The organism is Enterobacter sp. Lyrl_3, assembly GCF_051948675.1.
Taxonomy (GTDB): domain Bacteria; phylum Pseudomonadota; class Gammaproteobacteria; order Enterobacterales; family Enterobacteriaceae; genus Enterobacter; species Enterobacter cloacae.
In genome coordinates this window covers 170,682-228,352 of record NZ_JAYJLI010000005.1, presented here as the reverse complement: position 1 = coordinate 228,352, position 57,671 = coordinate 170,682, and the positions used below count along the sequence as shown (strand labels likewise).

Genomic DNA, 57,671 nt, shown 5'->3' with positions numbered 1-57,671 from the left:
TTATGCGCTATCCCGGCGCGCTGCTGGCGCGCTATCACCGCAGCGACTTTGCGGTGTTGTTACCCCATCGCACACTTAAGGAGTCGGAGAGCATCGCCAGCCAGTTGCTGAAGGCGGTGGATGCGCTGCCGCAGAGCAAAATGCTTGACCGGGATGATATGGTGCATATGGGGATCTGCGCCTGGCGCGGCGGGCAGTCAACTGAACAGGTGATGGAGCATGCGGAAGCGGCAACCCGAAACGCGGTGCTGCAAGGGGCGAACGGTTGGGCGGTATATGACGATTCCCTGCCTGAGAAAGGGCGTGGCAATGTGCGCTGGCGTACCCTGATTGAACAAATGTTGAGCCGCGGTGGCCCGCGCCTTTATCAAAAACCAGCGGTGATGAAAAACGGCCATGTTCACCACCGTGAATTAATGTGTCGCATTTTTGACGGCACGGAAGAGGTTATTTCAGCGGAATATCTGCCGATGGTCCTGCAATTTGGACTCTCCGAAGAGTATGACCGTCAGCAAATTAGCCGACTGATTCCGTTTTTATCTTTTTGGCCTGAAGAAAGTCTGGCATTACAGGTGACCGTCGAGTCGTTAATTCGCCCGCGTTTTCAACGCTGGCTGCGCGATACATTAATGCAATGCGAAAAATCGCAACGCAAACACATTATTTTTGAACTTGCAGAGGCGGATGTTGGTCAACACATCAGCCGGTTACGTCCGGTGGTACGTTTGATCAATGCGCTGGGTGCGCGTGTGGCGGTGACACAGGCGGGCCTGACGCTGGTCAGTACCAGCTGGATCAAGGAGCTGGATGTGGAATTATTAAAGCTACATCCGGGGCTGGTCAGGAATATTGAAAAGCGCACGGAAAACCAGCTGCTGGTGCAGAGTCTGGTGGAAGCGTGTAAGGGAACGCGAACACAAGTATTTGCCACGGGCGTGCGCTCCAGAGGCGAATGGCAGATGTTGACAGAGCGTGGTGTGATGGGTGGTCAGGGGGATTTTTTTGCCGCCTCTCAGCCGCTTGACACCAATGTGAAAAAATATTTGCAAAGATACTCTGTTTGACCTGCCGTTTACGCTGTTTTCACGTAGAATATCGCGCCTGTAGCTTTGAGTATGACGAGCAAAAAGCCAGTGAACGACCTTTAGCGGGTTACAAATGAAAGTGAGGAACGCTACTGTGTACTCAGCCCTGAGGGAGTCAGGGGATGAATTTGTAACAGAAGGAAACGTACTGCACAAATTTTCACCGCAGCAGGTGATTTTTGCGCCTTGTCGCTGCTGCGTGTGGTTGGTAAAGTAAGCGGATTTTGTTTTCCGCCCCAGCTTTCAGGATTATCCCTTAGTATGTTGAAAAAATTTCGTGGCATGTTTTCCAATGACCTGTCCATTGACCTGGGTACCGCGAATACCCTTATTTATGTAAAAGGACAAGGCATCGTATTGAATGAGCCTTCTGTTGTGGCCATTCGTCAGGATCGTGCCGGCTCGCCGAAAAGCGTAGCCGCAGTGGGTCATGACGCGAAGCAGATGCTGGGTCGTACCCCAGGTAACATCGCCGCGATCCGCCCAATGAAAGACGGCGTTATCGCTGACTTCTTCGTGACTGAAAAAATGCTTCAGCACTTCATCAAGCAGGTTCACAGCAACAGCTTCATGCGTCCAAGCCCACGCGTGCTGGTTTGTGTGCCGGTCGGTGCGACCCAGGTAGAACGTCGCGCAATTCGCGAATCTGCTCAGGGTGCAGGCGCGCGTGAAGTGTTCCTGATTGAAGAGCCAATGGCTGCGGCTATCGGTGCAGGCCTGCCTGTTTCTGAAGCCACCGGTTCGATGGTGGTTGATATCGGTGGTGGTACTACTGAAGTGGCCGTTATTTCCCTGAACGGCGTGGTTTACTCCTCTTCCGTGCGTATCGGTGGTGACCGTTTCGACGAAGCGATCATTAACTACGTGCGCCGTAACTATGGCTCCCTGATCGGTGAAGCGACCGCTGAGCGCATCAAGCACGAGATCGGTTCTGCTTATCCGGGTGATGAAGTTCGCGAAATCGAAGTGCGCGGCCGTAACCTGGCGGAAGGTGTGCCACGCGGCTTTACCCTGAACTCCAACGAAATTCTGGAAGCGCTGCAAGAGCCGCTGACCGGTATCGTGAGCGCGGTGATGGTTGCGCTGGAACAGTGCCCACCTGAACTGGCGTCCGATATCTCTGAGCGCGGTATGGTTCTGACCGGTGGTGGTGCGCTGCTGCGTAACCTCGACCGCCTGTTAATGGAAGAGACAGGTATTCCTGTCGTAGTTGCAGAAGATCCACTGACTTGCGTCGCCCGTGGTGGTGGCAAGGCGCTGGAAATGATCGACATGCACGGCGGCGACTTGTTCAGCGAAGAGTAGTCATGGTGAAAGGGTAGCGAATCGCTACCCTTTCTCTCTGACACGAGAATACGCATAGCCTATGAAGCCAATTTTTAGCCGTGGCCCCTCGCTACAGTTTCGCCTGATCCTGGCGGTTCTGGTTGCGCTTGGTGTCATTATTGCCGATAGCCGCCTCGGTACGTTCAGCCAGATCAGAACGTACATGGATACCGCCGTCAGTCCTTTCTACTTTATATCCAATGGTCCCCGTGAACTGCTCGACTCCGTTTCTCAAACGCTGTCTTCACGTGACCAACTCGAACTTGAAAACCGGGCATTGCGCCAGGAACTGCTGTTGAAAAACAGCGAACTGCTGATGTTAGGGCAATACAAGCAGGAAAATGCGCGTCTGCGTGAGCTGCTTGGATCGCCGCTGCGTCAGGATGAGCAGAAGATGGTGACGCAGGTGATCTCCACCGTAAACGATCCTTACAGCGATCAGGTGGTGATCGACAAAGGTAGCGTGAATGGTGTGTATGAAGGTCAGCCTGTTATCAGTGATAAAGGTGTGGTGGGCCAGGTGGTCGCCGTCGCCAAATTGACCAGCCGTGTACTGCTGATCTGCGATGCCACCCATGCGCTGCCTATTCAGGTTCTGCGTAACGATATTCGCGTCATTGCGGCGGGTAACGGCTGCACGGACGATCTGCAACTGGAGCACCTGCCAGCCAACACGGATATCCGTGTGGGCGACGTGCTGGTCACCTCCGGTCTGGGTGGACGTTTCCCTGAAGGGTATCCGGTTGCGGTTGTCTCTTCTGTGAAGCTTGATACGCAGCGTGCCTACACCGTGATTCAGGCGCGTCCAACGGCGGGTTTACAGCGTCTTCGCTACCTGCTGCTGCTGTGGGGAGCCGATCGTAACGGTGCCAACCCAATGACGCCTGAAGAGGTGCATCGCGTTGCCAATGAGCGCCTGATGCAGATGATGCCGCAGGTTCTTCCTGCTCCGGATGCGATGGGGCCACCTGCGCCAGTACCCGCGCCGGCCACCGGGATAACGGATGCGCCGCCACCGCCTAAACTCTCATCCGGAGGGCAGTAGTGGCCAGTTATCGTAGCCAGGGACGCTGGGTTATCTGGCTCTCGTTTCTCATCGCGCTGTTGCTGCAGATAATGCCCTGGCCGGACGACATTCTTGTTTACCGGCCAAACTGGGTATTGCTCATTTTGCTCTACTGGATCCTTGCCCTGCCGCACCGCGTAAATGTTGGCACAGGCTTTGTAATGGGTGCCATACTGGATCTCATTAGTGGCTCAACGCTGGGTGTTCGTGCGTTATCCATGAGCATCATTGCATATCTCGTTGCACTCAAATTCCAGCTCTTTCGTAACCTCGCGCTCTGGCAACAGGCGCTGGTCGTGATGTTGTTGTCGCTTGCCGCGGATATCGTTGTTTTCTGGGCAGAGTTTTTAGTGATCAACGTCTCTTTCCGACCCGAAGTATTCTGGAGTAGTGTAGTCAACGGTGTGCTCTGGCCGTGGCTGTTCCTGCTGATGCGTAAGGTTCGCCAGCAGTTTGCTGTGCAGTAAAAGGTTTCTATGACGTCTATCTATCTTGCCTCCGGTTCTCCACGTCGTCAGGAGTTGCTCACGCAGTTGGGCATCGCTTTTGAACGTATCGTTACCGGCATCGAAGAAAAACGTGCTGAGGGCGAAAGTGCTCAGCAGTATGTTTCTCGCCTGGCGCGTGAGAAAGCGCAGGCTGGCGTTGCGTGCGTGCCACGCGACCTGCCGGTATTGGGGGCGGATACCATCGTTATCCTTAACGGTGAAGTGCTTGAGAAACCGCGAGACGCTGAGCATGCAGCACATATGCTGCACAAAATGTCCGGGCAAACGCATCAGGTGATGACCGCGGTGGCGCTGGCGGATAGCAAGCACGTGCTGGATTGTCTGGTGGTGACGGACGTGACCTTCAGAGTACTGACCAACGACGAGATCGCCGCGTATATTGCCAGCGGTGAACCGATGGATAAAGCAGGTGCATACGGTATTCAAGGGCTGGGTGGCTGTTTTGTCAGGAAGATAAATGGCAGCTATCACGCCGTAGTCGGCTTACCGCTGGTGGAAACGTATGAGTTGCTGAGCAATTTTAACTCACTGCGTGAGGGAAGGGATAATTATGACGGCTGAATTGTTGGTAAACGTAACGCCATCGGAAACCCGTGTGGCCTACATTGATGGTGGCATTCTTCAGGAAATTCATATTGAGCGTGAAGCGCGACGCGGAATAGTAGGCAATATCTACAAAGGTCGTGTCAGCCGCGTACTGCCGGGTATGCAGGCGGCTTTTGTAGATATTGGACTGGATAAGGCGGCATTTTTACATGCCTCCGACATCATGCCGCATACCGAGTGTGTCGCAGGCGAAGAGCAAAAGCAGTTTGCCGTACGCGACATTTCGGAGCTGGTGCGTCAGGGGCAGGATCTGATGGTGCAGGTGGTGAAAGACCCCCTTGGCACCAAAGGCGCCCGTCTGACAACCGACATCACATTACCTTCCCGTTACCTGGTCTTTATGCCCGGCGCGTCGCACGTGGGGGTTTCCCAGCGTATTGAAAGTGAAAGCGAGCGCGAGCGCCTTAAGAAAGTGGTCAGCGCCTACTGCGACGAACAGGGCGGGTTTATCATCCGAACCGCCGCCGAAGGGGTTAGCGAAGAGGATCTGGCATCCGATGCGGCTTACCTGAAGCGCGTCTGGACCAAGGTGATGGAGCGTAAAAAACGCAACCAGACCCGCTATCAGCTGTACGGTGAGCTGGCGCTTGCCCAGCGCGTACTGCGTGATTTTGCTGATGCTCAGCTCGACCGAATCCGCGTGGACTCGCGCCTCACCTACGAAGCGCTGCTCGAATTTACCGCTGAGTACATCCCGGAAATGCCTGGCCTGCTGGAACATTACACCGGGCGTCAGCCAATCTTCGATCTCTATGATGTCGAAAATGAGATCCAGCGTGCGCTGGAGCGCAAGGTTGAACTGAAGTCCGGCGGTTATCTGATCATCGATCAGACCGAAGCAATGACCACCGTGGACATCAACACCGGTGCGTTTGTCGGCCATCGCAACCTGGATGACACTATCTTCAATACCAACATTGAAGCGACACAGGCCATTGCGCGCCAGCTTCGTCTGCGCAACCTGGGTGGCATTATCATCATCGACTTTATCGATATGAATAATGAAGACCATCGCCGTCGTGTGCTGCACTCGCTTGAGCAGGCGCTGAGTAAAGATCGCGTGAAAACCAGCATTAACGGCTTCTCACAGCTGGGGCTGGTGGAAATGACGCGTAAACGGACCCGTGAAAGTGTGGAACATGTGCTGTGTAACGAGTGTCCAACCTGCCACGGACGCGGCACCGTAAAGACGGTGGAGACCGTCTGCTATGAGATCATGCGTGAAATTGTCCGCGTTCATCATGCCTACGACTCCGATCGTTTTCTGGTCTATGCTTCCCCTGCGGTGGCTGAAGCGCTGAAAGGTGAAGAGTCGCACGCGCTGGCGGAAGTGGAAATCTTTGTCGGCAAACAGGTAAAAGTACAAATTGAGCCGCTCTATAACCAGGAGCAATTTGACGTCGTCATGATGTAAGACGCAGTTCGCTGCGTGAAAAAGCTGACAAGGAGAGATGCGTGAGGCGATTGCCGGGGATTTTACTGCTTACAGGGGCAACGCTAGTCGTGATTGTCGCGCTGCTCGTGAGTGGGCTGCGCCTCGTTTTACCGCATCTGGACAGCTGGCGTCCGCAGGTGCTGGCGAAGATCGAATCCGCCACCGGTGTGCCGGTTGACGTAAGCCAGGTCAGCGCCAGTTGGCAAAACTTTGGCCCGACGCTGGATGCCCGGGACATCAGTGCCAGCCTGAAAGATGGCGGCTATCTGAAAATCAAACGCGTGACCCTGGCACTGGATGTCTGGCAAAGCCTGCTGCACATGCGCTGGCAGTTCCGCGATCTCACCTTTTATCAGCTTCAGTTTTTGACCAACACGCCGCTCTCCGGCGGGGATAACACGCAGAGCCTTGAAGCCAACCGCCTGAGCGATCTTTTCCTGCGTCAGTTCGATCATTTCGATCTGCGCGACAGCGAAGTGAGCTTTATTACCCTTTCCGGCCAGCGCGCCGAACTGAAGATCCCGCAACTGACCTGGCTTAACGGCAAAGAGCGTCACCGTGCCGAGGGGCAGGTGAACCTCTCCAGCCTGAACGGCCAGCATGGGGTCATGCAGGTCCGTATGGATCTGCGTGACGACGACGGCTTGCTCAACAACGGCAAGGTGTGGCTACAGGCTGACGATGTGGATGTGAAGCCGTGGCTCGGCGACTGGCTGCAGAAAAACATGCAGCTGGAAACGGCCCGTTTTAGCCTGGAAGGCTGGATGACCCTGACGAAAGGCGTGTTCGCCAGCGGCGATATCTGGCTGAAGCAGGGCGGTGCAAGCTGGCAAGGCGAAAGCAAGCAGCATCAACTCTCTGTAGATAACCTCACCGCACATGTGACGAAAGAGAAAGGGGGCTGGCAGTTTGCCATCCCGGATACGCGCATCACCATGGACGGCAAACCCTGGCCGCGCGGCGCGCTGACGCTGGCATGGATGCCTGAGCAGGATGTCGGCGGCACGAATAATAAGCGTAGCGATGAGCTGCGTATCCGCGCCACGCATCTCGATTTGGCGGCCATTGAAGGGCTGCGCTCCATGGCAGCGAAGCTCTCTCCGGATTTGGGTGACGTTTGGCTGGCAACGCAGCCAAGTGGGGAAATTGATGCCCTCGCGCTGGATATCCCGCTGCAGGCAACCGAGAAAACCCGCTTCCAGGCGACGTGGAAAGATCTGGCCTGGAAACAGTGGAAACTGCTGCCGGGGGCTGAGAACTTCAGCGGCAAGCTGGAGGGCAGCGTTGAGAACGGCAGGCTGACCGTTGAGATGCATGACGCCAAAATGCCTTATGAAACGGTCTTCAGGGCACCTCTGGAAATTGAAAAAGGCAACGCGGTGCTTAACTGGCTGCGCAACGATAAGGGCTTCCAGCTTGATGGCCGCCATATCGATGTGAAAGCCAAAGCGGTTCATGCACGCGGGGATTTCCGCTATTTAAAGCCTGAAGGTGAAGAGCCGTGGCTGGGTATTCTGGCGGGGATCAGCACTAGCGACGGTTCTCAGGCCTGGCGTTACTTCCCGGAAAACCTGATGGGTAAAGCGCTCGTGGACTACCTGAGCGGGGCGATCCAGGGCGGTCAGGCGGATAACGCCACCCTGGCCTATGGCGGTAATCCGCATCTTTTCCCATACAAACATAACGAAGGTCAGTTCCAGGTGCTGGTGCCGTTGCACAACGCTACCTTTGCGTTCCAGCCGGGCTGGCCTGCACTGAAAAACCTCGATATCGAGCTTAATTTTCTCAATGACGGGTTGTGGATGAAGTCAGACAGCGTCGCGCTGGGCGGCGTGACGGCCACCAACCTGACGGCAAATATCCCCGATTACTCAAAAGAGAAACTGCTGATTGATGCCGATATCAACGGGCCGGGCAAGGCGGTCGGTCCCTATTTTGAAGAGACGCCGCTGAAAGCTTCGCTGGCTGCCACGCTTGAGCAACTCCAGCTTGATGGCGATGTGAATGCTCGCTTACATCTGGATATCCCTCTGGACGGCGAAATGACCACCGCCAAAGGTGATGTCCGCCTGAACAACAACAGCCTGTATATCAAACCGCTGGAAAGTACGCTGAAGAACCTCAGCGGGCAGTTCAGATTTGTGAACGGCAACCTGAAGAGTGAGCCGCTCACAGCCAACTGGTTCAATCAGCCCGTCAACATCGACTTCTCGACCACCGAGGGGGAGAAGGCCTACCAGGTGGCTGTCAATCTGGACGGTAACTGGCAACCCTCGCGGATGGATGTACTGCCGAAACCCATTCAGGAGTCGGTTGATGGTGCCGCCGCCTGGAAGGGGAAGGTGGATATTGAACTGCCCTACCACGCCGGTACGAAGTATAAGGTCGATCTTACTGGCGATCTGAAAAATCTCAGCAGCCAGTTGCCTGCACCGCTGGATAAACAGGCCGGACAGGCGCTGCCCGTGACGCTTAACGTCGTGGGCAACCTGAACAGCTTCGAGTTAACCGGCAGCGCGGGTGGCACGAATCATTTCAACAGCCGCTGGCTGCTCAACCGTAAGCTGACGCTGGACAAAGCCATCTGGACGACGGACAGCCGAACCACGCCTCCGCTTCCTGATCATCAGGGCATTGAGCTGAATCTCCCGCCGATGGATGGCGCGCAGTGGCTGGCGCTGTTCCAGAAAGGCGTCGGGCAAAACGTGGATGAGGCGGCGCAGTTCCCGCAAACCGTCACCGTGCGCACACCGTCGCTCACGCTGGGTGGGCAACAGTGGAACAACCTGAGTATCGTCTCTCAGCCCACGGCTAACGGCTCGAAAGTAGAGGCTCAGGGCAGGGAGATCAACGCCACCCTGACCATGCGCGATAACGCCCCGTGGCAGGCGGCAATCCGCTATCTCTACTACAACCCGGCAACGGCGGGCGGGAAAGATCAATCGACTCCGGCATCGCCGTTGAGTAACACTTCCCGCGTGGACTTCAGCGGCTGGCCGGATCTGCAACTGCGCTGTGCTGAGTGCTGGCTGTGGGGACAAAAATATGGCCGAATTGACGGTGACTTCGCGATTCAGGGCAACACGCTGAGCCTCACGGGTGGGCTGGTGGATACCGGCTTTGGTCGTCTGACGGCCGCGGGCGAGTGGGTGAATAACCCAGGCGAACAGCGCACCTCGCTGAAAGGCGACATTAAGGGTAACAAACTGGATGCAGCAGCCAATTTCTTTGGTATCAGCACGCCGCTGCGCGGCTCGTCATTTGACGTCGATTACGATCTTCACTGGCGTGACGCGCCGTGGAAGCCGGATGAGGCCTCGCTTAACGGCATACTGAAAACCCGCTTCGGAAAAGGTGAAATTGCCGATGTGAGCACGGGACGCGCCGGGCAGATCCTGCGTCTTCTGAGCTTTGATGCGCTGCTGCGTAAGCTGCGTTTTGATTTCAGCGATACCTTCAGCGAAGGGTTCTACTACGATTCCATCCGCAGTACGGCGTGGATCAAGGACGGCGTTATGCATACGGACGACACGCTGGTGGACGGTCTGGAAGCGGATATCGCCATGAAGGGCTCGGTTAACCTTGTACGTCGCGAGCTGGATATGGAAGCCGTGGTGGCGCCAGAAATCTCCGCGAGCGTGGGGGTGGCAGCCGCCTTTGTGGTGAACCCGATTGTTGGTGCTGCGGTGTTTGCTGCCAGTAAAGTGCTGGGGCCGCTGTGGAGCAAAGTCTCTATTCTGCGCTACCGCATCACCGGTCCGGTGGATAAACCGCAGATTAATGAAGTGCTGCGCCAGCCGCGCAAAGATGCACAGCAATGATTTGACGTGGGCAGGTAATTGCCTCACTCTCAATAAATACGATCTTTATACCGCCACAGGCGGCAACGAACGAGTAGCAATACGATGAGTCTGAACCTGGTAAGTGAACATTTGCTCGCAGCGAACGGCCTGAGCCATCAGGACCTGTTCTCCATTCTTGGTCAACTGACCGAACGCCGTCTCGACTACGGCGATCTCTATTTCCAGTCGAGCTATCACGAATCCTGGGTTTTAGAAGACAGCATCATCAAAGATGGTTCTTACAACATTGACCAGGGCGTTGGCGTGCGCGCCATCAGCGGCGAGAAAACCGGTTTTGCCTATGCGGACCAGATAAGCCTGGCTGCGCTGGAGCAGAGCGCGCAGGCGGCACGTACCATCGTGCGTGACGCAGGCGATGGCCGTGTTAAAACGCTGGGTGAGGTGCAGCATTCTGCGCTCTACACCAGCATCGACCCGCTGCAGAGCATGAGCCGTGAAGAGAAGCTGGATATCCTGCGCCGCGTGGACAAAGTGGCGCGTGCTGCTGATAAACGCGTACAGGAAGTGTCTGCCAGCCTGAGCGGTGTCTATGAACTGATTCTGGTCGCGGCGACGGACGGCACCCTGGCGGCGGATGTCCGTCCGCTGGTGCGTCTCTCGATCAGCGTGCAGGTGGAAGAGGACGGCAAGCGCGAGCGTGGCTCAAGCGGCGGCGGTGGTCGTTTTGGTTATGACTGGTTCCTGGGTGACGTCGACGGTGAAGCCCGTGCGGACGCGTGGGCAAAAGAAGCCGTGCGTATGGCGATGGTCAATCTTTCTGCCGTGGCGGCACCTGCGGGGACATTCCCGGTGGTACTGGGCGCTGGCTGGCCGGGCGTGCTGCTGCATGAAGCCGTGGGGCATGGTCTGGAAGGGGACTTTAACCGCCGCGGCACCTCCGTATTTAGCGGTCAGATAGGGCAGCTTGTCTCCTCTGAACTGTGCACGGTGGTGGATGACGGTACCATGGTTGATCGCCGTGGCTCTATCTCCATCGATGATGAAGGTACGCCGGGTCAGTACAACGTGCTGATCGAAAACGGTGTGCTGAAAGGCTACATGCAGGACAAACTGAACGCGCGCCTGATGGGCGTGGCGCCAACGGGTAACGGCCGTCGTGAATCTTATGCGCATCTGCCGATGCCGCGTATGACTAACACCTACATGCTGCCAGGCCAGTCCACACCGCAGGAGATCATTGAGTCTGTTGATTACGGGATCTTCGCGCCAAACTTTGGCGGTGGTCAGGTGGACATCACCTCCGGTAAATTCGTCTTCTCTACGTCAGAAGCGTATCTGATCGAAAAAGGCAAAGTGACCAAAGCGGTGAAAGGCGCGACGCTGATTGGTTCCGGTATTGAAGCCATGCAGCAGATCTCCATGGTCGGTAACGATCTCAAGCTGGACAACGGCGTGGGCGTCTGCGGTAAAGAGGGCCAGAGCCTGCCAGTGGGCGTGGGCCAGCCGACACTGAAGGTCGATAACCTCACGGTGGGCGGCACGGCGTAATTTTCTCCCCTCACCCTAACCCTCTCCCCAACGGGGAGAGGGGAAATACCTACTCTTTCCTTCTTCCCCGCATGCCCTGAAACAGTTCCGCAACCTCCACAAAATACTCGGTCAGATAGTTAATGCACACCTGCACCTTAAGCGGCAGTTTGTCTTTTTCGGTATACAGGGCATACACCGGACGCGGATCGGACTGGTAGCGAGGGAACAGGATCTCCAGCACTCCGCTGTTGATCTCATTGATCACCCACATTAACGGGACGTAAGCGATCCCGGCGCCCGCCACCAGCCAGCGCGAGATGGTCATCGGGTCGTTGGTGACAAACCGTCCTTCCGGCAGCAGTCGGGTAGAAATGCCTTCCGGGGCAATCAGTTCAAATTCATTATCGGGGCGGACGCTGTACTCCAGCCAGGAGTGGTTGGCGAGATCGGCTGGTTTCTCCGGCACGCCGTACTGCGCCAGATAGCTCTTCGAGGCACAGACCACCATCGGCATGCTCCCGAGTCGACGGGAGAAGAGGCTGGAGTCCTGCAGCGCGCCAACGCGGATCACCACATCCAGCCCGTCTGCGATCAGGTCCGGGGCGGGAATACCGGTAACCAGATTCACGGTTAATCCCGGATATTCTTTCAGCATCTCTGCGGTCATGGCGGCGAGAACATTTTGTGCCATAGTTGAAGAACAGCCAATCCGCAGTGTCCCGATGGGCGTGTTGTTAAAGGCATAGAGCTGCTCGTGAACATCCTGCACTTCATGCATCATGCGGCGACAGCCCTGATAGTAAATTTTACCCGCCTCCGTCAGACCAATACTGCGGGTGCTGCGGTTGAGCAGCTTCACCTGCAGTTCATCTTCCAGTTTTGACACCGTCTGACTGATGGAGGAGACGCTCATCTGCAACTGCCGGGCAGCAGCAGTAAATGAGCCAAGTTCAACCACTTTGGCGAAGACCGACATGCGTTTTAAACGTTCCATTGTTCACTCTGGCTTAAAAGTGATTTAGATCACATATTATAGATAACAGCATAACAGTTACGTTAATATATTATTAATTACATAACGGCTGCGCCATTCTCGCCCGGCGTTTCTTGCTCTCCCGCGGTGGCGTGCGCTAAAAATTCTGAAGCCTGCACTCTCTCTTATCAAGGTCAACATGAGTCTGTTTCCCGTTATCGTGGTGTTCGGTCTATCGTTCCCACCGATATTTTTCGAGCTTCTTTTATCACTGGCGATCTTCTGGCTGGTGCGCAAGGTGCTGGTTCCTACCGGGATCTACGATTTCGTCTGGCACCCTGCATTGTTCAATACCGCGCTGTATTGCTGCCTGTTCTACCTGATATCGCGCATGTTTGTCTGAGGTTGATGTGAAAACGCTAACAAGAAAAATCTCCCGCACCGCCATCACCATGGCGCTGGTAATCCTCGCGTTCATCGCTATTTTTCGCGCCTGGGTCTATTACACCGAATCACCGTGGACGCGTGATGCGCGTTTTAGCGCCGATGTCGTGGCGATCGCCCCCGACGTGGCCGGTCTTATCACGGCGGTTAACGTCCACGATAACCAGCTGGTGAAGAAAGACCAGGTGCTGTTCACCATTGACCAGCCGCGTTACCAGAAAGCACTGGAAGAAGCGGAAGCGGATGTCGCCTATTACCAGGCGCTGGCTGCGGAGAAACGCCGCGAGGCGGGACGCCGTAACCAGCTGGGGGTTCAGGCGATGTCCCGGGAAGAGATCGATCAGTCTAACAACGTGCTGCAAACCGTGCTGCATCAGTTGGCAAAGGCGCAGGCGACGCGCGACCTGGCGAAGCTCGATCTGGAGCGTACCGTGATCCGCGCACCTGCCGATGGCTGGGTCACCAACCTGAATGTCTATGCCGGGGAGTTTATCACCCGCGGTTCAACCGCCGTGGCGCTGGTGAAACAAAACTCATTCTATGTGCTTGCCTATATGGAAGAGACCAAACTGGAAGGCGTTCGTCCGGGCTACCGCGCAGAGATCACGCCGCTTGGCAGCAACCGCGTCTTTAAAGGTACCGTAGACAGCGTTGCGGCTGGCGTCACCAACTCCAGCAGCTCCAATGATGCGAAAGGGATGGCGACGGTTGATTCCAACCTGGAATGGGTGCGCCTGGCCCAGCGTGTGCCGGTACGTATTCATCTGGACGAACAGCAGGGCAACCTGTGGCCTGCGGGCACAACCGCGACGGTGGTAATCACCGGTGAGAAAGACCGGGACGCCAGCCAGGACTCTATTTTCCGTAAAATCGCCCATCGTCTGCGCGAGTTTGGTTAATCGCTATGGGGATCTTTACTATCGCCAGCCAGCACATTCGCTTCGCCGTGAAGCTGGCGAGTGCCATTGTGCTGGCGCTGTTTGTCGGCTTTCACTTCCAGCTGGAAACCCCCCGCTGGGCGGTGTTAACGGCGGCGATTGTCGCGGCTGGCCCGGCATTCGCGGCAGGTGGGGAGCCTTACTCCGGGGCGATCCGCTATCGCGGGATGCTGCGTATCATCGGGACGTTTATCGGCTGTATCGCCGCGCTCACCATTATCATTTTGATGATCCGCACGCCACTGTTGATGGTATTGGTGTGCTGTATCTGGGCGGGCTTCTGCACCTGGCTCTCCTCTCTGGTGAAGGTCGAAAACTCTTACGCCTGGGGGCTGGCGGGTTATACCGCACTGATTATTGTCATCACCATTCAAACCGAACCGCTGCTCGCGCCGCAGTTTGCCGTGGAACGCTGCAGTGAGATCGTGATTGGTATCGTCTGCGCAATTGTTGCTGACCTGCTTTTCTCCCCTCGCTCCATCAAACAGGAGGTGGATCGCGAACTGGATGCGCTGATCGTCTCCCAGTATCAGCTGATGCAGCTCTGCATCAAGCACGGTGACAGCGAAGAGGTGGACAAAGCCTGGAGTGGACTGGTTCGCCGCACGCAGGCGCTGGAAGGGATGCGCAGTAACCTTAATATGGAGTCCTCGCGCTGGGCGCGTGCCAACCGTCGTCTTAAAGCGATCAATACCGTCTCCTTAACGCTGATTACCCAGGCGTGCGAAACCTACCTTATTCAGAACACCCGCCCGGAATCGGTTACCGATACCTTTCGCGAACTGTTTGCCGAGCCGGTGGAAACGGTGCAGGACGTACATAAGCAGCTCAAACGCATGCGGCGGGTCATTGCCTGGACCGGAGAGCGCGACACACCGGTGACCATTTATACGTGGGTTGGCGCCGCGACGCGCTACCTGCTGCTGAAACGGGGCGTGATCGGCAATACGAAAATCAGCGCGGCGGAAGAGGAAGTCCTGCAGGGTGAAGTGGTGATCAAGGCGGAGTCGGCCGAGCGCCACCACGCGATGGTCAACTTCTGGCGTACCACGCTTGCCTGTATGCTCGGCACGCTGTTCTGGCTGTGGACTGGCTGGACCTCCGGCAGCGGCGCGATGGTCATGATTGCCGTCGTCACGGCGCTGGCAATGCGTCTGCCCAACCCGCGTATGGTCGCTATCGATTTCCTGTACGGCACGATTGCCGCGTTACCGCTTGGCGCGCTCTATTTCCTGGTGATCCTCCCGTCCACGCAGCAGAGCATGTTGCTGCTCTGTATCAGTCTCGCGGTGATGGCATTCTTTATCGGGATAGAAGTGCAGAAGCGCCGTCTGGGATCGCTCGGTGCCCTCGCCAGTACTATTAACATTCTGGTGCTGGATAACCCCATGACGTTCCATTTCAGCCAGTTCCTCGACAGTGCCCTGGGTCAGCTGGTGGGCTGTTTCCTGGCGATGATGGTGATTCTGCTGGTGCGCGACAATTCGCAGGCGCGAACAGGTCGCGTGCTGTTGAACCAGTTCGTTTCGGCGGCGGTCTCCTCCATGACCACCAACACTGCGCGCCGTAAAGAGAACCATCTGCCTGCGCTCTATCAGCAGCTGTTTTTACTGTTGAATAAGTTCCCTGGCGACATTGCCCGCTTTCGTCTGGCGTTAACCATGATCATTGCGCATCAGCGTCTGCGTAACGCACCGGTGCCCATCAACGACGATCTGTCGGCATTCCACCGCCAGTTGCGCCGTACCGCGGACCATGTGCTTTCCGCCTCCAGTGATGACAAACGACGCCGTTACTTTAAGCAGTTGCTGGAAGAGCTGGATGTCTACCAGGAGAAGCTCAGGGTCTGGGAAGCACCTCCTCAGGTGACAGAGCCGGTAGCGCGGCTGGTGTTTATGCTGCACCGCTACCAGAATGTCCTGACGGATAACTGACTGAAGTAAAAAACCGACGCTAAAAGCGTCGGTTTTTTTGTGGCTATACTTATTTCTGCAGGCTCTTACATTCAGAAAGGGAGGACACATGACTACCCAGGCGCTTCAGGACCACATTCTTTTTCAGACCGGTTATCTGGTTAACGGCATATGGAAAACGCTGGACACGACGTTTGATGTGTTGAACCCGGCCACCGGTGATGTTATCGCCAAAGTGGCGAAAGCCGGTAAAGCAGAAACCGAAGAGGCGATTGCCGCCGCCGCGAAAGCCTTCCCGGCCTGGCGGGCCAAAACCGCGAAAGAGCGCTCGACCATTCTCTATCGCTGGTATGAACTGATTATTGAGAATAAAAGCTGGCTTGGTCGGTTAATGACCACCGAACAGGGCAAACCCCTGAAAGAAGCTGAAGGCGAGGTGGAGTACGCCGCCAGTTTTATTCAGTGGTTTGCCGAAGAGGCCAAGCGCGCTAACGGTGAAATTATTCCGCCGATCAAACCGGGCTCCCGCATTCTGGCTACCCGTGAGCCTGTGGGGGTGGTGGCGGCAATTACGCCGTGGAACTTCCCGATGGCGATGCTCACCCGTAAGCTCGGCCCGGCGCTGGCCGCGGGGTGTACCGGGGTCATCAAACCGGCAAACAACACCCCGCTCAGCGCGTTTGCGCTGCTCACGCTGGCGAAACAGGCCGGTGTGCCGGATGGCGTCCTCAACGCCGTGGCCGGTAATACGCATGAGATCAGCGACGCGATTATGGCGAGTCACGAGGTGCGGAAAATCTCGTTTACCGGCTCCACTTCCGTCGGCAAAACGCTGGTGCGTAACGCCGCGGACACCATGAAAAAAGTTTCGATGGAGCTGGGGGGGAATGCCCCGTATATCGTGTTTGAAGATGCGGACATCGATGCTGCCGTCAAAGGGGCAATCGCCAACAAATTCCGTAATGCCGGACAGGTCTGCGTCAGCGTTAACCGCTTCTATATTCAGGAAACCGTCTACGACAAGTTTGTGAACAAACTGGCCGATGCGGTGAACGCGCTGAAGGTGGGAAATGGTCTGGAAGACGGTGTGGTCGTAGGCCCGCTGATTGAACCCTCCGCGGTGAACAAAGTGCGCGAGCATGTGGAAGACGCTGTGGCCCGTGGGGCGACTGTCCTGGCGGGCGGTAAACCACATCCGCTTGGTGGCAATTTCTGGATGCCCACCGTGCTGGGCGACTGTCATGAAGGCATGAAACTGGCGGAAGAAGAGACGTTTGGTCCCGTTGCCGCCTGCTTCCGTTTCACTTCTGAAGATGAAGTCATCCAGCGCGCCAACAACACGCCTTATGGTCTGGCGGCTTACTTCTATACTCAGAATCTGTCGCGCGTTTTCCGCGTCTCGCAGGCAATCGAAAGCGGGATGATTGGGATTAATGAGTGCGCCGTTTCCACGGAGCTTGGACCTTTTGGTGGGGTAAAAGAGTCTGGCCTGGGTCGAGAAGGGTCCGTGCTGGGGCTGGAAGAGTATCTGGAAGTCAAAACCCTGCATATCGGGGGATTATAATAGACAGGGCGGCATCTGCCGCTCGCCTGGACTGGGTGGCTGGCAATGAAAACCTATACCTTTGATTTTGACGAGATCGACAGTCAGGAAGACTTCTATCGTGAATTTATCCGGGCGTTTGATCTGGAACGGGAAAGCGTCACGAATCTGGATATGCTGTGGGATGTGGTGACCGGCAGTCAGCTGCCGTTACCGCTGGAGATAGAGTTTATTCATCTGCCCGATAAGCTGCGCAGACGATTTGGGGCGCTGATTTTATTGTTTGATGAAGCAGAAGAAGAGCTGGAAGGGCAGTTGCGTTTCAACGCGCGCCATTGATTACGCGAAAAAAAGCCCCTGACCAGCGAGGCCAGGGGCAAGTCGTATGATGAGATACGACGAGGGTTTATTTATACAGTTCTGCCGTAGCGTGCCAGTGGTCACCCTGATTCAGTTCGGTGACGCGGTAGCTGCTGGCGCCTGCTTTTTCAGCTTTTGCGGCCAGCTCCTGACGGATATCCATCGGAGAGCCGGTGACGGACGTTACGGAAACACTACCCATAGACTGCAGATTTTGCGCCTGCTCGGTATTCACCTGCTGGACGGCTGCGCTTGCGCCGAAAGAGAGAACCGATGCCAGACCGAGGGTTGCGATGATTAATTTGGTTTTCATAGTCTTTGCTCCTGAAGAGGTTTTTGCTCAACGGCGAGAAGGGTTGAACTGCTATTTTTATGCCTGGTGCCGTTGAGTGGAGATAGTCGTCTTCTGTTATTACTAAAACTTATTTATACAGCTCAGCGGTAGCGTGCCAGTGGTCACCGGAACGCGCTTCAATGATGCGATAGGATGATGCACCTTGTTCTTCCGCTTTTTTGTTCAGCATCTCATGCATGTCCATTGGAGACGTGCCGATTGCGCCGACAGAAACCGTACCGATAGCCTCACGGGATTGCGCCTGATCGGCATTAATGGAGTCTGCTGCGAAAGCACCGAATGACAGGACAGACAGGACGCTCAGCGCCGCTACAGTTGTTTTGATTTTCATGATTTTTACCTCGTCGAATTTTTTAGTGGGGTCTTTGTTTCGTGACCCTCATCACAAAATCAAGTATACACTAATAACGGTAAAAATTAATACCAGACTAATTGTTTCATGGGTAATTACGTGTTAAACAGCGCAATTTTTATAACCTAATGGCATAATGTTGGTCGTTTTCTGTTCACGTTGGCGTGTTATATCTAAGTAAATCATATGGATAAATGATTTTGATATTTTGTGCGATTCTTTGATTTATCATTCACTGGCTGAATGTTAATGAGTGGTAAAAAGCACTATTTGTTAAATTGAGGACAGGAGAAAACAGGGGATAACGCAGCGGGGGCAGAATGAACCCCGTAGCGACGCTACGGGGAGAGAGGATTACAGCTCCTGTTCGAACAGAACCAGGATCGCCTCGTGGAGATCTTTCACCGAGAAGCCGTTGGCTGGCGTGGTAAAGATGGTGTCATCACCGGCGATGGTACCGAGAATCCCTTCCGTTTTACCCAGAGAGTCCAGCATGCGGGCAATCAGCTGTGCGGCACCAGGGCTTGTGTGGATCACCACAACGGCATCGTTGTGGTCGATATCCAGAACCAGGTTCTTCAGCGGGCTGGAGGTTGTCGGCACGCCAAGTTCAGCTGGCAGGCAATAGACCATCTCCATTTTGGCGTTACGGGTACGCACTGCGCCAAATTTGGTCAACATACGGGAGACTTTCGACTGGTTGATATTGTCGAAGCCTTGTTCCTGCAGCGCCTGAACAATTTCTCCCTGAGAACTGAATTTCTCTTCTTTGAGTAGCGCTTTAAACGCCTTTACTAATTCTTCTTGCTTAGACGAGCTTCGCATAAGTCACCCGGAATATGACGATAGAAACAACATTATTATGCATGTGGATGAATTTTTATGCAAATTATCTACCAGGCAGTAGCCTGAAATAATGTTATGAAAGGGAGTGATATTATCAGATTTCGTTATCGGAAAACATGCCTGGGTCACGCCACGCAAATAAGCTTAAAAGTAAATTAAATGTTATCAAAATGATGTTGTTTTGGTGGCGTGGCAGGGTGTATTGTAACCACCTCTTAATTCGTTGCCGTCTGTTGTCAGAAAGTCTTCTGGGAAGAGAGAAAGTCGCGTGACCTCAAATTCTTTAGCTACGAAAATTGTAATTAATTACCTGCTGAATTAAGGTCGCCGCAACGGATTTACAGATACTTAAGTTAACCATAATAAGGAGTTTAGGATGAAAGTCGCAGTCCTCGGCGCTGCTGGTGGTATCGGCCAGGCGCTTGCCCTACTACTGAAAACCCAACTGCCTTCAGGCTCAGAACTCTCCCTGTACGACATTGCTCCGGTAACCCCAGGTGTGGCGGTTGACCTGAGCCACATCCCGACCGCTGTTAACATCAAAGGCTTCTCCGGCGAAGACGCACGTCCTGCGCTGCAGGGTGCTGACGTTGTGCTGATCTCCGCCGGTGTGGCGCGTAAGCCTGGTATGGATCGTTCCGACCTGTTCAACGTCAACGCAGGCATCGTGAAAAACCTGGTGCAGCAGATCGCTGAAGTGTGTCCGAAAGCGTGCATCGGTATCATCACTAACCCGGTGAACACCACGGTCGCTATTGCGGCAGAAGTGCTGAAGAAAGCAGGCGTTTACGACAAGAACAAACTGTTCGGCGTGACCACGCTGGATATCATCCGTTCTAACACCTTCGTGGCTGAGCTGAAAGGCAAGCAGCCTACGGAAGTTGAAGTGCCGGTCATCGGTGGTCACTCTGGTGTGACAATTCTGCCTCTGCTCTCGCAGATCCCTGGCGTGAGCTTCACCGAGCAGGAAGTGGCTGACCTGACCAAACGTATCCAGAACGCAGGCACCGAAGTGGTGGAAGCGAAGGCAGGTGGCGGTTCTGCAACGCTGTCTATGGGCCAGGCGGCTGCACGTTTCGGTCTGTCACTGGTTCGCGCGCTGCAGGGCGAGAAGGGCGTGGTTGAATGCGCTTATGTTGAAGGCGATGGCGAACACGCGCGCTTCTTCTCCCAGCCGCTGCTGCTCGGTAAAAATGGTATCGAAGAGCGTAAGCCAATTGGCACGCTGAGCGCGTTTGAACAAAACGCGATGGAAGGTATGCTGGACACGTTGAAGAAAGATATCACGCTGGGCGAAGAGTTCGTTAACAAGTGATCTTGTCCCGGTAAAAAAAAACGGAGCGCTACGCTCCGTTTTTTTATGCCCGTCAGTTTGTGGCCGGGTATTCCTGAATGGTCACATGCAGCGTCAGTTTCTTATCGTTGCGCATGACTTCAACCGGGATGATGGAACCCGGGCGAATTTCTGCCACCTGGTCCATCGTCTCAAGCGCAGAGACCGCCGGTGTGCCGTTGACCGACAGAATGACATCATTAACCTGAATGCCCGCATTGGCAGCCGGTCCACCAGGCGCCACTTCGTTAACCACAATCCCCTGAATCTGATCGATCCCGCCACCCTGCGTATGCATAGGGGCAATTTCGCGACCACCAATTCCGATGTAACCGCGAATCACGCGACCGTCCCGGATCAGCTTGTCCATAATTTTGGTTGCCAGCTGGAACGGAATGGCAAAGCCGATCCCTTCCGGCGTCTCGCCATCGTTGCTTTTATCGAAGGAGAGGGTGTTGATACCCATAAGCTCGCCCAGCGAGTTGACCAGCGCGCCGCCGGAGTTCCCGTGGTTGATGGAGGCATCGGTTTGCAGGAAGTTCTGCCGTCCCGATGGGTTCAGACCGATGCGACCCGTGGCGCTGATGATCCCCTGGGTGATGGTCTGCCCCAGGTTGTATGGGTTACCGATAGCCAGAACCACATCGCCAATGTGCGGAGTGCGTTTTCGGTTGATCGGAATCACGGGCAGCCCGCCGGTGGCGTTGATTTTCAGCACGGCCAGATCGGTCAGGCTGTCAGAGCCGACAAGTAAGGCCTCAAACACGCGGCCATCCTGAAGTGCGACGATGATCTGGTCAGCATCGTTGATCACGTGCTTGTTGGTAATGATGTATCCGCGATCGTCCATAATCACGCCGGAGCCGAGGGTACGGATCTCCAGCTGGTTATGGGCTGAACTGTTAAGACCACGGTTGTAGACGTTCACCACTGCGGGTGCGGCACGGCGAACGGCCTGATTATAGGTGGCAGGCGTTTCATCCGCGCTATCAAACTGGGGAGCCGACAGCTTGTTGAACTGGCGTAAAGACGGCATGGCCGCTAACAGCAGGCCCGCAACAATCAAACCGATGGCAATGGAACGAAAGAGCTTTAAAAGCATGATGCGCGTGTCGTTAAAAAAGGAACGGTTTGCAGCATAACATGAGTTATCCCGGACATCACACGCGGCGGTGATACCCGGGATAGCAAATGCTTAGCGCAACAGAATATAGATAGATTCGTTGCCGCGCATAATTTGCAGGGCAATGACCGTTGGTTTACTTTCCAGCACCTTGCGCAGCTCAGCGATAGACTGCACGCGGGTGCGATTCACGCCGATGATCACATCATCCTGATGCAATCCCGCCTGCGCGGCAGGGCTGCTCTTCTCTACGGTATCGATGCTGATGCCTTTGGTGCCGTCTTTAAGCTGCCCGTCGCTGAGGGTCGCGCCCTGCAGTGCAGGGGCGATAAGCTCCGCACTGGCGGAGGAAGAGGTGCTCTTGTCCAGCGTCACTTCCACATTCAGCGGTTTGCCGTCACGAATCAGGCCCAGCTTCACTTTGGCGCCCGGTTCGGTGGTGGCGATACGTGAGCGCAGTTCTGCAAAGCTGCTCAGCGGCTTATCATTCAGGCTGACGATCACATCACCTGATTTAATGCCCGCTTTTGCCGAGCCGGAATTGGGCAGCACTTCACTGACGAACGCACCGCGCTGTACGTTGATGTTGAACGCTTTTGCGATATCGGCGCTCATCTCCATCCCTTTGATGCCCAGCAGGCCGCGTTTGACTTCACCAAACTGGATAAGCTGCTGTGCCAGCGTTTTGGCCATATTGCTGGGAATGGCAAACCCGATCCCGATACTGCCGCCACCTGGCGCGAGGATTGCTGTGTTAATACCAATCAGCTCGCCGTTAAGGTTCAGCAGCGCCCCGCCGGAGTTCCCGCGGTTAATGGAGGCATCGGTCTGGATAAAGTTTTCCAGGCCTTCAAGATTCAGGCCGCTGCGCCCCAGCGCGGAAATGATCCCAGAGGTCGCCGTTTGTCCTAAACCAAAGGGGTTGCCCACGGCAACAGCAAAGTCGCCGACGCGCAGTTTGTCGGAGTCCGCGATGGCAATCTGGGTCAGATTACTTGGGTTTTGCACCTGCAACAGCGCGATGTCGCTCTGGTCATCGCCGCCGATCAGTTTGGCATCAAATTCCCGACCATCATTCAGCTGCACGCTGATTTTATCGGCCTGGCTGATGACGTGGTTGTTGGTCAGAATATAGCCTTTGGCCGCATCAATGATGACGCCAGAGCCCAGCCCTTCAAAAGGCTGAGCCTGCTGGTCGGGCGACTCATCGCCAAAATATTTTTTCAGTTCTTCAGGTACGCGCTGGCTTTGCACGGCAGTGCCTTCTACCTGCACGCTGACTACTGCAGGCAACACTTTTTCCAGCATGGGTGCGAGGCTCGGAATCGCCGTCTGGCCCGGCACCTGCGAGGGAAGGGCGGCAAAGGCAGGGAAGGACGCCGAGAGAGATAACCCGACACTTAACGCTAACGCGCTCAACAGCTGGTTCTTTTTCTTCATCGATGCTGACTCTCGTAACCTGGAGTAAAGGAAAAAACGGGCCCAAAAACACGTTGATGTTATTGAATTTTAAACCGCTGAACAATGAGGTGTTTAACTAAATAATAGCTGGGGTCAGGAAGAAAGGACGGGCGCAATCGCTGCGCCCGTAAAATAATTTCAGGTTGTGTGATTAATCGCGCTTAACACCGCCGCGCAGCAGGCCGGACGCGCCATCAGAATAGTCGCGAGGCATCTGAACAGGGGCCTGATCGTTACCGGCCTCAGAGTCTGCCAGACGGTTGCGGAACGGGTTGGTTTCCGCGGTCATTTCCGGCAGCAGGCTGCTGGAGCTTTTTGCCATGTGCTGATACAGCTGGCGGTAGTCGGTCGCCATGTTGTCCAGCAGCTCAGCGCTACGGGCAAAGTGGCTGACCAGCTCTTCGCGGTACTCTTCCAGCTCGGCTTTGTTCTTTTCCAGTTCGTATTGCAGTGACTGCTGCTGACGCAATTTGCGATTACCGAAACGCATGGCCACAGCACCGATCACGATGCCGACGACTAAACCGATTAGCGCATATTCCCAGGTCATGAACTTCTCCCGTTGTCTTGTTGTTCCGTAGGGTGTTGGCTCGGCTCCTGCCTGTGCCTGATATTGCCACTATAACCGCTATTTCTGCAGAAGTGGAATCCTGACGTATCATCGCGTAGTGTAGAACGGCCTTTTTTTCATCAGTCACGCCTGCTGATGAGGTTTAATTGAAGGAATAACAACAAGATTATGCAAAACCTGTCCCCCGCATCGCGATATCAACTGGCCCTGGACGAGGGCTCACATCAGCCGGATGACGTTCAACGTGAAGCGGTTAACCGTCTGGATACCCTTTTCCATGAGCTTACGGCAAAACCTGCGGAAGCAGGGCAGAGCGGTGGGCTGAAGGCGGCATTGAGCCGACTGCTCGGAAAAAAAGAGCCACAGGCTAACGCTCCGGCACGCGGTTTATATATGTGGGGCGGTGTCGGTCGCGGGAAAACCTGGTTGATGGATCTGTTTTATCAGAGCCTGCCGGGTGAGCGTAAACAACGCCTGCACTTCCACCGCTTTATGCTGCGGGTGCATGAAGAGTTAACGGCGCTGCAGGGCAAAAGCGATCCGCTGGAGATTGTGGCTGACAGGTTTAAGGCCGAAACGGACGTCCTTTGTTTCGATGAGTTTTTTGTTTCGGATATCACCGATGCCATGCTGTTGGGCGGCCTGATGAAAGCGCTGTTTGCCCGCGGCATCACGCTGGTCGCCACCTCGAATATTCCGCCGGATGAGCTGTATCGTAACGGCCTCCAGCGGGCGCGTTTCCTGCCTGCCATTGATGCCATCAAACAGCATTGTGACATTATGAATGTTGATGCAGGCGTGGATTACCGTTTGCGCACGCTGACTCAGGCGCACCTGTGGCTCTCACCGCTGAATGCCGAGACCACCCGCCAGATGGATAAACTGTGGCTGGCGCTGGCGGGGGCAAAGCGCGAAAACGCCCCGACGCTGGAGATTAACCATCGTCCGTTGCCCACGCTCGGTGTTGAAAACCAAACGCTGGCGGTCTCTTTTGCGACGCTGTGCGTGGATGCCCGCAGTCAGCACGACTACATCGCTCTTTCGCGCCTGTTCCACACGGTGATGCTGCTGGATGTACCCGTCATGACACGGCTGATGGAAAGCGAAGCGCGACGCTTCATTGCGCTGGTGGACGAGTTTTACGAACGCCACGTCAAGCTGGTGGTGAGCGCCGAGGTGCCTTTATATGAGGTGTATCAGGGGGAACGTTTGAAGTTTGAGTTCCAGCGCTGCCTGTCGCGCCTGCAGGAGATGCAGAGCGAGGAGTATCTGAAGCTGGAGCATATGCCTTAAATGCTACCCTCTCCCTGTGGGAGAGGGGCTGGGGGTGAGGGCACCGGACCGCAAAAACTCGCCCCCCGAAAAACCCATTCCAAATCACATTTAAGGGTCGATCTTTGACCTCAACTTCTCTATAATCTTGCGACCCCACGTTACGAGAAGGTTTTTTTCCCGAAACTTTCTATGTGTCGGCATGAGCTATTCGAAGGGGTAGGTTTGCCGGACTTTGTCGTGTGAACCTCAACTGACTAAACGTTTGGGTGTTCACCAACGTGTAACTTATTATTTGGGTAAGCTTTTAATGAAAACTTTTACAGCTAAACCAGAAACCGTACAACGCGACTGGTATGTTGTTGACGCGACCGGTAAAACTCTGGGCCGTCTGGCTACTGAACTGGCTCGTCGCCTGCGCGGTAAGCACAAAGCGGAATACACTCCGCACGTTGATACTGGTGACTACATCATCGTTCTGAACGCAGAAAAAGTTGCTGTAACCGGCAACAAGCGTGAAGACAAAATGTACTACCACCACACTGGCCACATCGGTGGTATCAAAGAAGCGACCTTTGAAGAGATGATTGCTCGCCGTCCTGAGCGTGTGATTGAAATCGCGGTTAAAGGCATGCTGCCAAAAGGCCCGCTGGGTCGTGCTATGTTCCGTAAACTGAAAGTTTACGCAGGTAACGAGCACAACCACGCGGCACAGCAACCGCAAGTTCTTGACATCTAATCGGGATTATAGGCAATGGCTGAAAATCAATACTACGGCACTGGTCGCCGCAAAAGTTCCGCAGCTCGCGTGTTCATCAAACCGGGCAACGGTAAAATCGTAATCAACCAGCGTTCTCTGGAACAGTACTTCGGTCGCGAAACTGCCCGCATGGTAGTTCGCCAGCCGCTGGAACTGGTTGATATGGTAGAAAAACTGGATCTGTACATCACCGTTAAAGGTGGTGGTATCTCCGGTCAGGCAGGTGCGATCCGTCACGGTATCACCCGCGCTCTGATGGAGTACGACGAATCCCTGCGTTCTGAACTGCGTAAAGCTGGCTTCGTTACTCGTGACGCTCGTCAGGTTGAACGTAAGAAAGTGGGTCTGCGTAAAGCACGTCGTCGTCCACAGTTCTCCAAACGTTAATCATTTTCTGCTCACGCAGAACGATTGGCGAAAAACCCGCTTCGGCGGGTTTTTTTATGGGTAATGCTCAGGTTATCCACATTATCAATGCATATATCTCCTCTTTTTCCGCATTTCCAGAATCCCCTCACCACAAAGCCATCAAAATCTGGTAAACTATCATCCAATTTTCTGCCCAAATATCGGTGAATACTCGATTTTTGTTCGATTCTTGAACAATGTGTCTTCTCTGGGATGGGCGCTACATCATCTGGCTGGCCCCACCGGGCCGGTAGCAGTAAAAATTCTGAATATACCTGGAGGTTTTCATGGCTGTCGCTGCCAACAAACGTTCGGTAATGACGCTGTTTTCTGGTCCTACTGACATTTATAGCCATCAGGTTCGTATCGTGCTGGCCGAGAAGGGTGTCAGTTTTGAGATCGAGCATGTGGAAAAGGATAACCCACCTCAGGATCTGATCGATCTCAACCCGAGCCAAAGTGTACCAACGCTGGTGGATCGCGAGCTGACCCTGTGGGAATCCCGTATCATTATGGAATACCTGGATGAGCGTTTCCCGCATCCACCGCTGATGCCTGTTTACCCTGTTGCGCGTGGCGAAAGCCGCCTGTACATGCAGCGTATCGAGAAAGACTGGTACACGCTGATGAACGTGATCGAAAACGGCTCTGCTTCAGAAGCAGACGCTGCACGTAAGCAACTGCGTGAAGAGCTGCTGGCGATTGCCCCTGTGTTCGGCCAGAAACCGTTCTTCCTGAGCGATGAATTCAGCCTGGTGGACTGCTACCTGGCACCGCTGCTGTGGCGCCTGCCGACACTTGGCGTTGAATTCAGCGGCCCGGGCGCAAAAGAGCTGAAAGGCTATATGACCCGCGTCTTTGAACGCGACTCCTTCCTGGCATCCTTAACTGAACCGGAACGTGAAATGCGTCTCGGCCGAGGCTAATGACTGTGGAAATGTCACAACTTTCACCACGCCGTCCGTATCTGCTGCGCGCCTTCTATGAATGGCTGCTGGATAACCAGCTCACGCCGCACCTGGTTGTGGATGTGACGTTGCCGGGCGTGCTGGTTCCGATGGAATACGCGCGTGACGGACAGATCGTTTTGAACATTGCCCCCCGTGCGGTGGGTAATCTTGAACTGGCGAACGACGAAGTGCGTTTTAACGCACGTTTCGGCGGCGTACCGCGTCAGGTTTCCGTGCCGCTGGCCGCGGTGCTGGCTATCTACGCGCGGGAAAACGGCGCGGGTACGATGTTCGAGCCGGAAGCGGCTTACGATGAAGACGTTGCCAGCCTGAATGAAGACGATGCAACCGGGGAGCGAGACAGCGACACGGTGATGTCGGTTATTGACGGCGACAAACCTGACCGCCAGGATGAAAACGATCCTGATGACGATCCGCCACCACGCGGCGGGCGTCCGGCTCTCAGAGTGGTAAAATAAGCGTCATCCATTATAAAATCCAGCCCTCCTCAGTCGGCTGGATTTTTTTTGCCAATGTAAAGATTAAGTGCCTGTTGAACGAATATTTTTTCTATGTATAGATTTGTACAAAATTAAGACAGTGCAATGCTTTATTCTATATGACAGAAATTTTGGAATACAAAGCCGGAAAAAATAAATCATCGCAATCAATAATTATTCTGAATATAAATGGTCTAAAAAGAACTGGAAACCTCTGTTTTATAAATCCTGCCTATTGTTTGAGTAAATCTAAAAAGAAAAGTTAATAAACCTAAGTTGCATGTATTTATGATTTCTATATTATCGCACCATGCATTTTGCAAACGGAGGTAATAGAGACTATCAAGGATGAACTCAGTCGAATTTTATTTTCTTTAAATCATAAGTTATGGATTAACTCGTGAAAAAAATTCTATTGGCTACAGCATTATTCCTTTGCGTAAACTCTACGTTTGCCGCTGAAACCGCGATATTGAAAATTAAAGGGACGCTGACAGCCTCGGCCTGTACTCCTGAATTTAGCAATGGCGGCGTGGTGGACTATGGAAATATCCGCTTAGGTGAATTGTCCTCTACGGCGGTGAACCAGTTAGGGCAACGGAATATCGATCTCACCATCACCTGCACGGCAGCAACAAAAGTGGCCTGGAATATGATAGACGATCGCGCCGACTCTAACGCAGGATTAACCGTTTCTGCCGGTACATTTACGGGTGGGGCACAGAGTGCGGCTAACCAGACCTATGGCGTTGGCAAAGCAGGCACGGTAAATATTGGCTCTTATGCCATGTTTATGAAGGTGAATAGCGTTACTGCAGACGGAAAATCTGTCGATCCAATATATCAGCAGAATGGCTCAACGACCTGGGCTAAGAGTACTGATGGTTCAAGTCAGGGTGAAAATAATCGTAATATTACCGTCGCATTAGCGGGAAGTATTGACCCGCTTGCTTTCCAGACTGCAACATTTCCGCTGGTAACGTCTCTGGCTATTCAGAATACCACAACGCTTGCCATTACCGATGATACCCGGCTGGATGGTCAGTTGACGATCAGCCTAAAGTATCTGTAATTCTTTCAAATTTAAAGTGAGTTAAATTTAATGCAGAGGGAATACGCTTTCTCTCAAAAATAAGCGCCATCAACACGGAGTGTTAAGTAGTGCTTTCAAGGAATATACATATGACATGCTCTAAAAAGGTTTTATTTAAAACACTCGCTGCCGCAGCTTTATTCTCTGCACAGTTTGGCGTACATGCAGCCGGTATGGTGCCAGAAACCAGTCTGCTGATGATTGATGAAGCGACCCACAGTGGCACCATCAACGTCAAAAATACCGATAGCCATCCGTCGCTACTGTACACCGACGTGGTGGATCTGCCAGATGATAAAGGCCTGAAACTCGTCACCACTCAGCCCGTGGTGCGTCTCGAGCCCGGTCAGACTCAGCAATTGCGCTTCATCCTGCAAACCAGCAAACCGCTGGACGTTGAGCACTACAAGCGTGTGACCTTCGAAGGGATCCCGCCGAAGAGCGATGACAATAAAGTGAAAATTGGCATCAATATTCGTCAGGATCTGCCCGTGCTGATTCGCCCTGCGAAGCTGGCCGTGGTAACCGATGCGTGGAAATTCCTCGACTGGACCGCGTCAGGCACGTCCGTCACGGTAAAAAACCCAAGCAAATATGTTGTGCGTCTGGCACAGAACGTGGTGCTGCAGCCTTCAGGCATCAGCGGATCGCTTGCCAAAACCTACATTTTACCCGGTGAAACCATGACGGTTTCTATGGGCAAATCCGTCAGTGGAAACACGAAAGTGAAGTTTTTCCCGGCCAGCCGCTATGGGGTCGAAGTGCCCAGCTTTATCTCGGATCTCAATAAAAAATAAAGGATTATGGCGGTGCGTAAAAAAAGCCAACTTGCACTTTTTGTGCGCGCTGTGATTTATAGCGCAATACCTCTGATGTTGCTTGATGCTCCCTCCCTCCACGCGAGGGAGGTGACGTTTGATACTGATATCCTGAAATCACGTGGTCTTGGGGCCGATCTAAACCGCTATTTTGCACAAGCGCCGCGCTTTTTACCGGGGACGCATTCCGTTTCTGTCAAAGTGAACGGTAACGATCGCGGAACAGCGGCCGTACGCTTCAGTGAAGACGGAACGATGTGCGTTGATAACGACTTCCTGGAATTTGCAGGTCTCATGCCGGTGCCCATAAAGGCGAATGAGACCTGCCATGATCTGCGTAGCGATTACGCTCAGGCGGTGATCAATCCCTTGCCAAACCAGGAAGCGGTCGAGCTTTATCTGCCAGCGGAAGCACTTAACAGCCTGAGCGCTGATGTCAAAAATTTCCAGCATGGCGGCACGGCAGGCATGCTTAACTACTCGCTCTTCAGCACCAAAAACGAATACAGCGGGAGTGACAGCAGCAGTAACCGTTACTCACAGGCAAGCCTGGAGGCGGGCTTCAACGCGATGGACTGGTCGCTACGCAGCCGCTATATCCTGACGGATGACAACGGCAACCGAAACGCAGAGAGTATTTATACCTACGCAGAGCATGTGTTTGTTCCTCAACGCCTGACCATGCAGGTGGGGGAAATTAACGCCATGTCAGATGTGTTAAGCGGCGTCCCGATTACCGGTGTGCAGTTAATGCCGACCAGCGGTCTGCAGAAAGACAGTTCGGGGGTGAGCGTATCCGGTATTGCCCGAACCTCGCAGGCGCGCGTTGAAGTGCGTCAAAACGGAAGACTCATTTTCAACACGTTAGTCCCGGCGGGCCCGTTCACGCTGGATGACGTCCCGATGGTCCGTAACAACGTCGATCTTGACATCACCGTTGTGGAGTCCGACGGTTCGACCAACCGCTACATTGTTCCCGCCGCATCCGTAAAAGCCCGAAATCTTTCAAAACCAAACGGCCTGACCGTTTCGGCGGGCCAGGTGCGTGGTATAGACAGTGACTACAGCGATCCGCTGGTGTTCAACGTATCCGATGGCTGGCGAATTTTCCCCTGGATGAACCTGCTTGCCTCCGGCGTTGTGGCCGAAGATTACCAGGCCGCGGGGGCGCGCACAGAATTTATGGTTACCGATGGCTGGAACGTCTCTACCAGTATGGCCGCCAGCAACGCGCAATTTGGCGACAGTGATAACGGTATCAAAAACGAACTCCAGAGCGATTACTCGTTGACTGAGAATGTCGGCCTGTCTGCCAGCGTGGCGCATTACAGCGGTGATTATCGTGAACTCGCAGATGCCATGGATGATGATTATCAGGGCTATGACAACAGTTATTCGGCCAACGTACGTTGGTCCACAGAATTGGCCGGGGCATTTAGTGCGGGCCTGAGCTACAACCAGGCCGCAGGAGACGGCGAAGATTCCCGCTACTTGCTTCTGTCGTGGGGGAAAACCTTCAAATACGCTTCAATCAACGTGAACTGGCAAAGCGCAGTGGGCAGCACGGATGACGACCAGGACGACGATCTGCTCTATATCAACCTCAGCATTCCGTTAGGCGGTTCGCAGAGCCTGAGTTCGTATATGCGTAAGCAGGGCGACAGCACCAGCTATGGTCTGGCGAACAGCGGGTCGCTGGGGGAGAACACCAACTACTATATTTCTGCCGATCGTGATGACGAATCACAGGAAAACAGCTTCAACGGCAACATCAACACTAATCTTCACTACACCCAGCTTAGTGTCGGGGGCGGTACCAGCGGCGATCATCAGCGTAACTACAATGCGACCCTGTCTGGCGGCATTGCGATGCACAAAGACGGTGTGACCTTCTCGCCGTATTCCATCAAGGACACGTTTGCCATCGCCAGACTCAGCGAACCGAAAGCGGGCGTTGAGATCACCACGCCGCAGGGCACCGTCTGGACCGACCGCTGGGGCCAGGCTGTCATTCCCGGCCTGACTGAATGGCGTAACTCACGTATCGAAGTGGATGCGAACAAGCTACCGCAGAGCATGACCCTGGCGAACGGGACCAAATATATTGCTGCTGCACATGGCTCGGTAAGCGAAGTGAGCTTCAAAGTATTGAACAGCCGCCGCGTGATGTTACGTATTAAGCAGGCCGACGGGAAGCCGCTGACGAAAGGTCTGTCGGTGGTGGATGATAAAAATAACTACGTGGTGACGGTGGTTGATGACGGACATGTCTTCCTGAACGATGCCGATCAGATTAGCGCGCTTTATGCCGTTGATGATGACAATAACCGTCTGTGCAAACTTGATTTTACGCTTCCTGAAAAGCACGACGAAGACGCGTTTTACGAAGAAGTTAACGGAGTATGTCGATGAACATTCAACGTCTGGCTGCGCTATTGCTGCTTGCTTTGCCGTGCCTTTCTTATGCTGACGATTGTCAGCTAACGCTCTCTCAGCCGGTTGTGGATTATCACCAGATGCGGCGTGACAGCATTGTCACCAGCCAGCAGAGCTGGAACAAAATGCCGGAAAAAGACATAAATGTCAGCGTCTATTGCCCGGAAAAACAACAGATGGCGACGCTGTTACAGGGGGCTTCTGGTCAGAAAGGGCGTTTTCAGTTTGGTCAGAACGGCGGTGTGGCGATAAAGGTCAGCAACCTGACGCTGGATGGTAAAAGCTACAACGTAGGGAAAACAACGGATCAGGTGAATTTTACGCCGGATACTGATAACGGGTCATCGCTCTATATCCGCAATAACGAGGCTGTCGTGGCGGTTGAAAACGGCAGGGTACCCAGCGGCCAGCAGATGAACTTTACCGTCACCATTTTCCCGGTGCTCAATGACAGCGCGTTTAACCATATTTCGGATCAAACCGCCCTGGAGACCGATTTAACCTGGCAACTGCTTAAAAAATAAAAGTTGGCCCGGCAATCGCCGGGCCATTTTTTACACTTCCAAGTAGTTCAGTATACCGTCTGCCGCCTTACGGCCTTCGGCAATTGCCGTCACCACCAGGTCAGAACCACGAACGATATCACCACCAGCGAAGATTTTCGGGTTGCTGGTCTGGAACGCATTGTCGCTGCCTTCTGGCGCGATAATACGACCCTGCGAATCCAGCTCAACGCTGTGCTTCGCCAGCCACTCCATGCTGTGAGGACGGAAACCGAACGCCATGACGACCGCGTCAGCCGGGATCACGTGCTCAGAACCAGCCACGATCTCCGCGCGACGACGGCCTTTGGCATCCGGGGCACCCATCTCGGTGCGCGCCATCTTCACGCCGCTCACTTTACCGTTGGCATTCACTTCAATACCCAGAGGCTGGATGTTGAACTGGAACTCCACGCCCTCTTCACGTGCGTTTTTCACTTCGCGTTTTGAGCCCGGCATGTTCTCTTCGTCACGACGGTAAGCACAGATTACGTGCGCCGCGTTCTGACGAATGGAGGTACGCACGCAGTCCATCGCGGTGTCACCACCGCCCAGCACCACCACGCGTTTGCCTTCCATGCTGACGTAAGGCTCGTCAGCCGTTTCGCCATATCCCATGATCTGCTTGGTGTTGGCAATCAGGAACGGCAGCGCGTCGTACACGCCTGGCGCGTCTTCGTTCTCGAGTCCGCCACGCATGGACTGATAGGTACCCACGCCCAGGAACACGGCGTCGTAATCCTTCAGCAGATCGTCGAGCTGCACGTCGTGGCCCACTTCTACATTCAGTTTGAACTCAATGCCCATGCCGGTGAAGATTTCACGGCGACGGGTCATAACCTCTTTCTCCAGCTTGAAGGCCGGGATACCGAAGGTCAGCAGGCCGCCGATCTCCGGATGACGGTCAAAGACCACCGCCTTCACGCCGTTACGGGTCAGGACATCCGCACAGGCCAGGCCCGCCGGACCCGCGCCGATGATCGCCACGCGCTTATCGGTTTGCTTCACGCCGGTCATATCCGGACGCCAGCCCATCTCAAACGCTTTATCGTTGATGTAACGCTCAATGTTACCGATGGTCACCGCGCCAAACTCGTCGTTCAGCGTACAGGAGCCTTCACACAGACGGTCCTGCGGACACACGCGGCCGCACACTTCTGGCAGGGTGTTGGTCTGGTGAGACAGCTCGGCGGCTTCAAAAATACGCCCTTCGTTGGCCAGCTTCAGCCAGTTAGGGATGTAGTTATGGACCGGACATTTCCACTCACAGTAAGGGTTACCGCAGGACAGGCAGCGGTCTGCCTGTGCTTTGGCCTGGCCTTCTGAAAACGGCTCATAGATTTCTACAAATTCAATTTTACGGATCTTCAGCGGTTTCTTTGGCGGATCAACACGCTGCAGGTCGATAAACTGGTATACGTTCTGGCTCATCTGAATTCCTTACTGCGCCTGCACACGCAGCTCTGCTGCGCTACGACTACGGTGACCCAACAGGGCTTTAACATCGCTGGACTTCGGTTTAACCAGCGCGAATTTCGCAGAGAACGCTGGCCAGTTCGCCAGGATCTCTTCGCCGCGCGAAGAACCGGTATGCTGCACGTGTTCGGTAATCAAACCGCGCAGGTGTTCTTCGTGGATCGCCAGCGTATCAACGTCCAGCACTTCCACCAGTTCTGGGTTCACGCGTTTGCGGAACTCACCATCTTCATCCAGGACGTATGCAAAACCGCCCGTCATACCTGCGCCAAAGTTCACGCCGGTTTTCCCCAGCACGCAAACAATCCCGCCCGTCATGTATTCACAGCCGTTATCGCCAATGCCTTCCACCACGGTGATAGCACCGGAGTTACGCACCGCAAAACGCTCACCCGCACGGCCCGCGGCAAACAGACGGCCACCGGTCGCGCCGTAAAGACAGGTGTTACCGATGATGCTCGCTTCGTGACTGCGGAAGGCAGAGCCCACCGGAGGACGCACCGCCAGCAGACCACCCGCCATGCCTTTTCCGACGTAGTCGTTAGCATCGCCAGTCAGGTAAAGCTCAACGCCGCCGGCATTCCACACGCCGAAGCTCTGACCCGCCGTACCGCTGAAGTGCGCGGTGATCGGATCCGCTGCCAGCCCCTGATCGCCGTGCGTTTGCGCGATGTAACCAGAGAGCGACGCACCCACAGAGCGGTCGGTGTTGCGGATATCAAACCAGAACGTTTTGCTCTGCTTCTCATCCACATATGGCTTCGCCTGCTGCAGCAGCTGCGCGTTCAGCACGCCATTGTCGAACGGCGGGTTGTTCTCGGTGCAGTAGACCGCTTTACCCGGATGCGGCTCGGCCGTTTCCAGCAGCTTGCCCAGATCCAGTTTCTGCTGTTTGGCAGTGAAACCGTCCAGCTCTTTCAGCAGGTCCGTACGGCCAATCAGATCCACCAGACGTTTTACACCCAGTTGCGCCATCAGCTCGCGGGTTTCACGGGCGATGAAGTCAAAGTAGTTCGTCACTTTGAACGGCAGGCCGTGATAGTGGTTCTTACGCAGCTTCTCGTCCTGGGTTGCAACGCCGGTCGCACAGTTGTTCAGGTGGCAAATACGCAGGTATTTACAGCCCAGCGCAACCATCGGGCCGGTACCAAAGCCGAAGCTTTCCGCACCCAGAATCGCCGCTTTGATGATGTCGAGGCCGGTTTTCAGGCCGCCGTCCACCTGCAGACGGATCTTATGACGCAGACCGTTTGCCACCAGCGCCTGTTGGGTTTCCACCAGGCCCAGCTCCCACGGACAACCCGCGTATTTCACGGAAGAGAGCGGGCTTGCACCAGTACCACCGTCATAACCGGCGATGGTGATGAGATCCGCATAGGCTTTCGCCACACCGGTCGCGATGGTGCCGACGCCCGGTTCGGAAACCAGCTTCACGGAGATCATCGCTTTCGGGTTGACCTGTTTCAGGTCGAAAATCAGCTGCGCCAGATCCTCGATAGAGTAGATATCGTGGTGCGGCGGCGGGGAGATCAGCGTCACGCCCGGTACCGAGTAACGCAGTTTAGCGATGTACGGGGTGACTTTATCACCCGGTAACTGACCGCCTTCGCCCGGTTTTGCCCCCTGAGCGACTTTAATCTGAATGACGTCGGCGTTGACCAGGTACGCTGGCGTTACGCCAAAGCGACCAGATGCCACCTGCTTGATACGGGACACTTTATTGGTGCCGTAGCGGGCAGGATCTTCACCGCCTTCACCGGAGTTAGAGTTACCGCCGATACTGTTCATCGCTTCGGCCAGCGCCTCGTGGGCTTCCGGGCTTAATGCGCCGATGGACATCGCAGCGGTGTCGAAGCGTTTGAACAGCTCAGACGCAGGCTCTACGTCGTCGATGCTGACCGCTTCATCACCCGGGTTCAGCGCCAGCAGATCGCGCAGTGTGGCTGCCGGGCGGTTGTTCACCAGCTCAGCATACTGCTGATAATCGCTGTACTCGCCGCTCTGGACGGCCTGCTGCAGCGTGCGCACCACGTCCGGGTTGTAGGCGTGATACTCGCCACCGTGAACGTACTTCAGCAGACCACCTTGCTCCAGCGGCTTACGTGCCAGCCAGGCGCGTTTAGACAGGTTCACCAGATCCTGCTGGAAGTCGGCAAAACCGGCTCCACCGATGCGGCTGACCACGCCCTGGAAGCAGAGGTTTGCCACGTCGTTATGCAGGCCAACCGCTTCAAACAGCTTCGAGCAGCGGTAAGAGGCGATGGTCGAGATGCCCATTTTGGACATGATCTTGTAAAGGCCTTTGTTGATGCCGTTACGGTAGTTCAGCATCACGGTACGGTAATCTTTGTCGATCGCGCGGGTGTCCACCAGACGAGCCAGCGTTTCGTAGGCCAGGTATGGATAGATCGCCGTCGCACCAAAGCCTAACAGCACGGCAAAGTGGTGCGGATCGCGTGCGCTTGCGGTTTCAACAATGATGTTGGCGTCGCAGCGCAGGCTCTTATCGACCAGACGCGTCTGGATAGCCCCCACCGCCATTGGCGCAGGCACCGGCAGGCGGTTCTTCGCAATGTTACGGTCAGACAGCACCAGCAGAACGGTGCCGTTACGCACCATCTGTTCCGCTTTGTCACACAGCGCGTTCACCGTCTCTTCGAGGGTCGCTTCGGTCACGTCGAAGGTGATATCGAGCGTGTCTGCACGGTAGTGATCCTCTTTCAGCGTGGTGAGCTGTTTGAAATCGGAGTAAAGCAGGATCGGCGATTTAAAGGTCAGGCGGTGAGCCTGGCCTTCTGCCTCGCAGAAGACGTTCATCTCGCGACCAATGCTTGTTGCCAATGACATGACGTGGGCTTCACGCAGCGGGTCGATTGGCGGGTTGGTCACCTGTGCAAACTGTTGACGGAAGTAGTCATAAATTACACGTGGCTGACTGGAGAGCACGGCAAACGGGGTATCGTCACCCATGGAGCCGACAGCCTCCTGGCCGTTTTCACCAAGCACGCGGATGACGGAATCCAGCTCTTCCGCACTGTAGTTAAACTGCTTCTGGAAGCTTGCCAGCGTATCGTCGTCCAGCTCGCGGCTGCCCACTTCTTCGTCCGGCAGATCTTCGAACGGTACCAGACGGCGCACGTTTTTCTCCATCCACTCTTTATAGGGATGGCGGCTCTTCAGATCGTTGTCTGTTTCAGCGGAGTGCAGAATACGCCCACCGCGGGTATCGATAACCATCAGCTCGCCCGGCCCAACACGGCCTTTCTCAACCACTTCGTCAGGCTGGTAATCCCAGATACCGACTTCTGAGGCGCAGGTGATGAGCTTGTCTTTGGTGATGACGTAGCGCGCCGGACGCAGACCGTTACGGTCCAGGTTACAGGCGGCAAAACGACCGTCGGACATGACGATGCCCGCCGGGCCATCCCATGGCTCCATGTGCATGGAGTTAAAGTCAAAGAATGCACGCAGCTCCGGATCCATATCCGGATTGTTCTGCCAGGCCGGTGGCACGAGCAGACGCATGGCACGCACGATATCCATGCCGCCTGCCAGCAGCAGCTCCAGCATGTTATCCATGGAGCTGGAGTCAGAGCCGGTTTCGTTAACGAACGGCGCAGCATCATGCAGGTCCGGGATCAGTGGGGTCTGGAACTTATAGGTACGGGCGCGCGCCCACTGGCGGTTACCGGTGATGGTGTTGATCTCGCCGTTGTGCGCCAGATAGCGGAACGGCTGTGCCAGTGGCCAGCGTGGAACGGTGTTGGTGGAGAAGCGCTGGTGGAACAGGCAAATGGCTGATTCCAGACGCAGGTCCGCCAGGTCCAGGTAGAAGCGCGGCAGGTCAGCCGGCATACACAGACCTTTATAGATGTTCACCAGGTTCGAGAGGCTACAGACGTAGAACTCTTTATCGTCCTGGAGACGTTTTTCAATGCGGCGGCGGGCAATAAACAGACGGCGTTCCATATCACGTGGACGCCAGCCCGCAGGCGCATTAACAAAAATCTGTTCAATACGAGGCAGCGAGGAGAGGGCGATTTCACCGAGCACCCCTTCGTTGGTTGGCACATCGCGCCAGCCGACAATAGACAGGGTTTCACGCTGAAGTTCTTCTTCAACGATGCGGCGTGAGGCGGCAGCTTTTTCAGGATCCTGATTCAGGAACAGCATACCGACAGCGTAGTTTTTGGCTAAACGCCAGCCGCGCTCTTCCGCCACGATACGGAAGAAACGATCCGGTTTTTGCAGCAGCAGGCCGCAACCGTCGCCGGTTTTACCATCGGCAAGGATGGCACCACGGTGCTGCATACGGGCCAGTGCGTGAATAGCAGTACGCACTACCTTGTGGCTAGGTTCGCCTTCTATGTGGGCGATCAGGCCGAAACCACAGTTATCCTTCTCAAGGGATTTATCGTACAACATATCAGTGAACCTCCCCAGGCTCGTCGGGCTTCCCACTGAACCGTGGCGCACAGGCACAGAAAGAGCATGGCGACGGGGTTTGCGTTTCATACGCGGACCTCGCATTCGCCCTCTTTTCATCCTTTCGCGCAGGTAAACAAGTTTGAGGACTTGCTTCAGAGGGAATCTCAATTACTGCATAAATATGATGAGCAGGCCGCTCATCCAGAAAGCTTCCAGCGGATTTCCAACTTATCGGGAATTGGTACACAGGTCAAATGGCAATCTTATTTATACAAAAATGTGCTATAGAGAAGATAATACATTGTATTTAAAAGATATTTAACTATTTTTACAACCACTAAGCGCCCTGCGAAGTCGCAGCGGAGTGTGATCTGACTCACTATATGAAAGCGGTATTATTGATGCAGCGTGCTGAATGCCGGTTTTTTTACAGGATAATAAACTGCTGTGCGGTTTAAACCCGCATAAAGTCACTGTTTTTCAGTGCTGGCGTTATAAATAAAAAAAACAATCAGAACATAAGGAAAAGTAATCACATTTGCCGTGAATGAAATTGCAGTAATCTTGAGTAGTTATTCAAATAGATAAAGGCCAGCCAGGGCGATTGATCCAGGTCATCGCCGATGGTGGCTAAAAATGGCAGGCTTGTCCCCTTTCTTCGGGACGGTCTATCAGATTATGCAGTTACAGAAATTAGTCAATATGTTTGGTGGGGATCTTTTGCAGCGCTACGGGCAAAAGGTTCACAAGCTGACGCTGCATGGCGGTTTTAGCTGCCCGAATCGCGACGGTACGCTCGGGCGCGGCGGCTGCACCTTCTGTAACGTGGCCTCCTTTGCGGACGAGGCGCAGCAGCATAAATCTATCGCGGAACAGCTCGCGCATCAGGCCCGTCTTGTGAACCGGGCAAAGCAGTATCTGGCCTATTTCCAGGCCTACACCAGCACATGGGCGGAAGTGCAGGTGCTGCGTTCGATGTATCAACAGGCGGTCGCTCAGGCGAACATTGTCGGGCTGTGTGTCGGTACGCGTCCGGACTGCGTGCCCGACGCGGTGCTGGATTTACTCAGCGAGTATAAAGAGCAGGGCTATGAGATCTGGCTGGAACTAGGCCTGCAAAGCGCGCATGACAAAACCCTGCACCGTATTAATCGCGGCCATGATTTTGCCTGCTATCAGCGCACCACCCGCCTGGCCCGCGAACGTGGCCTGAAAGTCTGCACGCATCTGATTGTCGGCCTGCCGGGAGAAGGGCAGCAGCATGGCCTGGAGACGCTGGAAAAAGTCGTTGAGACAGGCGTGGACGGGATCAAGCTGCACCCGCTGCATATTGTGCAGGGCAGCATTATGGCCAAAGCCTGGCAAGCCGGGCGGTTAAACGGCATCGCACTCGACGAGTATACGGTAACGGCAGGGGAGATGATCCGTCATACGCCGCCCGAGATTGTCTATCACCGTATCTCCGCCAGCGCCCGCCGTCCAACGCTTCTGGCACCGCTATGGTGTGAGAACCGCTGGACGGGGATGGTGGAGATTGACCGCTATCTGCATGAGCACGGTGTGCAGGGCTCGGCGCTGGGACGGCCGTGGGTCGCTCCGCTACCGGCGGCGACCGCCTAACAGACTCCCCAGCATGCCGCGCACTATCTGATTCGTGACCTGCCGCGCGGCGCTTTTCGCCATCGTCTGTACAACGCCATCGCGCTTGCCGCCGCGCGGCCCGGTACTGCCAAACAAAATGTCTTTCAGCCCACCCAGAATGCCGTCATCCACCGCGACTGACTGCCCCTTGGCGGGTGGGGCGTCCTGCGAGTCGGTGGTGGCCTGTACCCCTTTTTGCAGCATCTCGAAGGCAGATTCGCGATCCACTTCATCTTCGTATTTCCCGTAAACCGGGGAGTGGTTAATCAGTCCGTTGCGCTCATCGTCCGTTACCGGCCCCATTCGCGAGCAAGGGGCAATCACCATGGCGCGTTCCACAATGGACGGGCTGCCTTTGGCATCCAGGAAGGAGATCAGCGCCTCACCGGTACCCAGCGCCTGAATCGCCGCTTCGGTATCAAAGGCCGGGTTCGCGCGCATGGTTTGTGCGGCAGCTTTGACGGCTTTCTGATCTTTTGGCGTAAAGGCGCGCAGGGCGTGCTGGACGCGATTACCGAGCTGCCCCAGCACGTTATCGGGGATATCCGACGGGTTTTGCGAAACAAACCACACGCCGACGCCTTTGGAGCGGATCAGCCGGATAACCTGCTCGATCTTGTCGAGCAGCACCTGCGGCGCATCGTTGAACAGCAGGTGCGCTTCGTCGAAGAAGAACACCAGCTTCGGCTTCTCAAGGTCGCCCGCCTCCGGCAGCTGTTCGTAAAGTTCAGAGAGCATCCACAGCAGGCTGGCGGCGTAGAGTTTCGGCATCTGATAGAGCTTCTCTGAGCTCAGAATGTTGATGATGCCTTTGCCGTTGCTGTCAGTGCGCATCCAGTCTTTGATATCCAGCATCGGCTCGCCGAAGAAATGCTCTGCACCCTGTTGCTCCAGCGTCAGTAACCCGCGCTGAATGGCCCCCACGGAGGCACTGCTGATGTTGCCGTACTGGTTCTGGAAGGATTTAGCGTTATCGCCGATGTATTGGGTAATGGCGCGCAGATCTTTGAAATCGAGCAGCAGCAGCCCCTGATCGTCGGCAATACGGAAGATGATGTTCAACACCCCGGACTGGACATCGTTGAGATTCAGAAGACGGGCCAGCAGCAGCGGGCCAAGATCGGAGACGGTGGCACGTACCGGATGACCTTTCTCACCAAAGATATCCCAGACAACTACCGGGTTGTTGTGCGGCGTCCAGTCATTGACGCCGATATTTTTCAGACGCTCAAGGAGTTTTTCTGAGGGTGCCCCCTCCTGAGCCACACCGGTTAAATCGCCTTTTACATCGGCCATAAAGACCGGCACGCCAATCTCAGAGAGCGATTCGGCCAGCTTCTGCAGGGTAACGGTTTTCCCCGTCCCGGTGGCGCCGGTGATCAGGCCGTGACGGTTCGCCATCGCAGGCAGTAAAAACAGCTCTTTCTCCAGCGTCCTGGCAATTAACAATGGTGTACTCATGATACTCATCCTCTCTTAGTCCTGGGTGGAGTATAGGCAACCTGACGGCAAAATGGCGTTAAAAATTCCTTACTTTGCGGCGTATTACCCAGCGCGGACTATGCTTTTGCATACGGTTCACAACAAGTTGAGAATGTATGTCCAGATTCTTTTTTAATAATCGCAAACAACTGGTCAACGATGCTATTGAAGGCATTCTGATTTCTGCTCCGCACGGTAACCTCGTCAAGCTTGATGTTGATCCTGCCATTCGCATTGTGGCCCGCAGCGACTGGGACAAGAGCCGCGTGGCGGTGATCTCCGGTGGCGGTTCCGGCCACGAGCCTGCACATGCCGGGTTTCTCGGCAAAGGTATGTTGACGGCAGCAGTGTGTGGCGATCTGTTCGCCTCGCCGAGCGTGGATGCGGTGCTGAATGCCATAGTGGCGGTGACGGGTGACCGTGGCTGCCTGCTGATCGTTAAAAACTACACCGGTGACCGCCTGAATTTTGGTCTGGCGGCAGAAAAGGCGAAACGCTACGGCCTGAAGGTGGAGATGGTCATTGTGGCAGACGATATTGCGCTGCCGGACAACAAACAGCCGCGCGGCATTGCCGGTACGGCGCTGGTTCATAAGATCGCGGGTTATGCCGCAGAGCACGGAAAATCGCTGAGTGAAGTGCGTGATATTGCGCAACAGGCCTGCGATAACCTCTGGAGCCTGGGCGTTGCGATGCAAACGTGTAATCTGCCGGGAAGCGACGAGGAAGAAGGGCGCATTAAGCAAGGTCATGTCGAGCTGGGTCTGGGCATTCATGGTGAGCCGGGGGCTTCCGTCGTGGATACGCAGAACAGTAAAGCGATTATCGACACGCTGGTGACGCCGCTCAAGGCGAAGGCGGGTGACGGGCGCTTCGCAGTGTTGATCAATAACCTGGGGGGCGTATCAGCGCTTGAGATGGCTCTGCTCACCAAAGAGCTGGCCCACTCGGCACTGAAAGATAACCTGGCGTACCTGATTGGCCCGGCACCGCTGGTGAGCGCCCTGGATATGAAGGGCTTTTCGCTGACGCTGCTGAAGCTAAACGATCTGTTCGAAAAAGCCCTTCATGAAGAGGTTGAGACGCTGGGCTGGCAGAAGCCGGTGGCGTTTGCCCCGCTGCGTACCCAGGAGCATAGCGCGATCCATGACCGCGTGGAGTTTACCCCGTCCGCAAATCCGCAGGTGGGCGAATATGTCTCTGTGGTGACAAAGACGTTGATTCAGCTGGAAAACCGTCTGAACGCGCTGGATGCGAAAGTGGGGGATGGCGATACCGGATCCACCTTTGCGCAAGGGGCGCGGGAGATTGCGCAGCGTCTGGAGGAGAACAACCTTCCTCTTAACGACGTGTCGACATTACTTCTGCTGGTGGGCGAGCGGCTGGCAACGGTGATGGGCGGATCGAGTGGCGTATTAATGTCGATCTTTTTCACGGCAGCCGGACAAAAGCTACATGACGGACAATCGCTTGCGGATGCATTGCTGAGCGGGCTGGCACAGATGAAGCAGTATGGCGGGGCCGATCTCGGCGATCGCACGCTGATCGATGCGCTACAGCCGGCGCTGGAGACGTTGCAGAAAAACGATCTTCAGGCGGCGGCGCAGGCGGCACAGCAGGGCGCAGAGGCAACGGCCAGAATGGGCAAAGCGGGCGCGGGACGTTCGTCGTATGTGAATAAAGAGAATCTGGATGGGGTAATGGATCCGGGAGCGGTTGCGGTGGCAGAGGTGTTTAAGGCCATGGTAGAAGCAAAACGGTAACGACCGTTACCGTTTTTAGTGTTTGCGCCCTCTCCCTGTGGGAGAGGGGTGTGTCACATTAAAAATCTGCTTTCAACACCACACGGTAACGGGCTTTGCCGTCACGCACGTGCTGGATCGCTTCGTTGATTTTCGACATCGGATAGAGTTCGGTGGTTGGCGATACTTTCGTGCGCCCGGCGAACTTCATCAGTTTGCGCAACTCGAACGGCGTGCCGGTTGCAGAGCCGGACACGCTGCGATCCCCGCCGATCAGGGTAAACGCCGGAACCGGCAGCGGCTTCAGCACGGCACCCACCGTATGGAAGTTACCGCCGTAGGCCAGTGCTTCAAAGTACGGCTGCCAGTCGAGATCGACATTAACGGTGTTGATGATCAGATCGAATTGACCCGCCAGTGCTTTCAGCGCGTCTGGATCGCGGCTGTTCACCACTTTATCCGCTCCCATCGCCAGCACTTCTTGCTCTTTCGCCGGGTTAGAACTGAATGCCGTCACTTCGCAGCCCATCGCGTGCAGCAGTTTGATGGCAATATGACCGAGACCCCCGATACCAATCACACCCACACGGCTGGTGGCGGTGATATGGTGCATCAGCAGCGGTTTAAAGACGGTAATGCCGCCGCACAGCAGCGGGCCTGCGGATTCGATATCAATGCTGTCCGGCAGCGGAATGACCCACTGCCAGTCGGCGCGCAGTTTATCGGCAAAACCGCCCTTGTTGAGGATGGTTGGAACGGCGCCTTCAAGGCAGTTGATCTGGTTGCCGCTGATACAGGCGTCGCAATGACCGCAGCTGCGTGCCGTCCAGCCAATACCCACGCGCTGGCCCACTTTCAGGCCTTTGTCCTGCGCAGCGCTGCCGAGCGCCACGACGCGGCCAATCACTTCGTGTCCGGCGATCAGTGGATAGCTTGAAAAGCCCCATTCGTTGTCGATCATGGAGAGATCCGAGTGGCAGATCCCGCAGTAATCAACCTGTACTTCGACGTCTTCCGCTTTTAGTTCGCCCGCATCGTACTCGTACAGTTCAAGTTCTGCACCCGCCTGCGGTGCGGCGTAGCTTTTTATCTTCGACATCGTGTTTCCCCCGTTATGGTGTGAACTGAGAGTGTAGAGCATTCAGTTAACCACCGCTTAACAGAAGAGGGCAGCAAAAGTATTTACAGCGTTTTCAGCATCCTGACTTCGCAATCGACGTGGCCGGTGCAGCCCAGCGGTGCATCAATATGCTCAAAGCCCAAATGTTCATACAGGCCGATGGCCTCTTTGAGGAAGGCGGTTGTTTCGAGGTAACAGCGTGTAAAACCCTGATTGCGGGCATAGTCGAGTGCGACCAGCGCCAGTCTCTTCGCCAGACCTTGTCCGCGAACAGATGGCAGGAAATACATTTTCTGCAGCTCGCAGATATCCGGCTCGCTGCAGCTGAGCGGAGCAACGCCGCCGCCGCCCACCACCTGGCCATTCTGCTCAATAACCCAGTAGGCATGGCCCGGCTGGCTGTAAAGCTGGAACAGCTCGTCCAGATTTGGATCAGCAACCGTATAGCCTTTATCAGCCGTCAGGCCATATTCGGCAGAAACCGTACGGATAACGGCGGCGATAGCCGGGTTGTCCTGCACAGCGATCCGACGCATCGTTGTCGCGACGGGGGTAATCACGCTCATAGCATTACTCATTACAAAAATTGACACACAACTGCTGTTAATAGCACCGCAGAAAGGGGAGTGCAAGCGAGGAGTTTTCAGGAAGAATACCCCTTACGCCCTGAAGCGTAAGGGGTAAAAGCATTACAGGGCCGCAATCACCGCCTGCTGCTCAATCAGCTTGGTCTTCGCATCGGCGAAAGCAACCAGGCGTTCACGCTCTTTGGCGATGACCGCTTCCGGCGCGCGAGCGACAAAGCCTTCGTTCGCCAGTTTGCTTTCGATTTTGCCAATTTCCACGTCGACTTTTGCCACTTCTTTTGCCAGACGTGCCAGCTCAGCGTCTTTGTCGACGAGACCCGCCATTGGGATCAGCAGCTCAGCGCCGTCGATGATTTTCGTCACGGAGACCGGACCTTTGTCATCGGCTGGCAGCACGGTGATGCTTTCCAGACGCGCCATGGTTTTCAGGAAGGTATTGTTCTCGGTGACACGACGAACAGCCGCGTCGCTGCAACCGCGCAGGAGCAGTTCCAGCGGTTTGCCCGGGGCGATGTTCATTTCTGCACGGATGTTACGTACAGCGACGATCGCCTGCTTCAGCCACTCGGTATCCGCTGAGGCAGCTTCATCCACTTTAGCGGCATCGAATTCCGGGAACGGCTGCAGCATGATGGTGTCGGCGTTGATGCCCGCGATCGCTTTCACACGCTGCCAGATGGTTTCGGTGATAAATGGAATGATCGGGTGCGCCAGACGCAGCAGGCCTTCCAGCACGGTAATCAGCGTATTACGCGTACCGCGCAGTTCTGCCTCCGTTCCGCCGTTCATGACCGGCTTCGCCAGCTCCAGGTACCAGTCACAGAACTGGTTCCAGGTGAATTCGTACAGAATGCCCGCCGCGATGTCGAAGCGGTAGCTGTCCAGCGCCTCGCGGAACGCTTTCACCGTCTGGTTGAATTCCGCCAGGATCCAGCGGTCGGCCAGAGAGAGGATCATCTCGCCGCCGTTGAAGCCGCAATCCTGATCTTCAGTGTTCATCAGCACGAAGCGGCTGGCGTTCCACAGTTTGTTACAGAAGTTACGGTAACCTTCCAGACGCTTCATGTCCCAGTTGATGTCGCGACCGGTGGAGGCCAGCGCCGCCAGGGTGAAACGCAGGGCGTCAGTACCGTGAGATTCAATCCCGTTCGGGAACTGCTTCTCGGTGCGCTTGCGGATCTTCTCTGCTAGCTGCGGCTGCATCATGTTGCCGGTGCGTTTTTCCAGCAGCTCTTCCAGGGAGATCCCGTCCACCATATCCAGCGGGTCAATGACGTTGCCCTTGGATTTGGACATCTTCTGGCCTTCATCGTCACGGATAAGACCGGTCATATAGACGGTATGGAACGGAACCTGCGGCTTGCCGTTTTCATCTTTAATGAAGTGCATGGTCATCATGATCATGCGGGCAATCCAGAAGAAGATGATATCGAAGCCGGAGACCATCACGCTGGTTGGGTGGAACTGACGCAGCGCGTCGGTGTTCTCTGGCCAGCCGAGGGTGGAGAAGGTCCACAGCGCGGAGGAGAACCAGGTATCCAGCACGTCTTCGTCCTGACGCAGGGCGACATCCGCGCTCAGGTTGTTTTCCTGACGCACTTCATCTTCACTGCGCCCAACGTATACGTTGCCTTCGTTGTCGTACCATGCCGGGATACGGTGACCCCACCACAGCTGACGGGAGATACACCAGTCCTGAATATCGCGCATCCAGGAGAAGTACATGTTTTCGTACTGCTTCGGCACGAACTGAATGCTGCCGTTTTCAACCGCTTCAACAGCCGGTTTTGCCAGCACGTCGGCACGCACATACCACTGGTCGGTCAGCATTGGCTCGATAACCACGCCACCACGGTCGCCGTACGGCACGGTCAGATCGTGAGGTTTAATCTCTTCCAGCAGGCCGAGTGCGTCAACGGCAGCCACAATCGCTTTACGCGCGGCAAAGCGTTCCAGCTTCTGGAACTCCGCCGGAATGTCGCTTGAGTAAACGTCGGATTCGTTGCCTTTGGTGTCATACACTTCTGCGCTTTCACGGATGTCACCGTCGAAGGTCAGAATGTTGATCATCGGCAGGGCGTGACGACGACCCACTTCGTAGTCGTTGAAGTCGTGCGCCGGGGTGATTTTCACGCAGCCGGTGCCTTTTTCCATGTCGGCGTGTTCGTCGCCCACAATCGGAATGCGGCGGTTCACCAGCGGCAGCACCACGAATTTGCCAATCAGATCTTTATAACGCGGATCTTCCGGGTTAACGGCCACGCCGGTATCGCCCAGCAGGGTTTCCGGACGGGTGGTTGCCACCACTAAGTAATCTTTACCGTCTGCGGTTTTCGCGCCGTCGGCCAGCGGATAGCGGATGTGCCACATGGAGCCTTTAGACTCGCGGTTTTCCACTTCCAGGTCAGAGATCGCGGTGCGCAGTTTCGGGTCCCAGTTAACCAGGCGTTTGCCACGGTAAATCAGGTCTTCTTTGTACAGACGGACGAACACTTCTTTTACGGCGTTGGAAAGACCTTCGTCCATGGTGAAACGCTCGCGCTCCCAGTCTACGGAGTTACCGAGACGGCGCATCTGACGGGTAATGGTGCCGCCAGATTCTGCTTTCCACTGCCAGATTTTATCGATAAAGGCGTCGCGACCGTAATCGTGACGGGTTTTACCCTCTTCAGCGGCAATCTTACGCTCAACCACCATCTGGGTCGCGATACCCGCGTGGTCAGTCCCCGCCTGCCACAGGGTGTTTTTGCCCTGCATGCGCTGGTAGCGGATCATGGTATCCATGATGGTCTGCTGGAAGGCATGACCCATATGCAAACTGCCGGTGACGTTCGGCGGCGGGATCATGATGCAGAAGGACTCTTTGCTTTCATCGCCGTTAGGCTTGAAATAGCCCTGCTGTTCCCAGTGCTCGTAAAGCGGCTGTTCGATATCGCGTGGGTTATATGTCTTTTCCATTATTTCCAGGTTGCCGTATTCAGGTTAAAACCAGCCAGGCGGTACGCTTTGTAGCGTTCGCGCGCCAGTTGTTTCAAGGATTCTTCGTAAGGGACAAAGTCTACCACTTCTGTGAAAGCGGTGGCAAAATCTGCAAAATCTATCCGCAGGCTAATCAGAATATCGCGCGCGCTGCTGTTGCGCTTTTGTGGCCAGGCTATCTCGACCGGTGCGCCGCCGCGCGGCCCTTCGCCAGACAGGTTATGCGGTACAAAACTCTCCGGCGGGCGCGCCCACAGCGCTTCGTCAAGACGAATCGCCTGCTGTTCATCTTCACAGGCAATCAGAACCCGCTTACCTGCGCGCCAACGTTCTGCGGCAATTTCACACACCAGCTGTTCTACGGCGCTGAGGCCATCCTGATGGGTGTCATTGTCCAGAAGGTAGAACGTTGCATTCTTCATATATGGGGCTTCTTGTGCTCACTTTAAATACTTAAGCCGGGTGGCGGCTTCGCCTTACCCGGCCTACGGTTTACTGCCGTTTTGACTTACTCGTCGCCATTAAATCCGGCGCGATTGAGCAGGAACTGCGACAGCAATGCAACCGGACGACCGGTCGCGCCTTTGGCTTTTCCGGAGCGCCATGCGGTGCCGGCAATATCCAGGTGAGCCCAGTTATACTTGCGGGTGAAGCGTGCCAGGAAGCAGCCCGCGGTGATGGCACCACCAGGACGGCCGCCGATGTTCGCCATGTCCGCAAAGTTAGACTCCAACTGCTCCTGGTATTCGTCACCCAGTGGCAGACGCCATGCGCGGTCGCCGGCTTGTTCGGACGCGCCGATAAGTTCGTGTGCCAGCGGATTGTGGTTCGACATCAGGCCGGTGATGTGGTGGCCCAGCGCGATCACGCAGGCACCGGTCAGGGTGGCCACGTCGATCACCACGTCAGGTTCGAAGCGTTCAACGTAGGTTAATACGTCGCACAGCACCAGACGGCCCTCGGCATCGGTGTTCAGCACCTCAACGGTCTGGCCGGACATGGTGGTCAGGACATCACCCGGACGATAAGCGCGTCCACCCGGCATGTTTTCGCAGCCCGCCAGCACGCCGATAACGTTAATCGGTAACTGAAGTTCAGCCACCATACGCATCACGCCATACACCGCCGCTGCACCACACATGTCGTACTTCATCTCATCCATGCCTTCAGAAGGCTTGATGGAGATACCACCGGAATCGAAGGTCAGGCCTTTGCCGACCAGCACAACAGGACGCGCGTCTTCTGACGGATTGCCCTTGTATTCGATAACCGACATCAGGGATTCGTTCTGCGAGCCGTTGCCCACCGCCAGGTAAGAGTGCATACCCAGCTCTTTCATCTGCTGTTCGCCGATAACGCGGGTGATGACATTCTTGCTGTAGGAGTCAGCCAGCTGGCGCGCCTGAGAGGCCAGATAGGCGGCGTTACAGATATTAGGCGGCATGTTGCCCAGATCTTTTGCGGCTTTAATCCCGGCGGCAATCGCCAGACCGTGCTGGATGGCGCGCTCGCCGCTGGTGAGTTCGCGACGGGTTGGCACGTTAAAGACCATTTTACGCAGCGGACGGCGCGGCTCGCTTTTGTTGGTCTTGAGCTGATCGAAGCTGTACAGGCTCTCTTTTGCGGTTTCGACAGCCTGGCGCACTTTCCAGTAGGTGTTACGACCTTTGACGTGCAGTTCGGTCAGGAAGCAAACGGCTTCCATTGAGCCGGTGTCATTCAGGGTATTAATTGTTTTCTGAATCACCTGCTTATACTGACGTTCATCCAGCTCGCGCTCTTTACCGCAGCCAATCAGCAGAATACGTTCGGACAGCACGTTCGGAACATGGTGCAGTAACAGCGTCTGCCCAGGTTTGCCTTCCAGTTCGCCACGGCGCAGCAGGGCGCTAATGTAGCCGTCACTGATTTTATCGAGTTGCTCGGCGATCGGGGAGAGTCGGCGTGGTTCAAAGACGCCCACAACGATGCAGGCACTCCGCTGTTTCTCCGGGCTACCGCTTTTTACACTGAACTCCATGCACTACGCTCCTGAATCTTAAAGACAACAGCGGCTGCTACGGATAGAATTGAAACCTTTCGTAACTCAAGTCCGCTGTTGTGGTGACTTCGTGTTAATCTTACGTTATTACGGTTTCGACACGTCAGAAAAAGTCCTGAAGCGTGAATCCGCCGGGTGTTTTAATCTTAGCGATGATTTCGACGACTCAAGAGAATAAATGACGTTTAAGCCATGAAACAAGCGATTTTCCAGCAAAGAGACGGGTTTTTACGGGCGTATTTAAAGTGATAATCATAAGATATCTGGTGCGGGAGACGCTCAAAAGCCAACTGGCGATCCTCTTCATCCTGCTGCTGATTTTTTTCTGTCAGAAGCTGGTCAAGATCCTCGGTGCGGCCGTTGACGGCGAAATTCCAACGAATCTGGTGCTTTCCCTGCTTGGTTTAGGGATCCCGGAAATGGCGCAGCTTATTCTGCCGCTAAGTCTTTTCCTCGGTCTGCTCATGACGCTCGGTAAGCTTTATACCGAGAGTGAAATCACGGTGATGCATGCCTGTGGTTTGAGCAAGGCTGTTCTGGTGAAAGCCGCCATGATACTGGCGCTGTTCACGGGTATCGTCGCCGCGGTGAATGTGATGTGGGCGGGCCCAATGTCCTCTCGTCATCAGGATGAAGTGCTGGCTGAAGCAAAAGCGAACCCCGGTATGGCGGCATTAGCGCAGGGGCAGTTTCAGCAGGCGACCGACGGAAACTCAGTGCTGTTTATTGAGAGCGTTGACGGCAGTAAATTCAACGACGTCTTCCTGGCGCAGCTGCGGACCAAAGGAAACGCACGTCCATCGGTGGTGGTGGCAGACTCCGGTCAGCTTGCGCAGCGCAAAGATGGTTCCCAGGTCGTGACGCTGAATAAAGGCACCCGCTTTGAAGGCACCGCGATGCTTCGTGACTTCCGTATTACGGATTTCCAGAACTATCAGGCCATTATTGGTCATCAGGCGGTGGCGCTCGATCCAACGGATACCGAGCAAATGGATATGCGTACGCTGTGGAACACCGATACCGACAGAGCGCGTGCGGAGTTCCACTGGCGTATTACGCTCGTCTTCACCGTGTTTATGATGGCATTGATTGTCGTGCCGCTGAGCGTGGTGAACCCGCGTCAGGGGCGCGTGCTCTCGATGCTGCCGGCGATGCTGCTGTACCTGATCTACTTCCTGCTGCAAACCTCGATTCGTTCTAACGGCGCGAAGGGTAAGCTGGACCCGATGGTCTGGACGTGGTTCGTCAACAGCCTGTACATCTTACTGGCGCTGGGATTAAACCTGTGGGATACGGTGCCAGTGCGCCGCATACGTGCCCGATTTTCGCGTAAAGGAGCCATCTAATGCAGGCGTTTGGCGTTCTTGATCGCTATATCGGTAAAACCATTTTCACCACCATCATGATGACGTTGTTCATGCTGGTGTCGCTCTCCGGCATTATTAAATTTGTCGATCAGCTGAAAAAAGCCGGGCAAGGGAGCTACGACGCGCTGGGCGCAGGGATGTATACCCTGCTCAGCGTGCCAAAAGATGTGCAGATCTTCTTCCCGATGGCGGCCCTGCTGGGCGCGCTGCTGGGGCTGGGGATGCTGGCACAGCGCAGCGAACTGGTTGTGATGCAGGCATCGGGCTTTACCCGTTTGCAGGTGGCGCTGTCGGTAATGAAAACCGCGATCCCACTGGTGCTGTTGACCATGGCGATTGGCGAGTGGGTGGCACCGCAGGGCGAACAGATGGCGCGTAACTATCGTGCCCAGGCGATGTACGGCGGTTCACTGCTCTCAACACAGCAAGGGTTATGGGCGAAAGATGGCCAGAACTTCGTCTATATCGAACGCGTGAAAGGGGATGATGAGCTGGGCGGCGTGAGTATTTACGCCTTCAATGATGAGCGTCGTTTACAGTCTGTACGTCACGCATCGTCAGCGAAGTTTGACCCCGAACACAAGCAGTGGCGGTTATCCCAGGTTGACGAGTCTGATCTAACGAACCCAAAACAGATCACCGGCTCTCAGACGGTGTCCGGGACGTGGAAAACCAACCTCACGCCGGACAAACTCGGGGTGGTGGCGCTGGATCCGGACGCGCTCTCCATCAGCGGGTTGCACAACTACGTCAAATACCTGAAGTCGAGCGGGCAGGATGCCGGGCGCTATCAACTCAATATGTGGAGCAAAATCTTCCAGCCGATGTCCGTGGCGGTGATGATGCTGATGGCCCTGTCGTTTATCTTTGGCCCGCTGCGTAGCGTGCCGATGGGTGTTCGTGTGGTCACCGGGATCAGCTTCGGCTTTGTATTCTACGTCCTCGATCAGATCTTTGGCCCGCTGACGCTGGTTTACGGCATTCCGCCAATTATTGGTGCGCTGCTGCCGAGCGCCAGCTTCCTGCTGATCAGCCTCTGGCTGCTGCTGAAACGCTCCTGATTGTCCTCTCCTCGCTTCCGGTTAGCCGGAAGCGAGGCTAATCTCCTGTTTCACCCCGCACTTTTTCTCACAACCTTCAACGTCCCGCCGCGAATTTGAGTATTATTGAGCGATAAAGTCGTGAAGGGATCCTCTATGAAGCAAATTCGAATGCTTGCCCAGTACTACGTCGACCTGATGATGAAGCTCGGGCTGGTGCGTTTCTCCATGCTGCTGGCGCTGGCGCTGGTTGTTCTGGCCATTGTCGTGCAAATGGCCGTGACCATGGTGTTGCATGGTCAGGTCGAGAGTATCGACGTCATCCGCTCTATCTTCTTCGGTTTGCTGATCACCCCCTGGGCGGTCTATTTTCTTTCCGTCGTCGTTGAACAACTGGAAGAGTCCCGTCAGCGCCTGTCAAAACTGGTTGATAAGCTGGAAGAGATGCGCGAGCGCGATTTAAAGCTCAACGTCCAACTGAAAGACAACATTGCCCAGCTTAACCAGGAGATTTCAGATCGTGAGAAGGCGGAAGCCGAGCGTCAGGCGACGCTTGAGCAGCTGAAAATCGAAATGAAAGAGCGTGAGGTGACGCAGATCCAGCTTGAGCAGCAATCCTCTTTCCTGCGTTCATTCCTTGATGCTTCTCCGGATCTGGTTTTCTACCGTAACGAAGACAAAGAGTTCTCCGGCTGTAACCGGGCGATGGAGCTGCTGACCGGCAAAAGCGAAAAGCAGCTGATCCACCTGAAACCCCAGGATGTGTACTCCGAAGAGGCGGCCGCCAAGGTCATGGAGACGGACGAAAAAGTCTTCCGCCACAACGTCTCGCTGACCTATGAACAGTGGCTGGATTACCCGGACGGGCGTAAAGCCTGCTTTGAGATCCGTAAAGTGCCGTACTACGACCGCGTCGGGAAACGCCACGGCCTGATGGGCTTTGGCCGCGATATCACCGAGCGTAAGCGTTATCAGGATGCCCTTGAGCGCGCCAGCCGCGATAAGACGACCTTCATCTCCACCATAAGCCATGAACTGCGTACCCCGTTGAACGGCATCGTCGGCTTAAGCCGTATTCTGCTGGACACCGACCTGACGGCGGAACAGGAAAAATACCTCAAAACGATCCATGTTTCGGCGGTCACGCTGGGGAATATCTTCAACGATATTATCGACATGGATAAGATGGAGCGCCGTAAAGTCCAGCTTGATAACCAGCCGGTTGATTTCACCAGCTTCCTTGCCGATCTGGAAAACCTGTCCGGCCTGCAGGCGCAGCAGAAGGGGCTGAGCTTTGTCATGGAGCCAACCCTGCCGCTGCCGCACAAAGTGGTCACGGACGGCACGCGTCTGCGCCAAATCCTCTGGAACCTGATCAGTAACGCGGTGAAATTTACCCAGCAGGGGCAGGTGGCGGTGCGTATCCGCTATGACGAAGGAGACATGCTGCACTTTGAGGTGGAAGACTCAGGCATTGGCATTCCGCAGGAAGAGCAGGACAAAATCTTTGCCATGTATTATCAGGTGAAGGACAGCAACGGTGGTAAGCCTGCTACCGGCACGGGCATTGGCCTTGCGGTATCGAAACGGCTCGCGAAGAGCATGGGCGGTGATATCACCGTGGCCAGCCAGGCGGGCAAAGGCTCTACCTTTACGCTGACGGTGCATGCCCCGGCGGTGGCAGAAGAGGTTGAGGATACCTTTGAACAAGACGATATGCCGCTCCCGGCGCTGCATGTTCTGCTGGTCGAAGACATCGAGCTGAACGTGATTGTGGCGCGCTCGGTGTTGGAAAAACTGGGTAACAGCGTGGACGTGGCGATGACCGGTAAAGCCGCGCTGGAGATGTTTAAACCGGGCGAATATGACCTCGTCCTGCTGGATATTCAACTGCCGGACATGACCGGGCTGGATATCTCCCGTGCGCTGACAACGCAGTATGCTGCCGATGAACTGCCGCCGCTGGTCGCGCTGACGGCCAACGTCCTGAAAGATAAAAAAGAGTACCTCGATGCCGGTATGGATGATGTGCTCAGCAAGCCGCTGGCGGTGCCTGCTCTGACCGCCATGATCAAGAAGTTCTGGGATACCCATGATGAAGAGGAGAGCACCATGACGTCTGTTGATAGCGCGAAGGCCCAAACGATTCTGGATACTGCGATGCTGGAGCAGTACATCGACCTGGTTGGCCCAAAACTGATTACCGATGGTCTGGCCGTGTTCGAAAAAATGATGCCTGGCTACCTGAGCGTGCTGGAGTCCAACCTGACCGCACGCGATCAGAAAGGCATTGTGGAAGAAGGGCATAAGATCAAAGGCGCTGCTGGCTCTGTCGGGTTACGCCACTTACAGCAGTTGGGACAACAGATTCAGTCACCTGATTTACCGGCATGGGAAGATAACGTGGGTGATTGGGTCGAAGAGATGAAACAAGAGTGGCAGAACGATGTGGCGGTGCTAAAAGCCTGGGTGGATGCCAGAAAAAAATGACCCCGGCTTAACCGGGGTGCGCGAATACTGCGCCAACACCAGGGAAATCGTGGCTGCGCCTGATTTTTCGTGTTGTTTTCGCATGGGCGCCGCCTGAAAATTTAGGCCGCACGCAGATAAGATAGCAAATCTTAAATGGTTTGTTACATGAATCAGTGAAATGTGTGAAGCATAGCGTTTTAATCAAAATTAATTATGTGCTTCAGCAAGTTGCAAAGAAGGAACGTCAGGATGAAAAAGGTTGGTGTCGTACTGAGCGGATGCGGTGTTTACGATGGTTCAGAAATTCATGAAGCCGTCATCACGCTGCTGGCCCTGGCAAGGCAGGGGGCGGAAGCGATCTGTTTCGCGCCAGACAAAAAGCAGGCAGATGTGATTAATCATCTGACCGGAGAGGCCATGGCGGAAACCCGTAACGTACTGATTGAAGCGGCGCGTATTGCGCGTGGCGATGTCCACCCCCTTATTCAGGCGGACGCCGCTGAGCTCGATGCGTTAATCGTGCCGGGCGGGTTTGGGGCGGCCAAAAATCTCAGTACCTTTGCTTCAGAAGGGGCGGCGTGTCAGATCGATCCCCATTTAAAAGTGCTGTCGCAAGCAATGCATGCGGCAGGTAAACCGCAGGGCTTTATCTGTATCGCGCCGGCAATGCTGCCTAAAATTTTTGATTTCCCGCTGCGGCTGACAATCGGCACCGATATTGATACCGCAGAAATCATCGAGGAGATGGGCGGCGAGCACGTACCTTGTCCGGTGGATGACATTGTGGTGGATGAAGACAACAAGGTCGTTACCACACCTGCCTGGATGCTGGCGCAGAATATTGCCGAGGCTGCTGCAGGCATCGAAAAACTGGTGGCCAGAGTGCTGGTGTTGACTGAATGAGTCGTAAATTCGGCGCAGGCGCGTGGGTGAAACGCGCCCTGTTGCGCATCGTTCTCGTGCTCGCGGTATTCTGGGGGGGCGGACTCGCCTTATTCAGCATTATGCCGGTCCCGTTTTCGGCCGTGATGGTCGAGCGTCAGCTTGGGGCATGGCTCAGTGGTGATTTCAGCTATGTGGCCCACTCGGACTGGGTAAGTATGGATGAGATCTCACCGTTTATGGGGCTGGCGGTCATTGCGGCAGAGGATCAGAAATTCCCGGAACACTGGGGGTTTGACGTGGCGGCAATCGAGAAAGCGCTGGCGCACAATGAACGCCACGAAAACCGCGTCCGTGGGGCATCGACATTATCGCAGCAAACCGCAAAGAATCTGTTCCTGTGGGACGGTCGCAGCTGGGTACGAAAAGGGCTTGAAGCGGGGTTGACGCTGGGGATGGAAACGGTCTGGAGCAAAAAACGCATTCTGACCGTCTATCTCAATATTGCTGAGTTTGGCGATGGCGTGTTTGGTGTTGAGGCCGCCGCGCAGCGCTATTTCAATAAACCGGCCAGCCGACTGAGTATGTCCGAAGCAGCGCTCCTGGCTGCCGTCTTGCCTAATCCCATCCGCTTTAAGGCCAGTGCCCCGTCCGGGTACGTGCGAAGCCGTCAGGCGTGGATCATGCGCCAGATGCGTCAGTTAGGCGGGGAAGGGTTTATGCAGCGCAATAAATTAATGTAGGGCGGGTAAGCGCAGCGCCACCCGCCAGCGGGGCTGAAATTAATCCTCGTCAAACCCGGCGTTAAACAGCGCAATCACCGCCGCCAGCGCTTCCTCTTCCTGTGGGCCGGTGGCTTCGACTTCAATCTGGCGACCTTTGGCGGAATCCAGCATCAGCAGTGCAATGACGCTGTTTGCTTCCGCTTCGGTCCCTTCATCATTTCGTAGCAGAACTTCCGCATCGAAACCCTGCATCAGTTCGAACAGCTTCATCGCCGGGCGTGCGTGCATGCCCAGCTTATTGGTGATCTCAACGGTTTGTTTTACGGTCATGTTTTACGTTTTTCCAGCGTGCGATGACGGGACTGAACGTTCTTTCCGCGTGAACGGAAATAGTCGGCCAGCTGTTCGGCGATATAGACCGAACGATGTTTACCGCCGGTACAGCCAATCGCCACCGTCAGATAGCTACGATTGTTTGTCTCCAGCATAGGTAACCATAGCTCAAGGTAGCTTCGCGTCTGGTAGATAAAATTGTGAACTTCTGTGTGCCTGTCGAGGAACGCCGCGACGGGTTTATCCAGACCGGTCATTGGGCGCAGTTTCGGATCCCAGTGGGGGTTTGGCAGGAAGCGCACGTCGAAAACATAATCCGCATCGATAGGTATGCCGTGCTTAAAGCCGAATGACTCAAACACCATTGTCAGTTCACGCTCGCGTTTGCCCAGTAAACGGGTACGAAGCATTTCTGCCAGCTCGTGAACGGACATTTCGGAGGTGTCGACAATCAAATCGGCACGTGAGCGCAGGGGCTCCAGCAGGTCGCTCTCTTCGTCGATTGCGCTCTCCAGAGAGAGGTTCTTGCTGGAAAGCGGGTGCAAACGACGGGTATCGCTGTAGCGACGGATCAGTGTGTTGCGGTCCGCATCAAGGAACAACAGCTGAGGTGAAAACGTGTCCGGCAGGTTGCTCATCGCCTGTTCAAAGATTTCTGGCGATTCAGGCATGTTACGGACGTCGATGCTGACGGCGGCAGAGATTTGTCTGTCTGCAAGGGTGCGTGCCAGCTCGGGCAGCAGTACCACCGGCAGGTTATCTACGCAGTAAAAACCCATGTCTTCCAGCGCGCGCAGGGCGACGGATTTCCCCGACCCTGAACGGCCACTGACAATCATCAGCACCATGTTCCGTTTCTCCTCAGGACAACAGATGTGAAGGCCATCTCCTGGTTATGCCTCATCCTGACTGCCTTCTGCTTCAGTGATAATTTCATAAAGCTCTTCATCACTTTGCGCTGAGCGCAGTCGACGGCAGATGGTTTTATCGGCCAGGCGTTTAGCG

General features: G+C 55.1%; 48 protein-coding genes (2 of these 48 cut by a window edge). 30 read left to right on the top strand and 18 right to left on the bottom strand.

What is annotated here, in order from left to right; translation table 11 throughout:
• The 8 genes from csrD to tldD all read left to right on the top strand — a co-directional run.
• On the top strand, positions 1-1,064 hold the 3' portion of the coding sequence (gene csrD, locus VF709_RS12960; RefSeq protein WP_038420714.1) for an RNase E specificity factor CsrD. Its footprint begins 877 nt before the window's first position; the window shows 1,064 of its 1,941 coding nt (coding positions 878-1,941); the start codon falls outside the window, past its left edge; the stop codon is at positions 1,062-1,064.
• A gap of 282 nt (positions 1,065-1,346) precedes the next feature.
• Positions 1,347-2,390, top strand: a complete 1,044-nt coding sequence (mreB, locus tag VF709_RS12955; RefSeq protein ID WP_000913396.1) for a rod shape-determining protein MreB — start codon at positions 1,347-1,349, stop codon at positions 2,388-2,390.
• Positions 2,391-2,451: 61 nt separating this feature from the next.
• A complete protein-coding gene (gene mreC, locus VF709_RS12950; protein WP_013098986.1) occupies positions 2,452-3,456 on the top strand; it encodes a rod shape-determining protein MreC in 1,005 nt (334 codons plus the stop codon).
• Positions 3,456-3,944, top strand: a complete 489-nt coding sequence (gene mreD, locus VF709_RS12945) for a rod shape-determining protein MreD (RefSeq protein WP_013098985.1) — start codon at positions 3,456-3,458, stop codon at positions 3,942-3,944. Before mreC ends, mreD begins: the two co-directional genes overlap by 1 nt.
• A gap of 9 nt (positions 3,945-3,953) precedes the next feature.
• The gene (locus VF709_RS12940) at positions 3,954-4,547 is read left to right on the top strand and encodes a Maf family protein (RefSeq protein ID WP_038420713.1); all 594 of its coding nucleotides are present in this window, start codon (positions 3,954-3,956) and stop codon (positions 4,545-4,547) included.
• The gene (gene rng, locus VF709_RS12935; RefSeq protein WP_014833490.1) at positions 4,537-6,006 is read left to right on the top strand and encodes a ribonuclease G; all 1,470 of its coding nucleotides are present in this window, start codon (positions 4,537-4,539) and stop codon (positions 6,004-6,006) included. Before VF709_RS12940 ends, rng begins: the two co-directional genes overlap by 11 nt.
• 41 nt (positions 6,007-6,047) lie before the next feature.
• A complete protein-coding gene (gene yhdP, locus VF709_RS12930; protein WP_038420712.1) occupies positions 6,048-9,848 on the top strand; it encodes an AsmA2 domain-containing protein YhdP in 3,801 nt (1,266 codons plus the stop codon).
• An 84-nt stretch (positions 9,849-9,932) separates the two neighbouring features.
• A complete protein-coding gene (gene tldD / locus VF709_RS12925; protein WP_020687383.1) occupies positions 9,933-11,378 on the top strand; it encodes a metalloprotease TldD in 1,446 nt (481 codons plus the stop codon).
• A 49-nt stretch (positions 11,379-11,427) separates the two neighbouring features.
• Here the strand turns inward: tldD and aaeR are convergent, their stop codons facing one another.
• On the bottom strand, positions 11,428-12,354 hold the full coding sequence (gene aaeR, locus VF709_RS12920) for an HTH-type transcriptional activator AaeR (protein WP_013098979.1): 927 nt from the start codon (positions 12,352-12,354) through the stop codon (positions 11,428-11,430).
• A gap of 178 nt (positions 12,355-12,532) precedes the next feature.
• Here aaeR and aaeX point away from each other — a divergent pair, with 178 nt between their 5' ends.
• The 5 genes from aaeX (at position 12,533) to VF709_RS12895 (ending at position 17,510) form a co-directional block, all read left to right on the top strand.
• Positions 12,533-12,736, top strand: coding sequence for a p-hydroxybenzoic acid efflux pump operon protein AaeX (aaeX, locus tag VF709_RS12915; protein WP_003860416.1), 204 nt, complete (start codon positions 12,533-12,535; stop codon positions 12,734-12,736).
• 7 nt (positions 12,737-12,743) lie between these two features.
• On the top strand, positions 12,744-13,676 hold the full coding sequence (gene aaeA, locus VF709_RS12910; protein WP_013098978.1) for a p-hydroxybenzoic acid efflux pump subunit AaeA: 933 nt from the start codon (positions 12,744-12,746) through the stop codon (positions 13,674-13,676).
• Between the two features lie 5 nt (positions 13,677-13,681).
• The gene (aaeB, locus tag VF709_RS12905; protein WP_013098977.1) at positions 13,682-15,649 is read left to right on the top strand and encodes a p-hydroxybenzoic acid efflux pump subunit AaeB; all 1,968 of its coding nucleotides are present in this window, start codon (positions 13,682-13,684) and stop codon (positions 15,647-15,649) included.
• Positions 15,650-15,737: 88 nt separating this feature from the next.
• Complete coding sequence (locus VF709_RS12900; protein ID WP_023620890.1) at positions 15,738-17,192, top strand: NAD-dependent succinate-semialdehyde dehydrogenase; 1,455 nt, start codon at positions 15,738-15,740, stop codon at positions 17,190-17,192.
• Positions 17,193-17,237: 45 nt separating this feature from the next.
• On the top strand, positions 17,238-17,510 hold the full coding sequence (locus VF709_RS12895) for a barstar family protein (protein ID WP_013098975.1): 273 nt from the start codon (positions 17,238-17,240) through the stop codon (positions 17,508-17,510).
• Between the two features lie 67 nt (positions 17,511-17,577).
• Here the strand turns inward: VF709_RS12895 and yhcN (VF709_RS12890) are convergent, their stop codons facing one another.
• The 3 genes from yhcN (VF709_RS12890) to argR all read right to left on the bottom strand — a co-directional run bounded on the left by yhcN (VF709_RS12890) (position 17,578) and on the right by argR (position 19,063).
• Positions 17,578-17,844: a peroxide/acid stress response protein YhcN gene (gene yhcN, locus VF709_RS12890; RefSeq protein WP_013098974.1), complete on the bottom strand. Its 267-nt coding sequence runs from the start codon at positions 17,842-17,844 to the stop codon at positions 17,578-17,580.
• Positions 17,845-17,953: 109 nt separating this feature from the next.
• On the bottom strand, positions 17,954-18,217 hold the full coding sequence (gene yhcN, locus VF709_RS12885) for a peroxide/acid stress response protein YhcN (RefSeq protein WP_013098973.1): 264 nt from the start codon (positions 18,215-18,217) through the stop codon (positions 17,954-17,956).
• A 375-nt stretch (positions 18,218-18,592) separates the two neighbouring features.
• The gene (argR, locus tag VF709_RS12880) at positions 18,593-19,063 is read right to left on the bottom strand and encodes a transcriptional regulator ArgR (RefSeq protein WP_013098972.1); all 471 of its coding nucleotides are present in this window, start codon (positions 19,061-19,063) and stop codon (positions 18,593-18,595) included.
• A gap of 397 nt (positions 19,064-19,460) precedes the next feature.
• Here argR and mdh point away from each other — a divergent pair, with 397 nt between their 5' ends.
• Positions 19,461-20,399, top strand: a complete 939-nt coding sequence (gene mdh / locus VF709_RS12875; protein ID WP_020687375.1) for a malate dehydrogenase — start codon at positions 19,461-19,463, stop codon at positions 20,397-20,399.
• Positions 20,400-20,451: 52 nt separating this feature from the next.
• Here the strand turns inward: mdh and degS are convergent, their stop codons facing one another.
• From degS to zapG, 3 genes are all read right to left on the bottom strand, one after another.
• Positions 20,452-21,519 carry an outer membrane-stress sensor serine endopeptidase DegS gene (degS, locus tag VF709_RS12870; RefSeq protein WP_013098970.1) on the bottom strand — a complete coding sequence of 356 codons (1,068 nt, stop codon included), beginning with the start codon at positions 21,517-21,519 and terminating at the stop codon, positions 20,452-20,454.
• A gap of 93 nt (positions 21,520-21,612) precedes the next feature.
• Positions 21,613-22,980 (bottom strand): serine endoprotease DegQ, encoded by a 1,368-nt coding sequence (gene degQ / locus VF709_RS12865; RefSeq protein WP_013098969.1) that lies wholly within the window; start codon positions 22,978-22,980, stop codon positions 21,613-21,615.
• 172 nt (positions 22,981-23,152) lie between these two features.
• Positions 23,153-23,551, bottom strand: a complete 399-nt coding sequence (gene zapG / locus VF709_RS12860) for a Z-ring associated protein ZapG (protein ID WP_008502832.1) — start codon at positions 23,549-23,551, stop codon at positions 23,153-23,155.
• Between the two features lie 189 nt (positions 23,552-23,740).
• Here zapG and zapE point away from each other — a divergent pair, with 189 nt between their 5' ends.
• The 9 genes from zapE (at position 23,741) to VF709_RS12815 (ending at position 32,333) form a co-directional block, all read left to right on the top strand.
• Positions 23,741-24,865 carry a cell division protein ZapE gene (gene zapE / locus VF709_RS12855; RefSeq protein ID WP_020687372.1) on the top strand — a complete coding sequence of 375 codons (1,125 nt, stop codon included), beginning with the start codon at positions 23,741-23,743 and terminating at the stop codon, positions 24,863-24,865.
• Between the two features lie 289 nt (positions 24,866-25,154).
• Complete coding sequence (gene rplM / locus VF709_RS12850) at positions 25,155-25,583, top strand: 50S ribosomal protein L13 (RefSeq protein ID WP_013098967.1); 429 nt, start codon at positions 25,155-25,157, stop codon at positions 25,581-25,583.
• A gap of 15 nt (positions 25,584-25,598) precedes the next feature.
• Complete coding sequence (gene rpsI, locus VF709_RS12845) at positions 25,599-25,991, top strand: 30S ribosomal protein S9 (RefSeq protein ID WP_000829818.1); 393 nt, start codon at positions 25,599-25,601, stop codon at positions 25,989-25,991.
• 308 nt (positions 25,992-26,299) lie between these two features.
• Positions 26,300-26,938 (top strand): stringent starvation protein SspA, encoded by a 639-nt coding sequence (gene sspA, locus VF709_RS12840; RefSeq protein WP_013098965.1) that lies wholly within the window; start codon positions 26,300-26,302, stop codon positions 26,936-26,938.
• Between the two features lie 5 nt (positions 26,939-26,943).
• Positions 26,944-27,441 carry a ClpXP protease specificity-enhancing factor gene (gene sspB / locus VF709_RS12835; protein WP_013098964.1) on the top strand — a complete coding sequence of 166 codons (498 nt, stop codon included), beginning with the start codon at positions 26,944-26,946 and terminating at the stop codon, positions 27,439-27,441.
• 421 nt (positions 27,442-27,862) lie between these two features.
• A complete protein-coding gene (locus VF709_RS12830; RefSeq protein ID WP_114519285.1) occupies positions 27,863-28,534 on the top strand; it encodes a DUF1120 domain-containing protein in 672 nt (223 codons plus the stop codon).
• A 110-nt stretch (positions 28,535-28,644) separates the two neighbouring features.
• Entirely contained in the window at positions 28,645-29,352 is a 708-nt protein-coding gene (locus tag VF709_RS12825) for a fimbria/pilus chaperone family protein (RefSeq protein ID WP_114519284.1), read from the top strand.
• 6 nt (positions 29,353-29,358) lie between these two features.
• Positions 29,359-31,785 carry a fimbrial biogenesis outer membrane usher protein gene (locus VF709_RS12820; protein WP_114519283.1) on the top strand — a complete coding sequence of 809 codons (2,427 nt, stop codon included), beginning with the start codon at positions 29,359-29,361 and terminating at the stop codon, positions 31,783-31,785.
• Positions 31,782-32,333 carry a membrane protein gene (locus VF709_RS12815; protein WP_013098960.1) on the top strand — a complete coding sequence of 184 codons (552 nt, stop codon included), beginning with the start codon at positions 31,782-31,784 and terminating at the stop codon, positions 32,331-32,333. The genes VF709_RS12820 and VF709_RS12815 overlap by 4 nt, the downstream gene beginning before the upstream one ends.
• A 30-nt stretch (positions 32,334-32,363) precedes the next feature.
• Here the strand turns inward: VF709_RS12815 and gltD are convergent, their stop codons facing one another.
• Positions 32,364-33,782: a glutamate synthase subunit GltD gene (gene gltD / locus VF709_RS12810; protein WP_149896920.1), complete on the bottom strand. Its 1,419-nt coding sequence runs from the start codon at positions 33,780-33,782 to the stop codon at positions 32,364-32,366.
• A gap of 9 nt (positions 33,783-33,791) precedes the next feature.
• A complete protein-coding gene (gene gltB, locus VF709_RS12805; protein ID WP_013098958.1) occupies positions 33,792-38,252 on the bottom strand; it encodes a glutamate synthase large subunit in 4,461 nt (1,486 codons plus the stop codon).
• Positions 38,253-38,933: 681 nt separating this feature from the next.
• Between gltB and VF709_RS12800 the strand changes: the two genes are divergently transcribed.
• The gene (locus tag VF709_RS12800; RefSeq protein ID WP_095908469.1) at positions 38,934-39,875 is read left to right on the top strand and encodes a TIGR01212 family radical SAM protein; all 942 of its coding nucleotides are present in this window, start codon (positions 38,934-38,936) and stop codon (positions 39,873-39,875) included.
• On the opposite strand, the gene VF709_RS12795 is transcribed toward VF709_RS12800, so the two are convergent.
• Entirely contained in the window at positions 39,855-41,357 is a 1,503-nt protein-coding gene (locus VF709_RS12795; protein ID WP_038420703.1) for a helicase HerA-like C-terminal domain-containing protein, read from the bottom strand. The two genes, VF709_RS12800 and VF709_RS12795, sit on opposite strands and share 21 nt — an antisense overlap.
• A 137-nt stretch (positions 41,358-41,494) precedes the next feature.
• Here VF709_RS12795 and VF709_RS12790 point away from each other — a divergent pair, with 137 nt between their 5' ends.
• The gene (locus VF709_RS12790) at positions 41,495-43,141 is read left to right on the top strand and encodes a dihydroxyacetone kinase subunit DhaK (RefSeq protein WP_149896922.1); all 1,647 of its coding nucleotides are present in this window, start codon (positions 41,495-41,497) and stop codon (positions 43,139-43,141) included.
• A 58-nt stretch (positions 43,142-43,199) separates the two neighbouring features.
• Here the strand turns inward: VF709_RS12790 and ahr are convergent, their stop codons facing one another.
• From ahr to pepA, 5 genes are all read right to left on the bottom strand, one after another.
• A complete protein-coding gene (ahr, locus tag VF709_RS12785) occupies positions 43,200-44,219 on the bottom strand; it encodes an NADPH-dependent aldehyde reductase Ahr (RefSeq protein WP_038420701.1) in 1,020 nt (339 codons plus the stop codon).
• An 83-nt stretch (positions 44,220-44,302) separates the two neighbouring features.
• Complete coding sequence (locus VF709_RS12780) at positions 44,303-44,806, bottom strand: GNAT family N-acetyltransferase (RefSeq protein WP_013098953.1); 504 nt, start codon at positions 44,804-44,806, stop codon at positions 44,303-44,305.
• Between the two features lie 123 nt (positions 44,807-44,929).
• Positions 44,930-47,785: a valine--tRNA ligase gene (locus VF709_RS12775; protein WP_013098952.1), complete on the bottom strand. Its 2,856-nt coding sequence runs from the start codon at positions 47,783-47,785 to the stop codon at positions 44,930-44,932.
• Entirely contained in the window at positions 47,785-48,228 is a 444-nt protein-coding gene (gene holC, locus VF709_RS12770; RefSeq protein ID WP_008502815.1) for a DNA polymerase III subunit chi, read from the bottom strand. Before holC ends, VF709_RS12775 begins: the two co-directional genes overlap by 1 nt.
• A gap of 86 nt (positions 48,229-48,314) precedes the next feature.
• Positions 48,315-49,826, bottom strand: coding sequence for a leucyl aminopeptidase (gene pepA / locus VF709_RS12765; RefSeq protein ID WP_013098951.1), 1,512 nt, complete (start codon positions 49,824-49,826; stop codon positions 48,315-48,317).
• Between the two features lie 266 nt (positions 49,827-50,092).
• On the opposite strand from pepA, the gene lptF reads away from it, so the two are divergent.
• From lptF to mtgA, 5 genes are all read left to right on the top strand, one after another.
• On the top strand, positions 50,093-51,193 hold the full coding sequence (gene lptF / locus VF709_RS12760; RefSeq protein ID WP_029883394.1) for an LPS export ABC transporter permease LptF: 1,101 nt from the start codon (positions 50,093-50,095) through the stop codon (positions 51,191-51,193).
• Positions 51,193-52,275, top strand: coding sequence for an LPS export ABC transporter permease LptG (gene lptG, locus VF709_RS12755; protein WP_013098949.1), 1,083 nt, complete (start codon positions 51,193-51,195; stop codon positions 52,273-52,275). The genes lptF and lptG overlap by 1 nt, the downstream gene beginning before the upstream one ends.
• A 135-nt stretch (positions 52,276-52,410) precedes the next feature.
• Positions 52,411-54,744, top strand: a complete 2,334-nt coding sequence (gene arcB / locus VF709_RS12750) for an aerobic respiration two-component sensor histidine kinase ArcB (RefSeq protein ID WP_013098948.1) — start codon at positions 52,411-52,413, stop codon at positions 54,742-54,744.
• A 231-nt stretch (positions 54,745-54,975) separates the two neighbouring features.
• Positions 54,976-55,629 (top strand): isoprenoid biosynthesis glyoxalase ElbB, encoded by a 654-nt coding sequence (gene elbB / locus VF709_RS12745; RefSeq protein ID WP_013098947.1) that lies wholly within the window; start codon positions 54,976-54,978, stop codon positions 55,627-55,629.
• The gene (gene mtgA / locus VF709_RS12740) at positions 55,626-56,351 is read left to right on the top strand and encodes a monofunctional biosynthetic peptidoglycan transglycosylase (RefSeq protein ID WP_020687356.1); all 726 of its coding nucleotides are present in this window, start codon (positions 55,626-55,628) and stop codon (positions 56,349-56,351) included. Before elbB ends, mtgA begins: the two co-directional genes overlap by 4 nt.
• 39 nt (positions 56,352-56,390) lie before the next feature.
• Here the strand turns inward: mtgA and npr are convergent, their stop codons facing one another.
• The 3 genes in view from npr to ptsN are tightly spaced (at most 45 nt apart) and all read right to left on the bottom strand, a layout consistent with a single transcriptional unit that may run on beyond the window.
• Entirely contained in the window at positions 56,391-56,663 is a 273-nt protein-coding gene (gene npr, locus VF709_RS12735) for a PTS phosphocarrier protein NPr (protein WP_003861872.1), read from the bottom strand.
• Entirely contained in the window at positions 56,660-57,514 is an 855-nt protein-coding gene (gene rapZ, locus VF709_RS12730) for an RNase adapter RapZ (protein WP_013098945.1), read from the bottom strand. The genes npr and rapZ overlap by 4 nt, the downstream gene beginning before the upstream one ends.
• Positions 57,515-57,559: 45 nt before the next feature.
• Positions 57,560-57,671, bottom strand: partial view of a PTS IIA-like nitrogen regulatory protein PtsN gene (ptsN, locus tag VF709_RS12725; protein WP_013098944.1) — the 3' end only. 380 nt of this gene lie beyond the right edge of the window; 112 of the gene's 492 nt are visible here — the last part of the coding sequence; the start codon falls outside the window, past its right edge; it ends in the stop codon at positions 57,560-57,562.

What these genes read in the sequence shown, in the direction of transcription:
- aaeX (WP_003860416.1), top strand. Translation starts at nt 12,533, where the DNA reads ATGAGTCTGTTTCCCGTTATCGTGGTGTTCGGTCTATCGTTCCCACCG.
- elbB (WP_013098947.1), top strand. Translation starts at nt 54,976, where the DNA reads ATGAAAAAGGTTGGTGTCGTACTGAGCGGATGCGGTGTTTACGATGGT.
- VF709_RS12825 (WP_114519284.1), top strand. Translation starts at nt 28,645, where the DNA reads ATGACATGCTCTAAAAAGGTTTTATTTAAAACACTCGCTGCCGCAGCT.
- rapZ (WP_013098945.1), bottom strand. Translation starts at nt 57,514, where the DNA reads ATGGTGCTGATGATTGTCAGTGGCCGTTCAGGGTCGGGGAAATCCGTC.
- mreC (WP_013098986.1), top strand. Translation starts at nt 2,452, where the DNA reads ATGAAGCCAATTTTTAGCCGTGGCCCCTCGCTACAGTTTCGCCTGATC.
- VF709_RS12895 (WP_013098975.1), top strand. Translation starts at nt 17,238, where the DNA reads ATGAAAACCTATACCTTTGATTTTGACGAGATCGACAGTCAGGAAGAC.
- tldD (WP_020687383.1), top strand. Translation starts at nt 9,933, where the DNA reads ATGAGTCTGAACCTGGTAAGTGAACATTTGCTCGCAGCGAACGGCCTG.
- rplM (WP_013098967.1), top strand. Translation starts at nt 25,155, where the DNA reads ATGAAAACTTTTACAGCTAAACCAGAAACCGTACAACGCGACTGGTAT.
- mdh (WP_020687375.1), top strand. Translation starts at nt 19,461, where the DNA reads ATGAAAGTCGCAGTCCTCGGCGCTGCTGGTGGTATCGGCCAGGCGCTT.
- arcB (WP_013098948.1), top strand. Translation starts at nt 52,411, where the DNA reads ATGAAGCAAATTCGAATGCTTGCCCAGTACTACGTCGACCTGATGATG.
- mtgA (WP_020687356.1), top strand. Translation starts at nt 55,626, where the DNA reads ATGAGTCGTAAATTCGGCGCAGGCGCGTGGGTGAAACGCGCCCTGTTG.
- rng (WP_014833490.1), top strand. Translation starts at nt 4,537, where the DNA reads ATGACGGCTGAATTGTTGGTAAACGTAACGCCATCGGAAACCCGTGTG.
- VF709_RS12940 (WP_038420713.1), top strand. Translation starts at nt 3,954, where the DNA reads ATGACGTCTATCTATCTTGCCTCCGGTTCTCCACGTCGTCAGGAGTTG.
- pepA (WP_013098951.1), bottom strand. Translation starts at nt 49,826, where the DNA reads ATGGAGTTCAGTGTAAAAAGCGGTAGCCCGGAGAAACAGCGGAGTGCC.
- ahr (WP_038420701.1), bottom strand. Translation starts at nt 44,219, where the DNA reads ATGTCGAAGATAAAAAGCTACGCCGCACCGCAGGCGGGTGCAGAACTT.
- degS (WP_013098970.1), bottom strand. Translation starts at nt 21,519, where the DNA reads ATGCTTTTAAAGCTCTTTCGTTCCATTGCCATCGGTTTGATTGTTGCG.
- gltD (WP_149896920.1), bottom strand. Translation starts at nt 33,782, where the DNA reads ATGAGCCAGAACGTATACCAGTTTATCGACCTGCAGCGTGTTGATCCG.
- holC (WP_008502815.1), bottom strand. Translation starts at nt 48,228, where the DNA reads ATGAAGAATGCAACGTTCTACCTTCTGGACAATGACACCCATCAGGAT.
- lptG (WP_013098949.1), top strand. Translation starts at nt 51,193, where the DNA reads ATGCAGGCGTTTGGCGTTCTTGATCGCTATATCGGTAAAACCATTTTC.
- VF709_RS12790 (WP_149896922.1), top strand. Translation starts at nt 41,495, where the DNA reads ATGTCCAGATTCTTTTTTAATAATCGCAAACAACTGGTCAACGATGCT.
- npr (WP_003861872.1), bottom strand. Translation starts at nt 56,663, where the DNA reads ATGACCGTAAAACAAACCGTTGAGATCACCAATAAGCTGGGCATGCAC.
- VF709_RS12780 (WP_013098953.1), bottom strand. Translation starts at nt 44,806, where the DNA reads ATGAGCGTGATTACCCCCGTCGCGACAACGATGCGTCGGATCGCTGTG.
- zapE (WP_020687372.1), top strand. Translation starts at nt 23,741, where the DNA reads ATGCAAAACCTGTCCCCCGCATCGCGATATCAACTGGCCCTGGACGAG.
- aaeB (WP_013098977.1), top strand. Translation starts at nt 13,682, where the DNA reads ATGGGGATCTTTACTATCGCCAGCCAGCACATTCGCTTCGCCGTGAAG.
- VF709_RS12815 (WP_013098960.1), top strand. Translation starts at nt 31,782, where the DNA reads ATGAACATTCAACGTCTGGCTGCGCTATTGCTGCTTGCTTTGCCGTGC.
- aaeR (WP_013098979.1), bottom strand. Translation starts at nt 12,354, where the DNA reads ATGGAACGTTTAAAACGCATGTCGGTCTTCGCCAAAGTGGTTGAACTT.
- yhcN (WP_013098974.1), bottom strand. Translation starts at nt 17,844, where the DNA reads ATGAAAACCAAATTAATCATCGCAACCCTCGGTCTGGCATCGGTTCTC.
- VF709_RS12800 (WP_095908469.1), top strand. Translation starts at nt 38,934, where the DNA reads ATGCAGTTACAGAAATTAGTCAATATGTTTGGTGGGGATCTTTTGCAG.
- VF709_RS12795 (WP_038420703.1), bottom strand. Translation starts at nt 41,357, where the DNA reads ATGAGTACACCATTGTTAATTGCCAGGACGCTGGAGAAAGAGCTGTTT.
- yhcN (WP_013098973.1), bottom strand. Translation starts at nt 18,217, where the DNA reads ATGAAAATCAAAACAACTGTAGCGGCGCTGAGCGTCCTGTCTGTCCTG.
- VF709_RS12820 (WP_114519283.1), top strand. Translation starts at nt 29,359, where the DNA reads ATGGCGGTGCGTAAAAAAAGCCAACTTGCACTTTTTGTGCGCGCTGTG.
- argR (WP_013098972.1), bottom strand. Translation starts at nt 19,063, where the DNA reads ATGCGAAGCTCGTCTAAGCAAGAAGAATTAGTAAAGGCGTTTAAAGCG.
- VF709_RS12775 (WP_013098952.1), bottom strand. Translation starts at nt 47,785, where the DNA reads ATGGAAAAGACATATAACCCACGCGATATCGAACAGCCGCTTTACGAG.
- gltB (WP_013098958.1), bottom strand. Translation starts at nt 38,252, where the DNA reads ATGTTGTACGATAAATCCCTTGAGAAGGATAACTGTGGTTTCGGCCTG.
- VF709_RS12900 (WP_023620890.1), top strand. Translation starts at nt 15,738, where the DNA reads ATGACTACCCAGGCGCTTCAGGACCACATTCTTTTTCAGACCGGTTAT.
- rpsI (WP_000829818.1), top strand. Translation starts at nt 25,599, where the DNA reads ATGGCTGAAAATCAATACTACGGCACTGGTCGCCGCAAAAGTTCCGCA.
- sspA (WP_013098965.1), top strand. Translation starts at nt 26,300, where the DNA reads ATGGCTGTCGCTGCCAACAAACGTTCGGTAATGACGCTGTTTTCTGGT.
- mreB (WP_000913396.1), top strand. Translation starts at nt 1,347, where the DNA reads ATGTTGAAAAAATTTCGTGGCATGTTTTCCAATGACCTGTCCATTGAC.
- zapG (WP_008502832.1), bottom strand. Translation starts at nt 23,551, where the DNA reads ATGACCTGGGAATATGCGCTAATCGGTTTAGTCGTCGGCATCGTGATC.
- degQ (WP_013098969.1), bottom strand. Translation starts at nt 22,980, where the DNA reads ATGAAGAAAAAGAACCAGCTGTTGAGCGCGTTAGCGTTAAGTGTCGGG.